Source organism: Streptomyces sp. NPDC048481 (genome assembly GCF_043200075.1).
Taxonomy (GTDB): Bacteria; Actinomycetota; Actinomycetes; order Streptomycetales; family Streptomycetaceae; genus Streptomyces.
Genome location: NZ_JBICXC010000010.1, coordinates 1 through 55298, shown reverse-complemented (window position 1 = coordinate 55298; position 55298 = coordinate 1). Strand labels below are relative to the sequence as shown.

Below are 55298 nucleotides of genomic sequence, written 5' to 3'. Positions count from 1 at the left end.
CCGTAGGGATGCACTGGCAGTACACCCCTTGGTGGTGTCTCGCTCCCCGCGCGAAGAGGGGGTTACCTGGGTGACGTGGTGCTTTTCACCCCGTCATCATGACGGGCTCTTGCACCTGACCCTGCACTCGGCGACGGCCCCGGCACCGGGAGCCGTACACCTCGGCACGCGAAGGAAGCTCTCTCATGCGCGGAGCAATGATCTACGCCCCCGGCGACATCCGCTTCGAGTCACTGCAGGACCCGAAGCTGCTCCACCCCACCGACGCGATCATCCGTACGGCCGTCACCTGCGTCTGCGGGTCCGATCTGTGGCCCTACCGCGGCGCGGAGCCGATCGGCGACCCGCACCCGATGGGACACGAGTACGTCGGCTTCGTGGAGGAGGTCGGCTCCGAGGTCACCGAGGTGAAGCCGGGCCAGTTCGTCGTCGGCTCCTTCGCCACCTCGGACAACACCTGCGCCAACTGCCGAAACGGTTTCCAGTCCAACTGCCTGCACCGCGAGTTCATGTCCACCTGCCAGGCCGACTACGTGCGCATCCCGAACGCCCAGGGCACGCTGGTCGCCACCGACGAGGTGCCCGGCGAGGAGTTCTGGCCGGGCCTGCTGGCCGTCTCCGACGTCATGGGCACCGGCTGGTGGGCTGCGGACGCCGCCGAGGTGAGGCCCGGCTCGACCGCGGTGGTGGTCGGTGACGGCGCGGTCGGCCTGTGCGCCGTGATCGCGGCGAAGGAGATGGGCGCGGAGCGGATCATCGCCATGTCCCGCCACGAGAGCCGGCAAAAGCTCGCCCGGGAGTTCGGCGCCACCGACATCGTCGCCGAACGCGGTGACGACGGCGTGGCGAAGATCAAGGAGCTGACCGGCGGGATCGGCGCCGACAGCGTGCTGGAGTGCGTCGGGACCGCCCAGTCCATGAGCCAGGCCCTGCACTCCGCCCGGCCCGGCGGCAACGTCGGCTTCGTCGGCGTCCCGCACGAGGTCGCCGTCGACGGGCAGGAGCTGTTCTTCTCCCACGTCGGCCTGCGCGGCGGCCCTGCCCCTGTGCGCCGCTACCTGCCCGACCTGGTCAACCGCGTCCTGGAGGGCAGGATCCGCCCGGGCAAGGTCTTCGACCTCACCCTGCCCCTGGACCAGGTCGCCGACGGCTACCAGGCGATGGACGAGCGCCGCGCGGTCAAGGCCCTCCTCAAGCCCTGAACTTCCCCACCCCGCGCAAGGAGCACTCCGTGCAGATCACCCGCAGCTCGGTCGACACCGTCAAAGGGCCGGCCGACTGGTTCACCGGCGACGTCTACATCGACGCCGTCGCGGCCGCCCCCGCACCGTCCCGGGTCACCGCCGGCCTCGTCCATTTCATGCCCGGTGCCCGCACCCACTGGCACCGTCACCCGCTGGGTCAGACCGTCTTCGTCACCGAGGGCGTCGGCCTGTGCCAGCGCCGCGGCGGCCCGGTGGAGGTGATCCGGCCCGGCGACCGGGTGCTGTTCGAGGCCGATGAGGAGCACTGGCACGGCGCCGCTCCGAACCGGCTGATGGTCCACGTGGCCATCAACGAGGGCGACGACGACCACGACGTCGTGCACTGGCTGAACCCGGTCACCGACGACGAGTACACCGCCGCCACAGCCACCGACTGACATCGCGGACCGCGCAGCCCTGCGCCCACACCGTCCTCACCCGAAAGGCTCATTGTGACCACGTTCGCACTCGTCGGCGCCGGCCCCGGACTGGGGTTGGCCGCCGCCCGCCGCTTCGGGGCCGCCGGCCATCACGTCGCTCTCCTCTCCCGCAACGCCGACCACCTCGGCGCCCTCGCGGCCGAACTCGACGGAGGCGGCGTCCGGGCGCGCGGTTTTACCGCCGACGTTCTCGACCCGGCCTCCCTGACCGCGGCCCTGGACACGGCGGCCGAGGAGCTCGGGCCGATCGAGGTCCTCCAGTTCAGCCCGGTGCCCCACAGCGACTTCATGAAGCCCGTCCTGGAGACGAGTGCCGCCGACCTGGACCCTCCGCTGGCCTTCTCCGTCAAAGGCCCGGTGACCTGCGTGCACGCTGTGCTGCCCGGGATGCGGGAGCTGGGCCGGGGCACGCTGCTGTTCGTCAACGGCGGCAGTGCGGTACGCCCGAACCGCAAGGTGGCCGGCACCTCGGTCGCATTCGCCGCCGAGAGCGCCTACGCGGCGATGCTCCACGACGCCCTCGCATCCGAGAACATCCACGCCGCCCAGCTCATCGTTCCCGGCGCGATCCACCCGGACGCCGAGCACTCCAGCCCCGACGTGCTCGCCGAGCGCCTGTACGCCATCCACACCGAGCGCGGCGCGTTCCGACACTACGCCGAACCCATGCCCACGTGATCACCCTCGGGGCACCCCTCACGAACTCCGCGGTTCGCCTCGGACCGGGCCGTGCCGCCGCGGCAGCCGCTCTGCTGCTGGCCGTGACCGCCTGCTCCAGCGGGACGCAGGAGAGCGCCCCGCCCGCCGCGCCCGCCGTCTCCGCATCCGCAGGGCAGCAGTCGACGGCCTCTCCCTCGTCGTCCACCTCCGGAAGGAGCACATCCATGACCATCCGGGTCACTCTCGACGGCCGCCCCGCCGAGGCCACCTTGAACGGCAGTCCTGCCGCCAGCGACTTCGCCGCGTTGCTCCCGCTCACCCTGCAACTGGAGGACTTCCACAGCACGGAACGGGTCGCCGATCTGCCGCGCAAGCTGGACACCTCCGGTGCTCCCGAGCCGGTCGCGGCCAAGGCCGGCGACATCGCCTACTACGCTCCCTGGGGCAACCTGGCCCTCTTCTACCAGGACGGCCCTGCCCCCTCCGCCGACCTGCTCATCCTCGGCCACCTCGATGCCAGCGCCGACCAGCTCGGCCGCGCGAAGCGCATCACCATCGAACCCGCCTCCTGACCCGGGCGTCCCGGTACCTCGACAGAAGGAGGTGGACCTGTATGGCCTCCGCCGTCGGCACCCGCGAGGCGTACTGGTCACCTACACCTACCTCACCCCGCTGCTGACCGACCGCGCCGGCGTCCCGGCGCAGCCGTGCCGCTGGTCCTGATCGTCTTCGGGGTCGGTGCGCTGGGCGGCACAGCGATCGGCGGCCGGCTCGGCGACCGCCGCCCGATGGCCATCACCCTCACCGCCGCCGTGACCGCCCTGGTCCGGCTCGCGCTGACCCCGCTGCCGACGGGGCCCGTAGCCACCGTCGCCCTGGTCTTCCTCAGGCCCTGGCAGGGTTCGGCGTCACCCCCGCGGTCACCGCCCGCCGTCCGCTTCTCCGGCGACGCCCTCCCCCTCGCCTCGGCACCGATCACGTCCGTCCGCCCACCACACCGGCATCGCCGCCGGCTCCGCGCTCGCCGGAACCGCGCTCAACACCTCCCTGGGCCTGACCGGCCCGGCCCTGGTCGGCACGATCTGCGCCCCGGGCCGAGAGCGGGTCTCGGCGTCCCCCAGTCGCTGACACAACGGTCGGCGACCAGCCCACCTCCACCTCGCAAAAAGGAGCAGATCGCCATGAACACCACCTACGACTTCACCGGCCAGGTCGCCTTCGTCACCGGCGCCTCCTCCGGCATGGGCCTCGCCGCCGCCCGCGCCTTCGCCCGGGCAGGCGCCGCCGTCGGCCTCGCCGACATCAACGAGGACGCCGTCACCAGCGCCGCGCAGGAACTCACCGCCGCTGGCCATCAAGTGCTCGCCCTGGTCTGCGACGTCACCGACGAGGAACAGGTCGCCGCCGCCGTCGACCGCACTGTCGAAGCCTTCGGACGGCTCGACATGGCCTACAACAACGCCGGCATCATGCCCCCGCCCACCGACGCCGCCGATGAGAGCGCCGAGCAGTTCGACCGCGTCCAGAACATCAACCTGCGCGGCATCTGGGCAGCCATGAAGCACGAACTGCGCCACATGCGCGACCAGAGCAGCGGCGCCATAGTCAACTGCTCCAGCCTCGGCGGCCTCGTCGGCAACCCCGGTCGCGCCGCCTACCACGCCACCAAGCACGGAGTGATCGGCCTGACCAAGAGCGCCGCCCTCGAATACGGCTCCCGCGGCGTGCGCGTCAACGCGGTCTGCCCCGGCACGATCAGCACCCCGATGGTCGACGCCATGGTCGAGGGCGGCGAACTCCACCGTTCCCAGGCCGAGGCAGGCCAGGCCATCGACCGGCTCGGCACCGCCGACGAGATCGCCCAGGCCGTCCTGTGGCTGTGCGGCGACGGCGCCAGCTACATCACCGGCATCGCCCTGCCCGTCGACGGCGGCTACACCGCCCGGTGACCTCCATCTTCGGACAGCCCGACACCTGGGGCGCCCGGGACACCGAAACCGTCACCGACACACGCCTCTACGGCACCGCCACCTCCCGCTCCTGGGACCCGCCGGCACCCCAAGCTCACCCACCGCTCCTCCTGCGCCGCGGCCGACGGCGTCCTCCCCATCGTCGAAGGGACGGTGATCCGTCCGGACATCGATCACCTGCCCAGCGGAGCAACACCGAAGCCGGTCTGGCTGTGGTGGTCAGGCACCGACGCCACTGCGGCAGGCGCCGACCGGTTTTGGCAGGCATGCCTGCGACGCTTCGACGCCCCACTGCGGCTCGCCCGGCCGCTGGCGGCCGACCTGCGTCGCCCCTGGGAAAGGCCGACTCCGCCGGACAGGCTCACCCCCGTCCGAGCCCGGCGCGACTTCCGACACATCCGCCCAAAGGCCAGCCGCCCGGCCCCAAGCAGCGAAACCCACCCGCCCTGGCCCCGGACGACCTCCAGGCAGAAAGAACACCCGACCCACCCCCGGCCACGACGTCCACACACCCCGCAAAACACCGGCGGCGACACAACGAACGAAGACGTCAACCACACCGCGACCACGCCGCACAGATAAAAGATCAAGCTAGTACCGATCCAGGCGGTGCGCGTACGGGCTCAACAGAGAGTGCGCGCCTCCTCCGGGGAACCACGCGGCACTGAGATCCCGGTACCGTTCAGGGATCGAGATGCCGTGGACGACGGTGTCATTGGCCGACCAGTAGCCGAGAAGCAGCCGGATGAGCGCTTGGTCGTCCGGGAGCAGGTCGCCGCGTCGCAGCGCGTCGAATGGTTCGTTGTATTCATGGTCCGGTTGCTGCACAGCGGCCCGGCGTCGCAGCTCGGGCTCGAGTTTGCGCACGAGCGACGACCGGTTCAAAACGGTGGCCATCATCCCGCCGCTCGGCGGGAATCGTTGCTGATGGGTGCAGCCCATATGGCGAGCCACTTGGCCGGTGAGGCCGTCGGTCGGCTCCCGCACGGTGAATTCGCTCAGACGCCGTTGCCGGCACAGTCGGGCGACGGCCGTGAGGAGCAGGCGTGTCGCCGCGGCATCCTCGGCCACGAGTTCGTCGACGATCAGCGAGCCCAGCAGGTCGCCGAAAGCCCGGCCCTCCAGCACGGCGTAACCGACGGCAGCAGTACCGGCCTGCAGGACCAGGGTCTGCGACCCAGGGGCCCACGTGGTCTGAGGGATGGGCCGGTTCCAGATGGCGGGGCGTCTATGGGTCCACGGGCGTTGCGCGTGGGCGGTGTTGTACAGGCGGATGATCGACGGAAGGTCTGCCGCGGAGCCGCTGCGAATGCCCGGGACGGGCGTGTCCAGATCGTCTGCCGTCGCCCGTTCCACGTTGCGCACGGGGACGAGGCGACGTTCACCCGTTGCGTCATACCGGCCAGGGCCTGGCGCAAGAGGCGACTCATGTCTCCCTGACGTCGGCACGCGGGCTGTGTCTCCACGCCGCCGATGCCTTCCGCGGCGACGGCCACCGCGCCGAACCGCATGTGGAAGGAGAGGACTTCCAACTCGGCGATCGGTTCGCCGGCAGCGGTACGCAGGCGGCAGTAACGCACTGGCAGACTGCGCACTTCGTGATCCGGGGCTTCGGTGTAGCCGGCCCTTGGTTCATGATCCGACATGCAGGGTCCTCACCTCTTGACCGGACGGCGGTACCGTCACCACTCGCAGACACCAGGGGAGTGTCCTGCACTCCGGGCGTCCCGCTACCTGGCCTTCTGCAACCTCAGATGTTCGGCCGGACTACTTCTCCGGCAACGATCGTGGTGTCCAGGCGCAGGAGGTCCAGGCGCAGGAGTGCGCGATGTCGGAGAGACGGTAGCCGTCGACGACGACAAGGCCGGCGTCGTAGCCGGCGCGGCTGCGTCCCTTTCGGCCGCCCAGGCCGCGTGCATCGGTCGCGACCGACGTGGCGGTCGCGAGTGCATCGGGCGGCGGCATGCCGCCGGCCGCGAGATCGGCGATGGCACGTGGCAGGATGCCGTGCGCCTTGTCAGGGTTGATACCTCGCTCGGTGCCGGGGACGATCGTGAGCCGCGCCGCGCCGGTGCTAGGTGTGCGTGACCGCCAGGCCGCCCCGCGGCTACCGTCCCACGACACCCTTCCTATCGAGAGCCGATGGTTTATTATCGAGTTTCGATAGATGGAGGGAGACGTCATGGGGAAGCTGACCGTGCTCGCGTTGCGTGCCGTGATCGTGGTGCTGCTCACCGGGTCCGCGTTGGTGCAGGCGGTACTGGTGCCGCTGTTCGCCCGCGACCTGGACGGACTGGACAAGGATGTGGCCGCCCTGCCCCGTGTCCCGATCCTGCTCATTCTTGTGCTGGGCATCCTGTGCGCCGAGGTCGTCCTCGTCTGCGTGTGGCAGCTCGTGACGAAGGTTCGCCACGCGACGGTGTTCTCTCCCTCCGCATTCCGGCAGGTGGACATCGTGACCGGTGCCTTCACGGCAGCTGCGCTTTTGGTCTGGGCGCTCGGTGTCGTCCTGGCGCCGGGTGAGGCCGTCGCACCAGGCGTCGTCCTCCTGATCGGCGTCGCCGGCCTGGCCGTGCTCGGAGTCGCACTCGTCGTCCTCGTGCTGCGCACGTTGCTGGCCCAGGCCGTTGCACGCGATGCGGAAGCGGCGCAGATGCAGGCCGAGCTGAACGAGGTGATCTGATGCCGATCGCCGTCGACATCGACGTGATGCTGGCCAGACGCAAGATGTCCGTGGGCGAACTCGCCGAACGTGTCGGGATCACCCCGGCCAACCTGGCAGTCCTCAAAAACGGCCGCGCCAAAGCGGTGCGCTTCGCGACGCTCGCCGCACTCTGCGAAGTCCTCGACTGCCAGCCGGGGGACCTGCTGCGCTGGGAGGCTGCCGACGAGTCAGACGGGCCACCTACCCAGGACGCTCCGGTAGCGACGTGACGGCCGGAGCAAGGGCGCGAGAAGGAACCGCACTGCCTGCGGCACACCTCCATCACGCACGAGTCCGGCTACCCGGAACGGTTCGTGCAGGATCAGGTCGGCCACCGCTGCGCCGCCACGACGGCGCTGTACACGTGGTGCGCCCGCGCCGCCGGCCCCTTGTCCGGGTGCGGCCGGACCGCTGCATCCCGATCGTGGCGACCACACTGGACCAGTTGCAAGGCATCGCCGTACCGGCGACGAGCTGCGTTCGGCCGAGCGTGAAAGTTCCCCAAACTGTTCGCCCTCGAGGCCCGCGCGGCGTTCCTGCCGCTTGGGGTCGAAGACCTGTCGGTGGGGAGGGCGGCGGCCGTAACCCACTTTCGGGTGACGCCTCATCGCGTGCTGGGGTGACGTGTTGTAGCGGACCGGGGCCATGGCTCAGCACGGGCCACGCCCCAGAGGTCGATCGTGGTCCCGGGCCTTGGGACGAGGCCTGAAGGCCCGCCGATCGCCCCCGCCGTGATCCGGGTGGCGGCTCGGTTCCGCGGATGCGGCAGCGGTCGTTCCCGCTCGGCAGCATGCATACCATTGCATGAACGGCATCCAGGCCAGGCTTCCAGGTCGCCCACCAGCGGAGATGTCGCCGAGTCGCCTGGTTCCGCGAGGACGCGGAGCAGTCGGGTGCTGGGGAGGCACAGAGAAAACAGGGGGTGTGGCATGCAGCGGCGGGCGCTGTTGGGCCGCGATACGGAGCGTCGCTTGCTGGCTGCCCTGGTAGAGCAGGGGGCCGCCGGTTCGGGCGGCGCGACGGTCATCACCGGCGCGCCGGGGATCGGCAAGTCGGCGCTGGTCGCGGAGGCCGCGGGCGCGGCAGCACGCGGCGGGACCCGGGTGATCACCGCTGTGGGGGTCCAGTCGGAGGAAAACCTGCCTTGTGCCGGCCTGCACCAGCTGGTTCACCAACTGCGGAACGGGATCGACGACTTGCCGGGACGTCAGCGCACGGCGCTGCTCGCGGCCGTCGGGCTCGTCGACGAGGCCGTACCCGATCTGTACCTCGTCGGCTTGGCCGCGCTGACCCTGCTGACGGACGCGGCGGCGAAGGCGCCGCTGCTGGTGGTCGTCGAGGACGCCCACTGGATGGACCGTGCCAGCCTCGATGTGCTCGGGTTCGTGGCGCGGCGGATCGAGTCCGACCCCGTCGTTCTGGTCGCCGTCACCCGGCGACTCGACGACCGCCTCAGCAGTGCCGGCCTGCCTGTGCTGCACCTGGGCCCGCTGACGGACGAGGTGTCGGGCGAGGTGCTGGACGCCGTGGCCCCCGGACTGGTGCCGCAGGTCAGACGGCGGCTGTTGGAGGAGGCCGCCGGGAACCCGCTGGCGCTGACCGAGCTGCCGGTCGCGTTGCAGTCGGTCGGCGGGGCGTACGCGCTCAACCCGGGTCCGCTGCCCCTGACCGCACGGCTGGAGCGGACGTTCACGGCACGGGTCTCCCGCCTGCCGGCCGACACCCGTGCGGTCCTGCTCCTCTCGGCCCTCAACGGTGACGGGACGATGGACGAATGCCTGACCGCGGCGACCCGGATGCTCGGGACGGCGGTCGACGTCGGTGCTTTCGAGGCAGCGATCGAAGCGGGCCTGGTGGAGGCCCAAGGGCCGGCCTTCAGGCACCCCCTCATCCGCTCGGCGATGCACCACGCCGCCACCGCTGCGGAACGCCAGGCCGCGCACGCCGCGCTGGCCGCCGCGCTCCAGGGGCAGCCCGATCGGCAGGCATGGCACCGTGCGGCCGCCACCGCCGGTCTCGACGAACGAGTGGCAGGGGATCTGGACTCCACTGCCGGCAGAGCCCTGCGACGAGGCGGTGTCGCCGCAGCCCTCGCCGCGTTGAGGCGGGCGGCGGAGCTGACGAGGGACCCGTCCGCGCGGGCGGACCGGCTGCTCCGGGCGGCGGAGCTCGCACTGGAGTCGGGCCGAGGAGACGTCGCGACGCATCTGCTGACACAGGCGCGCTCTCTGGACCTTTCGGTCCGGGACCAGGGCCGCGCCGCCTGGGTCAGCATCGCTCTGGCCGAGGGGACGCGGGGCGAGGGCGCCGCGACCGCCGAGCTGGCCGAGCTGGCGGTCGAGATCGCCGCCGGTGGCGAGTCGACACTCGGGCTGCGCATGCTGTGGAGCGCGGTCCTGCAGTGCTTCTGGGGCGAGCCGGGCCCGGCCGCCCGCGAGCAGGTAGCCGCCGCTGCCGTCCGGATGCCGGTGCCTGCCGGCAACGCCGACCTGGTCGCTCTGCGGGCGTACTCGGCGCCTGTCGAGCGTGCGGAAGGGGTCATGGAGGGACTGGCGGGTCAGCTGGAGCGCTCGTCGGAGGACGCGGAGGGGGACCAGCTCTTGGGAGCCGCCGCCGTGACGGTGGGCGCTCCCGCCCTGGCGAGCCGGTTGACGGCGAGGTCGCTGGACGCCCTGCGAGCGCAGGGCAGGCTGTCGATGCTGGCCCGCGCCCTCTGCGTCCAGGCGGGGAGCGCCGCACGGCTGGGTGACGTGCGCGCTGGTTCCCTCGCCGCGGAGGAGGCCGCGTCGCTTGCCCGCGAGACCGGTCAGCCTCTTGTGCACGCGATGGTGAATGCCATCCGCGCGCAGTTGGCCGCCGTCAGCGGCGACCCGGCGGCAGAGGCATGGGCAGCCGAAGCCGAACGCGAGGCCCTTCCCAGTGGAGGGCGCCCGGTGCTGGCCATCATGCAGATGGCCCGCGGGCAGGCGGCACTGTGCCAGGGCCGCTACGGCGACGCGTTCGGCCACCTGCACCGCGTCTTCGACCCGGCCGACCCCGCCTTCCACTCCTGGCTGCGGTTCTACGCGGTTGCGGAGCTGGTCGAGGCGGGGGTGCGCAGCGAATCCGCAGGGGTGGCACGCGGCATCGTGCGGGAGCTGACCCCGCTCGGGGAATCGACGTCTTCGCCCGCTCTGCTCTGCGGGTTGCGACTGGGCCGGGCCCTGCTGAGTCCGCAGGATGCCGCCGAGCCGCTGTACAGGGAGGCCCTCGACGCCGTCCCCACGGACTGGCCGTTCGAGGGGGCGCGGGTGCGCCTCGCCCTGGGCGAGTGGCTGCGGCGTCACCGGCGGCCCGCGGAGTCCCGCGTCGCCCTGCAGGCCGCACGCGAGATCTTCGACGCCCTCGGCGCGTCGCCGTGGGCTGAGCGGGCACGGCAGGAGCTGCGCGCCGCAGGCGCGTCGTCCCCGCGCCAGGATCCCGCCGCGGTCGACCGGCTGACCTCGACCGAGCTGCATGTCGCCCAGCTCGCCGCGCAGGGTCTGACGAACCGGGAGATCGGCGAGCGGTTGTACGTCTCGCCCCGGACGGTGAGCACCCATCTCCAGCGGATGTTCCCCAAACTGGGGGTCACGTCGCGCGGCGAACTCGCCGCGGTGCTCGGCGGCACGACGACGTACCCCGAAGGCGCCGTGCGATGACGTACGCGGAAGACGCAGCGCCATGACGTACGTCGAAGCCGTAGTTCGACGGACGCGGTCCGACCTCCTTGGTTCCTACGTTTGTGCCATGCCCGGTACGCACACGGCGGACGGGCGGGAAGGCACACCATGGGAACCATCACCGTCGGCACCGAGGGCTCGACCGGCATCGATCTCTACTACGAGGACCACGGGTCGGGGCAGCCGGTCGTCCTGATCCACGGGTACCCGCTGGACGGGCAGTCGTGGGAGAAGCAGACCGATGCGCTGGTCAAGGCCGGCTACCGCGTCATCACATACGACCGCCGTGGCTTCGGCCGGTCGAGCAAGACCATGACGGGCTACGACTACGACACCTTCGCCGCCGACCTGGACACCGTACTGACACAGCTGGACCTGCGTGACGTGGTGCTCGTCGGGTTCTCGATGGGCTCGGGCGAGGTCGCCCGCTACCTCGGCGTCCACGGCTCTGAGAGGGTGGCGAAGGCGGCGTTCCTCGGTTCGCTCCAGCCGTTCCTGTTGCAGGCGCCGGACAACCCCACCGGTGTGCCGCAGAGCGTCTTCGACGGCATCGCGGAGCAGGCGCAGGCCGACCGCTACGCCTGGTACGAGAGCTTCTTCATCGACTTCTTCAACACCGACGAGACGCTCGGGTCGCGGCTCAGCGAGGCCGCGCTGCGGGCGAACTGGGCCACCGCCACCGACTCGGCGCCCGTGGCTGCGTACGCGTGCGTCCCGGCGTGGCTGACGGACTTCCGGGCCGACGTGGAGCGCATCGACGTGCCGTCGTTGATCCTGCACGGGACCGCCGACCGCATCCTGCCGATCGACGCCACGGCCCGCGAATTCCGCCGCCGCCTGCCCGACGCGCGGTACGTCGAGATCGAGGGCGCTCCGCACGGGCTGCTGCTCACCCACGCGGCCGAGGTCAACGCCGCCCTGCTCGACTTCCTCGCCGCCTGAGAGCCTGCGCCTGTCACGAAAGGACCGCACTGCTGTGCCGGTTGTCAACAACCCTCTGCCCGAGCGCGACCGCGAGACCGCGGGTGCGGCGCTGCAGGCGACCCTGGCCGACCTTCTCGATCTGTCCCTGGTGGCCAAGCAGGCCCACTGGAATGTGTACGGTCCGCGCTTCCGCTCGGTTCACGCCCAGCTCGACGAGGCCGCCACCGTCGCCCGGAAACACGCCGACACGGTGGCCGAGCGCGCGGCCGCCCTGGGCGTCAGTCCGGACGGACGGGCCCAGACCATTGCGGCAGTCAGTGGCGTGCCCGCCTTTGCGCCGGGCTGGACCAAGGACAGCGACGCCGTCGAGGCTTTGGCGCACGCGCTCTGTGCCGTGACCGAACGGCTCCGTGAGCGCATCGTCGCGATGGGCCCGGTGGATGTCGTCACCGAGGATCTCCTCGTCGGACTGACGGCCGATCTCGAGAAGCAGAGCTGGATGTTCCAGGCGGAGAACCGTGCCTGACCAGGGGGCCGGAACCTCACAGTTGTCGTCCGAAGTGGAGAAGAGCATGGGTGTCGAGGGAACGAGCACAGACCGATTCGGGCCGGTACGAGCGGTGCTGGGGGAGAACCTCGAAGCCGGCGAGGAGTTGGGGGCGTCGATCGCCGTCGATGTGGACGGGGTCATGGAGGTCGATCTATGGGGTGGCCACGCGGACGAAGCACGGACCGTTCCGTGGCACCGGGACACGTTGGTGAGTATGTGGTCGACCACGAAAACCCTCACCAATCTCGCGGCTCTCATCCTCGTCGACCGGGGGGCGCTGGATCTGCACCGCCCGGTGGCGCACTACTGGCCCGAGTTCGCCGCCCGGGGGAAGGAGCACATCGAGGTGCGTCACGTCCTGGCTCACACCTCGGGACTCTCCGGTTGGGAGCAGCCCTTCTGCATGGAGGATCTCTATGATCGGCCTACCGCGAGTGCCAGGCTGGCCGCGCAGGCACCCTGGTGGGAGCCGGGCTCCGCTTCGGGCTACCACGTGCAGACCCAAGGGCAACTGGTGGGTGAGCTTGTCCGGAGGGTCAGTGGCCGCACCCTGACGGAGTTCGTCGCCACCGAGATCGCCGAACCGACGCGAGCTGATGTCCGGATCGGCGCGCGACGGGCCGACTGGCCGCGTATCGCCGATCTGGTGGCACCCTCTCAGCTGGGCGGTATACCCACGGGTCTTGATCCCGAGGGGATCTTCACCAGGACCCTGCTCGGAAGCCCCGCACGTGACGAGCACGTCGACACTCCGCAGTGGCGCTCCGCAGAGCTCGGAGCCGTCAACGGACACGGCAATGCACGTGGCCTGGCCCGAGCGCTTTCCGTCATCTCGCGGCGCGGCCAGGTCAACGGCCGCCGTCTTCTCTCCGAGGAGACCGTGGACAAGGTGTTCGACGTCCAGGCCGACGGAGTCGACCTGTTCCTGGGCGTTCCCGTCCGCTGGGGCATGGGCTACGCACTCGCCGATCCGCGAACGATGCCGCACATGCCCACCGGGAGGATCTGCTTCTGGGTCGGTCGAGGCGGTTCGATCGTCATGATGGACCTCGACCGGCGTGTCACGTTCTCGTACACGATGAACCGGGTGGGCGACGGGATCCTCGGCTCGGAGCGTACGCACACCTACCTCAGGCATGTCTACGAAGTCCTGGAGCATACCGGCTGAGGGGTAGCCGTAGGCTCCGCGCGCGGCGTTGTGACACGCCGACGAACGTGCCGTCAACCGTCTCAAGACCTTTCGCGCCGTCGCCACACGCTCCGAGAAACGCTCTCCATACACCTCGACACCGTCGCACTCGCAGCACTCCCGGTCCGGTGCCGTACATGGACCATGTTCCGGGAGGACGTTGTCCAGGAACGCGAGTGAGCGGCCGTCATCCGGCTGGAGGGCTCGCTCCGTCATCCCGGTTGCGGCTTCCGCACCCACGGTGCGACGCGCGTTCGTCACGAAGAGTGAGGGCTACAGCACCGCTTCGGCCCTGGGGTCGCTGGCCTCCGGCTGCAGCCCGGCAGCCGCTCTCCGGACCGCTGTCGACAGCCGCCCCTCCCCAGCGATCCGATCCGCGCTGCTCACGTGGCGCAGACGGACGCACGTCAACCAGGTACCGGAGAAGCGAGCCGGGCCCCCGGATTCACGACGTACCCAGCTACATCGCCTTTCGGTCCGTCGAGAACCATCCATCGAACAAAAGGGATTCACACATGCGCAACACCCACCTCGTCCGTCCGGGCAGCAGATGCGCGCGGCTCAGCGTCACCGCGGCCGTCGGACTGGCCGTCGCCGCTGTCACCCTGCCCACCGCGGCCGACGCTACGCCCCACCTTCCCGTACGTCCGACGATCGTGCTGGAACACGGAGCGTTCGCCGACGCCGCGAGCTGGGACGGTGTCGTCGCCCGGCTGCAGCGTGCGGGCTACCCGGTGGTGTCCGCCGCCAACCCGCTGCGTGGTCCGGCGACCGACGCCGCTTACCTGCGCAGCGTCCTCGACCACGTCGACGGGCCCGTGGTCCTGGTCGGTCACTCCTACGGCGGCACCGTCATCAGCCAGGCCGCCGCGGGCCTCGAGGGCAAAGTGAAGGCACTGGTCTACATCGCGGCGTTCCTGCCGGACGGGGGCGAGAGCTCGATCGGACTGACGGACAAGTTCCCTGGCAGCACCCTCGGGCAAGCCGTCGAGTCCGTCAACTACGTCCTGCCCGACGGTGATCAGGGCGTGGACGTGTACATCAAGCTGGAGAAGTTCCGCAGCCAGTTCGCCGCAGACGTGCCGAAGGACAAGGCCAGGCTCATGGCTGCGGGGCAGCGTCCGATCGCTGCCGCCGCTCTGGAGGAGAAGTCCACCCAGGCCGCCTGGAAGACGATCCCCTCCTGGTCGCTGGTGACCACGGAGGACCGCAACATCCCAGTGGCTGCCCAGCGCTTCATGTCAGCCCGCGCCCATGCCCACACGACGATCATCAACGCGTCACACGCGGTATCCGTGTCCCACCCCGAGGCCGTCGCCCGCATCGTCGACCAGGCGGCCCGCACCGTCCGATGACCGAGGGCCCCGGCCTGTCGCTCATCGCACATCACGCACAGCGGGTCTGACGCAGGGGCGGGTGACAGGTCAGGACGTCACCCGATCGTGCGGCAGACCGTACCGGAGGCTGTTCGGCAGCTTGAGATGTTGCTTGCCGACCGTCATCCGACGTGACAGGGCACGCATGGTGCCAGGTGCCTGGTTCTACTGTGGCAACGACAGGAAGGAATAGTCCAGGCCGATGGCCCTGCGGACCTCGGTGGTACGGACATGGGTATGCGCCGCTGAAGGTCACGCTGCGGCAGGTGATGTACCGCGTGCTGCCGAGGGCGTGCCACCGCACACGCCGCCGATGTACCGCGCGCTGTCCGCGCAGCTGGCTCAGGCGGCCGGCGCGCGGGTCACTTCCCCGACCTGATCGACACCGTCCGCGAAGTTCACGTCTCGCCAGCCTGGCCGAGCGCGGACGCGCCTTCGTGCGCGAGGTGCCCGACCGGTTTCGCCTCGACCGCGCCGAGGGCAGGAGCAGGCCGTGTACGTTGCCGTCGGGCATGCGCGAAGGTCCCCGGACCGTACAGTCCGGTGCTTCCCCTCGCGTGTGCCCGTCGGGTTCCGAGTCCGCGGAGCGGGTTTTTGGCAGGGGCATTAGCCCGGGATGACGCCTTGGTTGATGTCGAATCCCCGGAGCTGGCCAGCCTCTGTGGAGTCGTGGCCGTATTTGATCGGCGCCTGCAGCACGTACCTGGTGCCCCCGGCGGATGACCCGTCCGGGTTCCTTTCCTGGGGCGGTGGCGGGAACACGATGTGGTTGGCGATCCACTTCCCCGGCTCAAGGGTCTCGTGGGAGAACGGGCCCTCGACTTCACCTGAGCGTTCGAAGGTGAGGGCCATCGACTGGGTCCACGTCTCGACGAGCCCGTCAGGGGTGAGTTGGAGGAGGCTGTCCGGGGAGGAATCGATGTCCGGAAGCCGCAGGGTCACTCTCCCGAACAGCGGGTGTACCGCGTCCATCGCGAAGTTGAGGGTCCGCAGGCGAACGAAGTCGGCGTCACCGACTTCGGCCCTCACGACCCGGGAACCGATGAAGTTCAGTGCCGGCAGCGGCGGTGGGAGATTCACGACCAGTGTTGCCCCGAAGCCGACGCAACTGAGGGTGAACTGCTGGCCGATCGTCGGCAACACCGGCGGGGCCTGACCAGATGGCTGCGCGGCAGCGGCTGCGCGGGTGGTTGCTGCACCCGTCGCGAGCAGCCCCATGCCAGCAGCCGCCACAGCGTGACTGAGCAGACGACGGCGACTGAGGGAGGATGTCATGCCGACGATCATCAACCCCACCACCTCCCGCGCGGCCGGTTCCGGCCGCGATGTCCCTCCCAGGAGTGACGCAATGCAGCTGATCGTGCACCTGCCCGGCGAGCAGGGATGCGGGAACACACCTGCGCGGAGACGCCCCGGGACGCAGATCATCCACACGTCGTTGCCGCCCTCGTAGGCGGGACCGTCCTGCGATGTCCGCGGCGGGCGGAAGCGCACGACAGGGCCAGGTACGGCGTCTAAAGCGGTACCGGCCCAGTGTGCCTCACGTGGTGGTCCAGGTGTGACGCACAGCCGCCCCCAGAGGTGGCGACCAGAAGTTTCACCCTCCGAGAAGCCGTGAACCCCGGAACCGGGGGAGGTCCGGGGCTCACTCGGGTATCCGCGGGGTTCGGATGTTCATGCAAGCGTGTTCTGTTCAACGCTGCTCGGCCGTAAGTGATTACGCCCTGAACGTCGACGCCCGGCTGTCTTGTGCGGCGGATCTGTGGTCTCGTCGATCAGCGGCACCTCGGACACGTAGACGTCCGTGCGGATGCGGAGCGGGCGGGCGGGGGGTGGTGGGACGTCCTGCCGCGTTCCACACCGATGACCTGCAGGCCGATGTAATGACGCGCCACCGAAGAGAGGGCCGGCAGGAGGAAACCCCGTCATTGGTCTGAATCGGCCCGCCCGGCAGCGGCCGTCAGCCGTCGGGCTCGTCCGCTGCCGGTCCACCGCCGCTGCGCCGAGCCCACATCCGGCAGATTCCGTCAACGCGAGCACCTCTGCTGTCGGACCTCCGCTCATGATCCGTAGAAGCTCCACGCCGATGGGAGTGCATCGCCGCGACGGTCTACGGCAATTCCTGCAACGGCCAGACCTCGACCACACCCTGTGCAACCGCGCATGGGGTATTCGACACGAGTTGGACGGCCTCCGCGATGGTTGCGGCTTCGATGATCCCGAACCCGGCCACCGGGAGGGCCGAGGACATGAAGGAGCCGCGCTCCACCGTCATGCCGGCGCCATCGTGGTTGCGTACCTGTACAGGTGAGCCGGCGATACCGAGAACGGCCCCGGCCTCGAGCAGGCGGGCGTCATGCGCATGTGCCTCATCCCGTAGCGCCGCATCGGTGCGGTCGTAGCCGTCCTGGTCCCCGTATCCGATGGTCACGAATTTCGCCACAACAGAACCTTCCTCTCGTTCGTACGGAATGCTCACCGGTACCGACCCTCGATCATGTCCAAACTCATCGGTTGCGTCACCCAGCGTTCGGAGATCTCCGCTCCCCGGGCGTTCCCGCGCGTCAGGCCGGCTGTCGGCTGTGCTCGGGAAGGCCGCAGTCGGCTGCGGGTCGGCGCGCCTTCCTGGGCCCCGAAGCCACCGGTGAAAGACGACTCGCGAAGCAGCGGACACAGGCATTGGCGTATGCCTCGCGCCGCTCGGCAGTCCAGGCGGAGGTGCCGGAATCCGACGCCTCGGCGAGCGGGTCCAAGTGGTCGACGTCCAGCGAAGACGCGGACCTCACCCACACGTGGTCGTACGCCGAAAACCAACGCCGGCTCGACAGCGCACACTGCGCACCGATTTCGGGGACAGTTTCGCCTCGGACAGGGGGTCCCCGTTGGCGGGGCACAGTGCTGTCCCCAGACGACTGGAGGAACCCTCGTGCTCATCCTCGTCCGCGCCGTCGGCGGCCGGCCCCGGCCTCAGTGCCCCGGCCCTCGATGCGGGAGGAATACCACAAGAGCTCCTGCGTGAGGGGGAGGACGGGTGCGCGGCGGGCTGGTGCAGACCAATACTCACTCCGAGAGCTTCCCGTGACCGCTTCGGGTCGCACAAGATCACCCGGTGAAGGCTTGTTCATCGCGGTTGACGGGTGGGGGAGGGGTGTTGCCGAAGCGACGGTCGCGGCGGGTGTAGATGTCGATGGCCTGCCACAGATGGGTGCGGTCGGTGTCGGGCCACAGGGTGTCGAGGAAGACGAGTTCGGCGTAGGTCGACTGCCAGGGCAGGAAGTTCGAGGTGCGCTGTTCGCCGCCGGTGCGGATGAGTAGATCCACGTCCGGCAGGTCGGGGTGGTGGAGGTGGGCGGCGAGGTGGCGGGGGGTGATGTCGTCGGGCTGGAGGGTCCCTGAGGCCGCTTGACGTGCGAGTTCACGCGCGGCGCGGGTGATTTCGCTGTGGCCGCCGTAGTTGATGCACATGTTCACGGTCAGGCCGGTGCGGTGGCGCGTGAGGTGTTCGGTCTGGCGCAGTGCGTGCACCAGGTCCGGTGGCAGTCCTTCGGGGAGGCCGGACCAGCGCAGCTGGACGTCGCGTCGCCAGACTTCCTCGGTTTCCATGACGAGGCCGTCCTGGACCAGGCGCAGGATGGCCTGGATTTCAGCGGCGGGGCGTGCCCAGTTCTCCGAGGACAGGGAGTACAGGCTGAGGTGGGGCAGTCCGATTTCGAGGGCGCCGTAGATGATGTCCCGCACCGCGAGCTGGCCGGCTTTGTGGCCGGCGGTGCGCGGCTGGCCTTGCCGGGTGGCCCATCGTCCGTTGCCGTCCATGATGAGCGCCACGTGTTGGGGGACCAGGTGGGCGGGCAGCTGGGGCGGCTGGACACCGCTGGGGTGGGGCACCGGTGGTAGGGGAGGGGGCGTGCGCGCTGTGTCGTGGTCGCCTTCTGCAGGGTGCGGCAGGTGGATCGTGGCAACGGTCTGGGTGTGGCGGTGCCACGCCCTGGCCGTGCGGAGTCGGCCGCGGGCCAGCGTGAGGTGGAAGCGGACTGGGTTGGCCCGGGAGCGGCGCTGCAGCAATGCGTGGGGTTCGCGGTCGATGCGGTCCAGTTCGAGCAGGTGCAGGTCGATGACGGTTTGCAGGGCTGCGGCCATGGGTGGGTGCTGGGCGCCGGCGGTCGCGGCCTGAGCCAGCCACTGGCGGGCCTGGGCGGTCATGGCATGAATCATGTCGGCATACCGGCCGTCCGCCCGGCCGTGGGCGAGGCTCTCAGCGCTGACGTCGTGCTCGTCGAGCACGTCGGCGGGCAGCTTCACGAAGCCCTCCGCGGCGTCTTCCCGTAGGTCGCGCAGCACGTCGATGAGGTTGAGCGCGTCGGTCCACACGCGCAGTGCCTGGGCGTCTTCGGGTGTGAACGCCAAGCCGGGGGTGGTTAGCAGGGCCATCAGGCGCCTCACGCCGAAGGGGAAGGTGAGGGTGCGCCAGTAGGTGTGCCAGTCGTCCCAAGTGGTGAGGGCGCTCTGGCCTTTGGCGTCCTGGCGGTATACGGCGTTGGCTGCCGTTACTCCGTCGCTCGGCAGGTCCCAGGTCCATACGGCGTGCACGAAGGCCGCGCGCAGGGGGTCTTCGCTGTGGCCTGCCCGCAGATCGGCCTCCAGTAGTTCGCTGAATCGGCTGACGCGTTCGACTCGTTCCTGCCGGTCGAGGTGCTGGGTGTCGGAGAGGTCGTCGAGGTACCGGCCGTACCCGTACATGGCCCAGAACAACGGTCGCAGCCGGCCGGGCAGGAGCTTGGTGAGAGCCGCTTCCACGGGGCCCGAGCGGTACATCAGGCGGCGGCAGACTTCGTAGCCGGTGATGACCGTGGTGTCGTGGATACCGGCTTGGCGGTAGACGTACGTGCGGACCGGGTGCAGTAGACGCTGGGCGATCTGGCGGGCGCGGAGCCTGGTGACGCGCCCGCCCAGAAGTTTCTGTCTGATGGTGCGTTGACTGGTCCGGGCGGTGAAGGCAGCCAGGCCGGCGGCGGTCAGTCCTGCCGACCAGCACAGGCCGAGCAACAGGTGCCGCCAGGGGGTGTGGGTGAGGTCGACCGCGGACACGGCGGACTGCATCGCCCCGTAGGCGGGCAGCCACTTCAGCAGCGGACTGTCCGCAGAGGGGTTGGCGACGGGGTTCTGCAGCGTCAGATCGATGAAGCTCAGCATGATGACGGCGAACATCCCCGCCAGCTCACTGCGCAGCAGCGCCGACAGGAGGATCCCGACGCCCCCGTATGTCAGGGCTCCCACCATGAACGCCGAGGCCATGACGTCCAGGCGCTCAGGCCGGTAGAAAAAGCAGACCCATGCCGTGGCATACGAGGCGGTCAGTGCGGCGGTGAGAAGTAGTACGGTGCTGCGAGCCAGCAGCAGGCATGTGCGCGGGTAGCCGGCGAGCACCATGCGGTGGTCGAATTCCGCGGAGCGACTGGCAGCGAGGAACATCATGAACCCGACGATCAGCGCGAGGGAGTGCAGCCCACCGGACAGCTGGCTGACCGTGTTGGCGCCAAGGGCCACGGGCTGATCGGCCGCGCGGAGGAAGAACCGGACCGGGTGGCTGGGCAGGACCTGGTAGGCGAGCGTCAGCCACAGCGGAACGAAGAAGAGCACCAGGACCAGCGCGAGCCGGTTGCGGGCCTGCTCCAGCGCAGCGTGGCGCACCGCTGTCCCCAGACACCGCCCCCACCACCTCATGCGGCATGCCCGGTGACGCTGCGTCGGTCGGCGGTCGGGGCGCTGTCCTGCAACAGGTGCAGGTGGCCGGGGTTGTGCTGGGTCGTTGACACTTTTACTCCACGGATGCGGTGGGGGGCCGGCTCTGGCCCCATGGGGGCGCATGGGTGACAGGGCAGGGTCACTGCGAGAGCGGCGCCTGTCATGCGGTTCGGTTGTGTACGGTCTGGATCAGGTCGCGCAGCGCGAATGTCGCCGTGGCAGGCAGGCGGGCGTGGTTCAGGCGTTCCAGGGCCTGGTGGTGGCGCTCTTGGATGAGATCCTCCACCGCCTGGCGGGCGCCGCACTCCTCCAGCAACCCTTGGACGCGGGCTGCCGTACGGGCGTCCAGATCCGCGGCGCCGACCGTGCGCAGAAGCAGTTTCCGACCGGCCCGGTCCGCCCGCCGTAGGGCGCAGGCGAGCAGGGCGGTGTGTTTGCCTTCGCGGAGGTCGTCCAGGGTGGGCTTGCCCGTACGGCGGGGGTCGCCGAAGGTGCCCAGCAGGTCATCGCGTAGCTGGAACGCCTCACCCAACGGCAAGGCGATGGTGCTGAGCACGTGCAGGAGCGACTGATCCGCGCCGGCGAGCGCGGCGCCGATCTGCAGCGGGCCTTCCACCGTGTACTGGGCGGTCTTGTACCGTGCGATACGCAAGGCGGTGCTCAGGGAGTCGGTGGGGCGGGCTGTGGTCACCAAGTCCAGGTACTGGCCGGTGACGATTTCGCGGCGCATACGGTAGACCACCGGCAGCACGGCCTTGATCTGCTCGGGAGTCAACGGCGTGCTGGTGAGGAGTTCATCGGACCACACCAGCACCAGGTCGCCGGCGAGGATGGCCGCGTTCACGCCCAGCCGGTCGGCGCCGGGATGGCTCGGGTGCTGCGCCGCCAGAGTCCGGTGCAGGGACGGCCGGCCCCGACGTCGCTCGCTGCCGTCCATGACGTCGTCGTGCATGAGCGCGAACGCGTGGAACATCTCCAGGCAGGCAGCCACTCGTAGGACCGGGACCGGCGGCACGGGGCTTGTGCCTCCGGCCGCGTACCAGCCCAGCACGCACATCATGGGCCGGATGCGCTTACCCGGCGCGGAGATGAAGTCACCCACCGCATCAAGCAGCGCTTCGAGACCAGGCACGTCGGCACGGCTGCCGCTGACCTTGTCGGCCACGAACGCCGTCAGCTCCTCCTCGATGCTGCGAACGATCCGGTCCAAGTCCAGCCCGCCTGCGCCGGAGTCCACGGAGCGGGCAGGCCGCAGCATCGCGGGCTTCGAACCGGAGGCGTCGTCACGCACTGCGGTGACCGGAGACTGCGGTCGGCTCATGCGACCCTTCCTGCGCCACTGCTGTGGTCGGCTGCCAGAACACCGTCCTGGAGCCGGTGCAGCACGTCCAGGCGCTCGCGGTCATAGGCGAGGTGGGAGACGATCACGACTGCGCGGCCCCGCTCCCGCAGCCCCTGGGCGATGTTCCAGAACCGCAGGTACGTCTCCCAGTCGAAGCCCTGGTACGGCTCATCCAGGAGCAGTACTTCAGGGTCGTGCATCAAACCCAGGGCCAGGTTCAGCTTCTGCCGCGTCCCGCCGCTGAGCGTGTGCATGCGGCTGCGCGGGCCCTCGTCGAAGCCCAGTTCCTCCAGCAGCTCCCACACGCGCGCACAGCCTTCGAGCCGGTAGGCGGCCTGGAAGGACCGCACGTGCTCAGCGACTGTGAATGCCGGGTGCAACACGGTGTTCTGCGGGCAGTATCCGATCCGCCCCCGGCGCTGGACCGTCCCGCTGTCGCCCGCGGCCTGACCCGCCAAAATGCGCAGCAGTGTGCTCTTGCCGGCACCGTTGGCGCCGACGATGCCCAGCAGACAGCCCCGCTGCACGTTCAGGCTTACCCCGCGCAGTACCAGGCGCCGGCCATAAGCCTTATGGACGTCACGGAGACGCAGAAGGGCGTCTGCAGATGCTCGGGTTGAATTGTTCACACCATGAGCAACGACTGGGCTGCACGATGGTAGCGCGGTAACAAGCCTTCCATGGCGTGCGATCGGCGTCCGGCGTCCGCGGTACCACCCATCAGTTTCGCGAACCCGCTCGCACAGCCCCCAGACACCTCCGACACGCGGGTTCGAGCGTGCGCATGCCCCAGATTCCGTCCGCGTGCTTCCGGACACACTGACGGCAAGACCACTGTGCTGCTCGCCTTTGACGGCGTCGCCCTCGCCGGCCTTGCGTCCGCCACCGACAGAGAGTCACCCGTCGCGGCGAAGGCCTGCCGCGCGCTCGTCGCCCTCGCCCTCGGCGCTGACGCCGTGCTGCCGCCCCTGGTCGTGCGTCCCAGGCTGCGGGGCGACGACCGCAGCTCGTTCCCGCTACTGGGCGCGCCTCACCGAACCTCGGCTTGCCGTTTCGACGTCCGAGCCGCCCAAGGGTGGACCCATCGATCCCGATGGGTATCGCGTGACCGGCGGTTGGGGCATCCCGGAAGAACTCCGACAGGGGCGTGAACAGGTTGCGGGCCCAGTCTGGGCGAGCTGGAACGTGGTGGGGTGGGTGCGGCAGTACACGGCGGTCAGCAGCATACGATCGGCCAGCGGCAGGCACCACGGACGGCCGCCACCGGGCCGCTGGGTGTGCGACGAGTGATCCGGTTACCGGGAGGCAGGGGTCCGCGGACGCCTGCCTCCGGATGCCGGAGTGCACCCGGGACCGACGGGGGTCCTCTCCGCGGCGGGCAGCGCTCGTGGCCGCAGGCCGACCACCAGGCCGGCGATCACCACGGCGATGCCCAGCCAGACCAACGGTCCCGGCACATCCGCTCCCGAGACGGCGCCGACGACCGCGGCCGCCAGGGGGGCGATGCCGGTGAGCAGCCCGGCCCGTCCGGCCCCGACGGATCGGACCGTCGAGTACCACAGGACGAACGCGACCGCCGTCACCAGCAGCGTCAGAAAGCCGACGGCGGCCCACTGGGCCCCGGTCAGCCCCCGCACCGCCGAAGGCCCTTCCCGCGTCATGCCGAGGGCGGCCAGCAGCACTCCGCCCAACCAGGTGGCGTGCACGGACACGCCCCACGGAGTGTGCCGTCCCAGCACCGGCACCGCCAGCAGCGTGAACGCCGCCTCGCAGCTCAGGGCCAGCGCCGCCCAAGCCACCCCGACCGCGTCGGTGCGGCCCGTCCCCTCCACCAGCACCGCGCCGGCCATCACAACGGGCGCCGCCAGCAGGACCTGCCGGCTGGGCCTGCGCCGCTCCAGCAGGGGGCCGATCACCCCGAGCAGCAGGGGGACACACGCCACCGCGACGGCGATCACCGCGGGCTCCGCATGTGCGACGCCGCGTACCACGGCCACGTTGAACAGCACCAGTCCGGTGACGGCGAGCCCCACCAGCCACAGCCACTCCCGTCCGCGCGGCCACATCAGACGGGTACCGGCGAGCCGGGCCATGACCACGAGGATCGCGGTCGCGGCCACATATCGCACCGCCTGGGTGCTGAACAGCGGGGCGCCCACGAGGGTGTGCGAGACGGTGACGCTGCTGCCGACGAGTGTCATCCCGACCATGCCGGGGACGAGCCGGGCGAACGAGGGGGAGGGGGTGTTCATGCTGTCCACCCTGCCCGCACAATGGACGTCATGGGCAGGTCCACAACCCCGCCGTCCGAGGGGTCCAAAGAGCCGCAGCCGGGCATCGGCTCGGACTTCCTCCAACTGGACATCGGTCAGGCGCCGCCCGGCGGCCGTACCGCCTGGCTCGCCGACAGCCTGCGGTCCGCCATCGCCGACGGCAGGTTGCCCGTCGGCACCCGGCTGCCCGCCAGCCGCGTCCTCGCCGACGAGCTGCGCGTCACCAGAGGCGTGGTCACCGAGGCCTACCGACGGCTCGCCGAGTCGGGCCAGATCGTCGGCCGCGGCCGGCTCGGCACGGTCGTCGTGGCGGCACCCGCCGAGCCCCGGGGCCGCATCCACACCGCGAACGGTCCCGCACACCCCGGCGACCCCCACAACCACTCCGGCCCGGCACCGGCCGAGCGCACGCACGGCCTTCCCGGCCCCGCATCCGGCGCCCCCACCCGAGCCGCGTCCGAACCCGGTCACCCGCTCTTCGGATCGGCGGTCCGCGAGGGAGTCGTCGACGCTCTGCGCGCCCTCCCGTGCCGCATCGACCTCTCCCCGGGCCTGCCCGACCTCGCCGCCTTCCCCCGCACCGCCTGGCTGCGCGCCGAGCGAGCCGTCCTCGCGGGCGTCACCCCGGCCGACTTCGGTTACGGCGATCCCCAGGGCGCCCCCGCCCTGCGGCGGGCCGTCGTCGGCTGGCTGGCCCGCAACCGCGGCATCCGCGCCGACCCGGACGAGGTCGTGATCGTCGCCGGTGTGGCACAGGCCTTCGTCCTGCTCGGGCAGCTCCTGCGGGCCGACGGCATCCGCCGTGTCGCCGTCGAGGACCCCGGATCCCTGGGCGCCCGCCAGCAGTTGGAGTACGGCGGCCACACCGTCGTCCCCGTCCCTGTCGACGCGGGCGGCCTCGACGTCGGCGCGCTGCGCGCCAGCGGTGCCAAAGCGGTGCTGTCGACGCCGGCCCACCAGTTCCCCACCGGCGTCGTCCTCGACGGGGAACGCAGACGCGAGCTGCTGAACTGGGCGGCCGAGGGCGGGCTGGTGATCGAGGACGACTACGACGCCGAGCACCGCTACGACCGGCCGCCGGTGCCAGCCCTGCGCTCGCTGATGTCCGACGGCGTCTGCTACGCGGGCAGTGTCTCCAAACTGCTCGCGCCCGCGCTCCGGGTGGGCTGGCTGCTCGTCCCGCCGGACCGGCTGGACGCCGTCGTGACGGCCAAGCGCTATGCCGACCTCGGCAACGGCATCCTCACCCAGCTGGTCCTGGCACGGCTGATGGACTCCGGCGAGTTGGAACGGCATCTGCGCCATGTCCGGCTGCGCCACCGCAGACGCCGGGACGCCATGCTGCGGGCCGTCGAGACACATCTGCCCGGCGCCCGCGTGCACGGGGCCGCCGCGGGCTTGCACCTCATGGTCACCTTCGGCGGGACGGCGACCGGCATCCGCGACACCGACCTCGCCGCGGCCGCGCTCGCCCGGGGCGTCAAGGCGCACCCGCTGTCCTGGCACCGGATCTGCCCCGGAGTACCCGGTCTGGTCCTCGGTTACGCGGCGGGCGCCGCCCACGAGATCGATGAGGGCATCGCCCTCATCGGCGAGGCCCTGAACGAGGGACTCGCGGTGCCCGCGTGAAGGACCGGGTCCAACGGCCGGGCGCCGCGCCGCCGCTCGCGCGGATCACCAGGTCGACCGGGACGAGCGACTCGGGCTGGGGCGGTTTCGCCGAGTCGTCGATCCGGCTCAGCAGGAGCTGCAGCGACCGAGCGGCCCACGAGGCATCCACAGCCGCCGATGCGTACATGGAACGGCTCGACGCCGGCGCGCGGGCCGACACCTGGCTGACCCAGGGCGAGCAAAAGCACCACGTCCACCCGTCCGACGCGCTCACCTCACTCGGAGACGTCCGCCGGGCACGCGAGAACCGGGCGCTGGAACTGTCCGCGCCGACCTCCAGCGTGAGCCGCTCCCGGCTGACCGTCGACGCGGCCGCAGGCGTCCACCACGACGGTCGTACCGACGAGACCCGCTGCCACGCCGTCGCCGTCCTGGACGGCCGCCCCAACGCCTACCGCACCGGACTCGTCCACCGCCGCGCCCTGGACCTGTACCGCTCGACAGCCGCCAACATCAACGCGAAGGCGCCGTACACGAGCTAGGAGACGCCGTCGCAGCCTGAACGCGGTGAAGTCAGCCCCCTGCAACCGGAGCTCACCCTAGTAAACGCACCGCTCACCAGGAGGATTGCTGGACGGCAGGCAGCGCGAACACTCGATGCGGTTCATGCTCACCACCCGCCACGAACGGCTGTACTGCCAAACGGTCGCGGGGCGGCCGAACACCGCGCCGGACAGTACAACCCGTCCAGCGCATACCAGAGGCTCGGACTGGTGGGCTTCCACGAAGGTCGCCGACTCGACTCGGCGGCGCGGTGGAAGGTCGCCGACCCGAACATGGCTCTGTCGTTGAGGGTCGCCGACCGGAACACGGCGCCACTTTCGACGGTCACCGACCGGAACACGGCTACTGCCTCGAAGGTCGCCAACTCGAACCGCGCAACGCCCTCGAAGGCTACCGACCAGAATGCTCGGCCGGTCTTCCTCCCAACTGCCGACATGCCCGGAGGCCTGCGTCCGCTGCGTGGACCGGACGCCGCCGAGGCGGGATGACACTCGGTGAGGGGTCGTCAGCGGCGCCGGGCGCTGACGACCCCTCCCGCTGGGCTCAAGGCTGGAACCGCTTCCATGGCGAGGTCGAGGCACCGTGCCACGGAGCGCTTGCCATCGCAGGCGACCCCTGAACTTTTCAGTGCTGTTCAACAGCCGCCGTCCATCCGCTCCATCATCGAGGTGCCCGTTTCGGATGGCGAAGGCGGCGATGTCGACGAGCTCCGTCATCTGGTCCGACTCTGCGGCGGCCCAGGTGACGGCACTCTGCCGTAGGAGTGCGCGGCAGCACCGCAGGTCCGTCGACGGCCGCGACGGCGGCGCGCACCACCTCGACGTCCTCGGCCGGCCCCTCGGCGGCCGCGCTGTCTGGACTGAGGCTGGGCAGTTGGACGGCTCGGGAGGAGAGGCCGCGGGCGCTGAGCCTCTCACGCAAGGTTCGAAGAACCCCGGGTGTGCATCGCTCGTGCACGAGAACGACAGTGGGGTTCATCTGAGCTGTCCTCAAGTAGCGGAGGGTCAGTCGGTCATGGCGTCGCGGACCAGCGCGGTGTCCACGAATTGCTCGAAACGGACGATCAGGCCGCCCCGCACGACGAAATGGTGGGCGACCCGGACGTCGATGTTCTTGCCGGTGGCCTTGTTGGCCGCCGTGTAGCGGGCGAGGACGACGACGTTCTCGCCGTCGACGACGTAGGTGTCGTCGTGGGCGGTCCAGCCGTCCCACTCTTTGCCCAGCTGCTCCATCACGTTCGTGGTGACCCCGTCGGGGGTGCGGTAGGTGCCGGCCAGGGGGAAGCCTGTCATCTCGGTCCACTCCACGTCGGGGGCGAGGGTGGCGCGCAGCGCCTCCAGGTCACCGGCCGCGGACGCCAGGTACTGGCGGCGTACGACGTCGGCGGGGGCTGTGGACGTCGTGAAGTCGGTCATGGTCAGCCCCACTTCATTTCGCCCTTGGCGACCTTGGCGCCGATCTGGGCGGCGATGAGCATGCCGTTGTCCGGGTAGCGGGCGACCAGAGCCTCGGTCAGCGCGGCGGCGTCGGCTGCCTTGCCGAGCTCCTCCTCGAAGGCGAGCAGATAGTCGCGGGTGGCGGAGATCGCGGAGGCGTTGGCCGGGGCGTCGGGCAGGCGATGGCCGGGGACGACCAGGTCCGGCTGGAGGGCGGCCATCTCGTCCAGCAGGGTGACCCAGGCGGCGCGGTCGTCGGGGGTTGGGGTGTCGGCGACCCAGACGTGCTCCTGCTGGAAGAGCAGGACACCGCCGAGGAGGGCGCGGTGCTCGGCCTGCCACAGGTAGTGGCGGTCGGGCAGTCCAGCAGAGCCGCCCTTGAGTTCGAAGCGGTGTCCCTCAAGGGTGAGGTCGCCGGTCAGGGGCTCCAGGTCGACCAGGCGCGTGGGCAGGTTCGGGCCGAGGGCCTCCCATGCCTTGAGCTTGCCCGGGTAGGAGTGCTGGATGTGCTCGATGACGATCGGGGTCGCGACGAACTTCGCGTCGGGGAAGGCGTCGGCGATCACCTCGGCGCCGAAGTAGAAGTCCGGGTCGGCGTGGGAGACGAAGACGGTGGTCAGAGTCTTGTCCGAGTCGAGGATCTCCGCGGCCAGGCGATGGCCGTCGGCGCGGGTGAACGCGGCGTCGACCAACAGCGCGTCACTCTCCCCGGTGACGAGGGTGGCCGTCTTGTTCTTGCTGCCGGCCGGAAAGTCCAGATCGAAGATTGTGAAATCGAGGGTGCTCATGCTTGGTGCTCCTTGCGGGGAAGGGGATGGCACAGTCAGGAGAGAGCGGCGAGTCGCCTGTCGACCTCGTCGATCGTGGCGCGACCGTGAGCCAGGACAGTGACGCGGTCGCCGTCGACGGCGAGCAGGGTGGGGAAGCCGGTGACGCCCAACCCGGCACAGCGCCGGAAGTCGTCCGTCGCCGCGTCGTAGGCCTCGAGGGAGTCGAAGGCGGAAACGACAGCGTCGGCGTCAAGTCCGGCCTCTTCGGCGACCTCACGGTACGTGGCGGACTCGGAGAGGCTGAGGCCGTCGACGTAGAAGGCCCGCTGCAGGGCACCGGCCAGCTCGGCCGCCCGGTCGGGGGCCACCCGGCGCAGTGCGGCGACGCCGCGCGCCGCGTCTTCGGAATCCATCACGAACGAGCCGTCGGCGATCAGCCGGTTGTACCCCTCACCGAACTCGGCGCCGGTCAGTTCGGCGATCTGGGCATTCGCGCCCTGGACGTAGCCGAACTCGCGGATCGGGACCCGGCGCGAGCCGGTGAACAAACCGCCGGAGATGACCTCCACCGGCATGTCCGGGTGGCGGGAGGCGAGCTCGCGCAGGGTGGGGGAGAACCCGTGCGACCAGCCGCAGTAGGCGTCGAAGGCATAGACGAGCTGCATCGAGAACCTCGGCATCGGGGTGGGGTGCTCGCGGGGTGCGAGCGGTTCACCGAGGACAACAGTATCTGACTAGTCAGGTATTCCGGTGTTCGGTTGTCAGGCGATTCACTTTGCCCCACGTGTCGGCGCAGCTCATGAATCCAGTACGAACGCAGAGTCAAGGAGTGACGAACCTTGCGATCATTCGGACGCATCTCGCCTTGGGGCGCGCTGTCCGCGCGGGGCAGATCGCCGGGAGCAGGCCCGCAGCCAGGCTGGCGTGCGCCATGACGCGGGGGCTCAGGTCGATGAAGTGCTGCGCGGCTTGGAGGTCGTCGCCGATGCAGCCACGCATGAGGGGGAGGGGCCTCCGGGACGGCCCGCAGTCCTCAGGGAAGCCTGGGCAGTGTGTCCCGTGCCGCGTGGCTCAGGATGCGAAGGTCTTCGGCGAACCGGTCCCGGTCCTCCACCGGAAGGGGCGCCAGGAAGTACCGCCTGATGTTCTCGACATGGATCCGGGACGCGGAGACCGTGGTCTCCTCGCCGAGCGGCGTCAGGCGCACCAGCCGCCCGCGCCGGTCACCGGGATCCTCGACGCGCTCGACCAGGCCGGCCGCCTCCATACGGTCCACCAGACGCGTGGCGCCACCTGTCGTCAGGACCTGCTCCTGGGCGACGGCCCGCATCGACAGCCCCGGCGCCCCCGCCCTGCCCAGGATGAGCAGCACCTCGAACATCAGGTGGCTGATGCCGCAGTCCACCTCCAGAGCCCGCCCCAGGATGTACTCCAGCCGGTTCGCGGCCCCCTGCAAGCGCCCGAACGCCAGGATCAACGCGTCGTTCGCCGCGTCGCTCGATGTCGAGATCTCCGCATGCTCGTTCACGGTCCTGACGCCCCTTCCCACTCCTGCTTCCGCCCACCGATCATGCCGCACCGGCTGAGCGCCGGGTCTGCCGACTTGGCTACCGGCCCTGGGCGAGCCGGAAGGCGCCGGGCGTCGCACCGGTGTGGCGGGTGAAGAACGCAGCCGTCACGGCGGCCTCGCTTCTCGTCCTCGGTCGCGCTGCCCAGGCCCTCGCCGCCCCGGCGGCGACCTGCCTCACACGCCCCTCCCGCACCACCGAGGTCATCTGCCCACCAGTGACACGATCCCCGGCGACAAGACCTATCCCGACGGCATCGCCCGCCAGAGCGGCACGCCTTTCTTCTTGGTAGCCCGTCGGCGCCGTCGGTTCGTCGCTTCGGAATCCGTGGTTCGATTCGCCAAAGACGATCCGGCGCCAGACGGCGGAGGTGCTCGGGACGATCTCGACGCAGGGCTGGCAGGAGGTCTGGGCGAAGGAGAAAACTCACGTGGACCGTTCCGGTGTGCTGCGCCTACGGGTGCCAACGCACGTGAGGCAGGACCGCGATCCCGTCGAGCGTGCCCAGCAGCGAAGTAGGCGGGCGCGCCGACGCCCTCCCGAGCGGACCGATCGTTACGGTCCACGCCGGTGTGGATGCGGACCGTGGCGCGGCCGGCCAGGCGGTAGTCGTCGAAGGTGAGGTCTTTCCGGACTCGTGCTCGAGGGTCCAGCCGTCGAGGTTGATCGCGTGACGGGTGGTGTTGGCAAGCTCCACCCACTCCTTGTTCAGCGAGCGGCTGGAGCGGTCGTCGCGTCCCAGGCAGTCGGCCTGGACGGCGGAGATCTCCATCCGCTCGCAGGCCGGACGGTGGTCGACCGCGGAAGCCGGCAGTACCGCCATCGAGACCAGAGCGCCGGCCGCGAGCGCAGCGGCGGCCACATGGCGGACGGTGACAGAAGCAGAAGCGGACAAGAAGTCCCCCAGATGGTGCGGGGACCCTCCCTCGCCGGCCTTCAGGGCCGTCGGGGAAGTCGGTGCGGTGTGCGGGTTGACGGCACGCAGCCCGGCCCTCTTGCGGGAGTTGGCCAACGCGACGGGCGCTTCCCACCCGGCGCCGCAGTGGCCTCGGGGCCGTCACCCCGAAAGCGAGTAACAGCCTCGCGCCCACCATGCGTGCTGATCTTCGGATGCCATGTAGCTATGCCGTGCTCTGGGCAGGGGCTACGACGAAGAAGAGCACGGGGCTGCCTGCCGAGCCGTGAGGAAGGATCTCAGTGATGCGGGCCAGATCAGCGGCGGAGAGCCGGACGTCGGCGGCGTCGGCGTTCCTTGATGCGCTTGGTGCTTGCGGCTGCCGGAAGGGTGCGACGTCCTCGCCCTGGGCGAGCAGCCAGGCCAGCGGGCGTCGTGGCTGCGTGAACGGATGGTGCCGGGTTCAGGTTCGGGTGCTGTAGCGGCTGAGCATGAGGGCGACGGCTCCGTCGACGATCGCGGCGTCGGTGTGTTGGGCGGGATGAAGTCGGTCCGTACGAGTTGGGGCCACAGGAATTGGCTGCAGATCATGCCGATGAACTGTTCGGCGACGTCGGCTGCCGACTGCGGTCGTCCGTCGGCCGTACGGAAGTCGAGTGTGCCGGCCTGCGCTTCGGCGTCCAGACAGTCGCGGAGCCGGTCGAGGATGGGTCCGCGGTCGATGGCGAAGCCGGTGCCGACGATGTCGGCGAGTTCCGGTATCTGGGGCAGTCCGGGAGTCGGGCGATGGTGATCTTCCCGACCGGTGCGGCCTCGCATAGATCTCGCGGCGCTCATCGCGCTCTGGGGCGGTCACCTCTGGGCAACTGCTCGGCGGCCAGGTCGTAGGAATCCTCGATCACGTCGGCGATCAGCCGCTCGGTGATGCCGGGTCCCGGCCCCAGTGAGATCCAGTGGCGCTTGTCGAGATAGCGGCCCGGCGTGATCGAGGCATGGCCGCGCTCCAGTGCCCGCGCGTGCTCGGGCTCGCACTTGACCGTGATGATCTGGTCGTCCGAGTCGTCCGTGACGATCAGGAACACCTTGCCCGCGACCTTGTACACGTCGAGCGTCGGGGTGAACGGGTAGCCGTGGCTGACGCCCGGGAGGGCCAGGGCCGCCCGACGGGCGGTGTTCTGAAGCCGGTCACCGGCCGCGCTCACCGGGCCACCCGCGCGCCGGTGCCGTAGGTGTGCGGGTCGACGGGCCGCTCGGCCTTGGGCAGCTGGGCGACGACGAGCCGGTAGGAGTCGGTGACGAGCTCCCGGACGAGTTCCTTGTCGACGCCGTCTCCGCTCTCCACGGTGATCCAGTGCTTCTTGTTCATGTGATAGCCGGGGGTGATGTGGCTGTACTGCTCCCGCAGGGCGTGGGCCTCGCCGGGGTCAGCCTTGAGGATCACGACGGGCCGCTCCGGGACTTCCGTCATCAGCATGAACACCTTGCCGCGCACCTTGTAGACCTCCCAGTCGGGGCCGAAGGGGTGCTCCAGGTGGGCTCCGGGGAGTTCCTCCGCGCAGTCGGCGGCGGTCTTGTGCAGGGCCGATCCGTTCATGGGGCGTTTCCTTCCTCAGGTGGTGGTCACGGACTGTGGCATCGAAAGACATGGAGGGCGCGCCGCGCGGCCGCGGTGGCTCGTCCCATCCTTCCGCCGCAGCCGCCCAGAAGGGCGGTAAGCTGCGGACACGTGATGGTCGACATGCGACACCCCGATCCGAGGGGAAGCGCGGCCGGTCCGGCTGCGGTTCCGCTGTTCGGTTTCCTGCCCCCGGTCGGTACCCCGTACGGCCTCGAGGTGAGTACCGTCGAGGACTTCTTCGCCCACCACGACGACTGGCCGTGGAACCCGCCCCGTCCGGGCCGCGCCACCTTCCACTACCTCATCGCCGTCACCGAGGGTGAGCTGCGGCACGACGTCGACCACGTCACGCGGACCGTCACCCCCGGCCAGTGGCTGTGGGTGCGTCCCGGACACGCACAGTGCTGGCATCCGCCCGGCGCGGCCCGCGGCCCGTTCATCCTGTTCGAACCGGAAGTGCTGCGGTCCGACCTCGCCCGTCTCCTGGCCCCGCTCACCGCGCACGGGGCACCTGCCGTGCTCAGCCCGCACCCCGACGACGCCGCCTGGCTGCAGCAGACGGCACTCCAACTCCTGGACGAACACCGCGCACTGGGGCGCCGCCCGCTCGACATCCACCACGCGCTGCGGCGCAGCCTGCTTGAATCACTGCTGCTGCGCCTGGCCAACTCCCCGGGCATCGCCCTCACCGGGACGGCCGCGGCCGGCGCGGGCCGCGCCGACAGATACCGACGCTTCCTGGACGCCTTGGAGCTGCACTTTCGCGAGCTGCACCAGGCCGCGGAATACGCCGACTTGCTCGGCTGCTCGGTTCGCACCCTCAGCCGTGCCGCCCAGGATGCCGCCGGCAAGGGAGTACGTGAACTCATCGACGAGCGGCGCCTCCTGGAGGCGCGGCGCCTGCTGGGAGCTGCCCGGTGGGACGCCCGGGCCGTGGCCGTCCACCTCGGCTTCAGTGATCCCGCGAACTTCGGCCGCTTCTTCCGCGACCGCACCGGCCTCACCCCGGCCGCCTTCGCGGCCCGCGCAGCCAGGACCGACGCGTGACGGAAACGCGGCGCACGCCTCTTGCCCGTCAGGAGGAGATGGCTCCCGGCGCGGTCAGTCTGTGGTGAAGCTGGACAGTACCGCGGCCAGGGGGCGGCTGCCTGCCGAGCCGTGGGGAAGGATCTCGGTGATGCGGGCCAGATCGGCGGCCGAGAGCTGGGAGTCGGCGGCGCCGGCGTTCTCCTCAAGCCGCTTGGTGCTGCGGGTGCCGGGAATGGGCCCGGTGTCCTCGCCCTGGGCGAGCAGCCAGGCCAGCGCGAGCTGGGCGGTGGTGATGCCCTTGGTGTCGGCCAGGTTCTTGAGCTGTTCGGTGGCTTGCACGTTGTATGTGTAGTTCTCGCCCTGCCAACGCTGCGCATGTCCTCCGCGGGGTACTCGCCGGCGGGCTTGACCCGGCCGGTGAGGAAACCGCGGCCGAGCGGGGAGTAGGGCACCAGGCCGATGCCGAGTGCCGCAGGACGGGAAGGACTTCTCCTCGACCTCCCGCTCGAAGAGCGAGTACTCGTACTGGAGCACGGAGACCGGGGTGACGGCGTGGGCGCGGCGGATGTACTGGGGGCCGACGTTGCTCAGGCCGACGTACTTCACCTTGCCTTCGGCGATCAGTTCGCCGACCACGCCGGCGACCTCCCCGACCGGAACGTCGGGGTCGCGGTCTCACTGCGGCCCGCGCTCGCCGGACCCTCCGGAACCGTGAACGCCAGGGCGTCCCGATCCTCGCCGACCGCGCCTACATCGGTGCCGGCCCATGGGGGACAACACCGCTCAGACGCCCGCCGGGCCGCGACCTCACCCCGACTCAGCGAACCATCAGCGGAGCGCGGGCAATGGCACGGGCCCGGTCGAAGGCGGCGTCGCACGACTGAAGTCCTGGTGGATCTTCCGCAAGTCCCCGTGCAGTCCCAATCGAATGTCGTCAATCTCCGCGGCCGTGCCCGCTCTGGAGCGGCAACGCTGAAAGAACTCCGTGAGCTCGCGAAGGAGCTGCGGATGCTGTTCGGCACGTTGAGACCGGCCGGTGCGACCGGCGCGGGCCGGTCAGCCGATGGGCAGTATTGTGATGGCGGTCAGGTGTCATTCGTTCCAGAACTCCGAGGAGGAGCGGGAGTTCGTGTTCGCCGCCGTTGTTGACTTCGACGAGCAGGAGAGCGGGCTCGTCGTCCAGGACCTCGATACGGGTGTGCGGAACGCCGGTGCCGCAGCCTCACCATGCGCGGCGTCTTCGCCCGTCCGAGAACACCACCAGCCCCTGGCGCCTCCTTCTTCCTGCTGCCTGGGCGGACTTCGTCCTGTACGCCGCTTCACACTGGCCTCGGCATGATCGGGACAGTGTTCCGGAGCGACGATGCGCCCAAGGAGCATCGGTTCGAGTACTGGCGCGAGTTGATGCACCAGGCGATCGCCCCCAGCCACATGAGCAGCCAGTTCGCCGACGACTTCTGGGCGCGACAAAGGCTGCTGGAGCTCGGGCCGGTGCTGGCCTGGCCGACGTCGTACCTGCCGACGGGGTTCCGCCGTACCGAGAAGCTGGTGCGGCAGTCCGATCCGGAGATGTACCACCTGTCGCTGGTGCTCGGCGGCGCCCTGGGCTTCGAGCATGTGGGGCGAGCCGAGGCATACGGCCCGAGCGACCTGTGGGTGAGTGACACCTCGCGGCCGTACGAAGTGCACGTGCCGGCCGGGCTGGGCCGTCAGGCGCTCACCGGGGTGGGCGTGGACTTTCCCAAGGCTCTGTTGCCGTTGCCGCCCGCCCGTGTCCGGCATCTGCTGGGGCGGCGACTGTCCGGGCGCGAGGGGGTGGGCGCCCTGCTGACGGGGTTCCTCACCGGGCTGGAGCAGCAGGCCGACGCCCTCCAGCCGTCCGACGCACCTCGCCTCGGTACCGTCCTGATCGACCTGCTGTCAGCCTGGTTCGCCCAGGTGCTGGAGGCGGAGGATGCGCTGGCGCCGGAAACCCGGCGCCGGGCCCTGACGACGCGCATCCAGGCGTTCATCCGCCGGAACCTGCACGATCCGAAGCTGGCCCCGTCCGTAATCGCGGCCGCGCACCACATCTCACTGAGCTACCTGCACCGGATCTTCAAGGAGGAGAACCCCGGCGAGACGGTCGCGGCATGGATCCGGGCCCAGCGTCTCGAAGGTGCCCGCCGCGACCTGGCGGATCCCAACCTCATCTGCACACCCGTCCACACCATCGCCACTCGCTGGGGCATGGTCCGCGCCTCCGACTTCACGCGCGCCTTCCGCAGCGCATACGGGGTGCCGCCCACGGAATACCGCGGCCAGGTACACGCTGAGCTCGCACGGCGGCTGGGGGAGTCGGAGTGACGACGCTGCGCGCCTGGCCCGCCTCCTAAGAAAGGGCGACCGGTCCGGCTGCCGCTATGTCTCTCGTCGAGCGGTGCGTTGGGTGCTCGGCTCGTTGAGGGTTTCGTCGTGGGGCATGGCGAACAGGACGCCGATGCGGTGGCGGGCGAGGCGGAGGAGAGCCTGGGTGTGTGTCTTTCGCCGCGGGCTCGGCAGCGGTCGTGACAACTGCGGGAGGCGGGGCCGTGGAGGGCTGCGATCACGGAGAGAAGCATCGCCCGTTTGAGCTGCTGGTTGCCGTTTCTGGGGCTGTTCGCCGCGGATCGGAGGTTTCCGACTGCCTGGCGCCGGGGGGCGAGGCCGGCGTAGGAGGCGAGGTGGGCGGCGCTCGGGAACGAGTTGGCGTTGCCGACGGCGGTCAGGAGGACTGCGGCGGTCCTGACCTCGTGCCGGGCATGAGGTCAGGGCCTGGGCGACAGGCGGCAGCCCTTCACGGCCACGGCATCCACACCATCGGCCTGCTCGCCGAACCCGCCGATTCCGGCCGCAAAGCACGATGATCCACGCCACTCCCAGTCCTGTCCCGTTGTCCGCGATGGTCGCGCTGTCCGTGAGACAACGCGGGGTCCCGCCGCCCACGGCGACGGGACCCCTTTTCGCGCCGGCCAGTCAGCCGGTGTGGCAGGCAGTGTCCTCAGGGATGCAGGTGTGGACGTCCTCTTCGGGTACGTGGATCAGGTCGTCTCGGACCCAACCGGTCTTGCCCTTGGCGTTGCCGGTGGTCATCTTGACCTTGTACCAGGTGTAGCCGCCGGCGTAGGTGGAGCTCTTCTCGGTGCACTTGTTGTTCTTGTAGGCCACGCCAAGGCTGGTGGATCCGGTCGACGCCTTGGAACGGATGTTCGCCGAACTCGCCGTGATGTAGCAGCCCGAGGCCGCCTCTGCCGGAGCGGCAGCGAGAAGCAACCCCGGAACAGCGAGGGAGGCGGTCAGGGAGAGAGCCGTCATGGCTCGACGTACACGCATGGTTTCCCCGTTTGCTTTGAGCATCGTGTGACGCTGTGCGAATCGACCTACAGAGTCAAGATCACGCAGACGAAATCCGTCAACTGCCATTACAAAACTGCGACACAGGGAAGTCCGGCGCCCGAACGTCCCGCGCCGGAGGTTGCACCCGCGACCCGGTACGCCTTGAAGACGGTGACAGCGGTCCGGGCGCATCTGGGCAGACGGACAGCGGTAGGACGCCAAGAGGGCGCTGAAGACCGCCGCGCCGTAGACGACGAAGCGCTTCGCCGACCGCTCCCAGCCGCGGTCGAGCGAGCGCAGCGTCATATCTATGGTGAGGGGTGAACACCACACCGGCGATGATGTCCGCGCCGTAGTGGTAGACGAAGCCCTGGGTTGCTCCCAGCGTGGCGATCAGCCAGAACGCGCCTGCGAACCGCAACACCCATGGGCCCTTGAGGGTATGGATGAAGATCGCGGTGGCCCATGCCGTGTGCAGAGGGGGCATGCAGTTGCGCGGGGTGACCGCGTCGAAAGGCATCGGCTGTGGAGTGCCGACCGGCGGCGGCGTGTGCGGCCACAAAGTGGCCACGGCCCAGTGTCCCCCCGTCGGCGCCGTAGGCGAAGACGGGTCCGACCACTGGGAAGAGCATGTAGATGCCGGGCCCCAGCAGTCCGATGACCAGGAAGGTGCGGACCAGATAATGGCCCGGGAAGCGGCGCTCCACCGCCACATGGCGCAGTTGGTACAGCGCAACCGCGGCAGCCGCCACCGGGAGCTGGATGTAGACCCATTCGAGAATGTGGGCGCCGACCGTGCCGGTGGCCGCGACGACCCGGCCCGCCAGCCACGACGGGTTACCAAGGCGTGATCGGTGGTGGCCACGTACTGATCCAATACCGTCGAGCGGGTCTTCGAGGTGATCAGCAGCCAGGCGAACCCGCTCTTGCGGCCGGCCACCAGTAGCAGGGCAGTCCAGTCCCACGCCTTTCAGCAGCAGGACATGGTCCCGGCCGGTTCGGCGCGTGACGGCGATGACACCGCAGGCCAAGGTCACCCACAATGCGCCGTTGCCGAACATCATCTCGGCGCCGACAGCCCGTCGCACGAGCCAGAAGACGACGTGGGCGGTCCGCATCTGGGCCGCGGTGACCGGGTCGATCTCGCCGGCCAGGGTGATCAGTGCTCGTGTGCCCCCGGTCATGCCGCTGGACGGTCAGTTGCGGAAGAGTCATGATGCCTGTTCACGGGCCCGGGCCGCCACTGGCACATTCGCGCCTGGTGACGGAAACCGGCTGATCACGTGTGGCGAGTGGTAGGGCTGCGTCGGCGGCGGGGCGGGAAGCGGCCACGGCCCCCGTCGCGGTGGTCCCGTCGCTCGCCGGAGGCCGGCGACTGGGACCGGCCGGGTTCTCTCGGGGGCAGCGTGCCGCGCCGGCGGTGGCCGGGCAGGGCGGCGCTGTAGCGGTGCTCGGCGATTCTGTCGGCGTGCTCGATGTTGAGCCGGTGGATCACGTATGCCGCCGCTGCGATGAGGACGATGAAGGCGGCGGCCGTCAGGAAGGCACTCATGGCGGCCGCCCTCACATACCGACGATCAGGCGACTGCGCCGACTGGGCGGACCGGGCTGGTGGGGGGCGGCCGCGAACACCGTCCAGGCGCCGCCCTCGTATTCCCATGCCTCGTCCAGGTCCAGTGATTCGGCGGTTGAGGTGACGCCGTGCCGGGCCTCGTCCGCGGCGATGAGCGCGCTAGCGGTCAGGGGCGGTCCGTCGCAGTGGGACGCGGCGGCCATCAGTCGGGCCGCCGACTCCGCTCCGGTTTCGGGCGGAATGATCAGCAGGTCCCAGCGGCCGGTGCCGTAGGAGAGGAGCAGCAGCCCGTGCGGGTCGATTTCGGGGGTGAACCAACCGACCTTGACGATGTGGCCAGCGACGGGAACCTTGCGCGGGATGACCGGCCAGTACCTCGGGTTGACGGCGATGCGCGTGATGCGGCCCCACAGGGGGTCCAACACGTGGGTCAGCGCGGGCAGTTCACTCAACAGATCCCGGGAGCGGGGCCACCAGGCACCGTCCAGGAGTCCATGGGAGGCGCCGTCGGTCCTCAGGGCGAGACGCGTGGCGGGGGTTGCGACGGGCTCGGGGTGCGGCAGGGTTGGGTGCAAGGTCGCCGACATGATGCGGACCCGTCTCCGGGCCGCCTCTGCGGCGGCCCGGGTTTCATCTCTCGCCGAGAACGACCCAGCGTGGAAGCCGGTGTGCGAAGTGCTCTCGGTACTGTCGACACTACTCCGCGCTCGGCCGCGACGCGGAGGAATGGCCGCCTAGATGCGGAGCAGTCTCTGGGTGATCTCCCGGTACTGCCTCAGTGCGTGCCGAAGTTCGTCGGACTGTGCGTCGAGGTTCTGGTCCTGCCAGCCAGCGCGCAGTAGACGCCGTCGTTCCGCGAGGGCGTTCACTAGCTGTGCGCTGGCTTCGTCGTAGGCGCTCTCGGCCTCTTGCAGTGCCTCGAGCGGGGTGTCGGCGAAGGTGTTGAAGGCGTGCCGGAGGCGCTGGACGATCTTGTCCTGTTCGTCCGACGGGAGCAGCGTCTCAGGGCTCGGGCTGCGGCGTCCGGCCTGGCCCGGAGTCTGGCCGGCCGGCTGCCGGGCGCGTGTCTGGTCGTACATCATCGGGGCCACTTCCGTTCCGCCTGAAGGCGTCCTTGGTCTTCTCCACGGCCCGTTCCGGGCAGTCGCATGAGCACGCCGGCCCGCGGCTCTGTTGCGAACCGCGAACCCGATGACCGGGTTCCACGGTTTCGGCGCCACAGACGTGCCGACCTCGGCGGCGAGGTAGACGCCCGCCTGCGGAAAACCGCACGACTGGTGGTGTGGGACCGGCCATGCGGCCCGAAATTCAATGCGCTGCAGCGGTTGGTCCCGTTCTTGACGGGGGTGAGGCGTCGGTGAGGTCGGCGCCGGTGGCGGCGTCTCGCTGGGAGTGGCCGACTCCGTGCCAGTCCAGGCACATGACGGTCGCGTCGTCCTCCAGGTGACCGTGGCCGGCGTCGACGATCGCCCCGATGAGGGTGCGAGCGGCCTCGCGGGGATGCAACCCGCGGGTGCGGACGGTCAGGTCCGCCAGGTCCAGGCTCTGGGCGTTGCGTTCCAGCATGCCGTCCGTCAGCATCACGAGCCGGTCGCCGGGTTGCAGGTCAAGCGACTGCACGCGGTAGTGGTGCGGGGGCTGGAAGCCGAAAGGCAGATCGACCTTCGGGACGATCTGCTCCACTTTCCCCTTCCGTATCCGCAGCGGCCAGGGGTGTCCGGCGTTGATGAACTCGGTCTTGCCGTCGAGCAGGCTGATCCGCAGCAGCTGACCGGTGACGTAGCCTCCATGTCCGTGCTTGCGCATGGCTTGGTCGGCCTGGTGGGCTTGCTCCTCGAGGCTGGTGCCTGCCCGCCGTGCCCGGCGCAGGGCGCCTACGACCAGGGTGGCCAGCAGCGCGGCGGCGACGTCGTGGCCCATGGCGTCGGTGACGGACAGCTGGACGGCGTCCCGGTCGATGACGTAGTCGAAGGTGTCTCCCCCGACGTGGTCGGCAGGCTCCAGCGCCCCGGCCACTGCGAACTGCGCCGCCTCACATGCCAGCGAGGCCGGGAGCAACCGGTGCTGGATCTCCGCGGCCAGGCTCAGCGGGACGGTACGCCGGCCCCACTGGTAGACGTCGGTGAAGGACCGGTTCGCGATGACGATGTAGGCCAGCGCGTGCGCCGTCTTACCGATCTCCCGCATTGTCTCCGTATCCGGCGCCGCCGGAAGGAACAGCTCCAGGAGGCCGATGGCGTCCCCGCGATTGGTCACCGGAGCGACGATCCGCACCGGCGCACCATCGCCCTTGTCCTCGACACCCGGTCGCTGGCTGCGGATCACCTCGTCGTACAGGGTGCCTCGCAGCGGGATGCGCCGGGCCGGTTCATCGGTCTCGACACTGCCAGCAGCGCCCAGCCGTACGACTGAGCTGCCGCTGAAGTCGGTGATCAGGAAGGACACCGACGCCGCCCCCAGGCGCTCCCTGAGCATGCGTGCGACCACATCGAGCGACTCCACGGGCGCCGCGGCCTCCGCCGCCTCCAAAGTCTCCACCAGCGTCAACGCGTCGCCCGCGCGATTGCCGTCTGACCCCCATCCGGTCACGGCGCCTCCTCGTTCTCGCTTCGATGCCGCTCAGGACTCGCGGTCGCGGACATGCGGGCGGGCGGTGGCCAGTCCCACACCGGACAGGTCATATGGCACCCGGTGTCCCGCGTCCGGGTACCCAGCCGCCCGGCGCTCACCGTTCTCGGGCCGTGTGCGGTGAGGTCCGGCCCCTGTGCGCCCTGCGCTGCCGCATGTACCCCATGTGGCAGCCAGAGGGACGGCATTGAAATGCACGGTGACGGCGGCGAAGTTCACTGCTGCTGCTGCGACGGCGGGTCGCGCCTGCTCGTCGGTCAGACGGCCGTGGGGGCCCCAAGCATCGCGGAAGCCGTTTGCAACGGGCTGAGAATGCGCCCCGGTGTGGCGGCCCGGGCGAGGTCGCGGCAGGTGAAGCCGAGCTGGGTCATGGCCCGCAGGACCTCGTCGGCGCTGAAGTCGCGGCGGTCCTGGCGTGTGATGACCTGCCCGACCTGCTTGACGGGGTAGGTGCGACGGCCGATGGTCACGGACGCGCCGATGACTTCCTCCGGCTTGACGCCTTTCATCGATTCCACGACGCCGATCTTGGTGAGGTCGAAGGGGAAGCGGGCGATGACACAGCGCATGGTGCCTCACTAGTAGAAGAACGAGAGGATGGTTCTGCCGCGCGGTCGAGGCGGTCAGCGGGCCAGGGAGAGGACTCCTAGGGCGTTGCCGTGTTCGTCGATCACGGGCAGGGCATCGAGGTGGCGGTAGCGCATCGAGTGCTCGGCTTCGGCCATCGTGGTCACGGGCGAGGCGAAGGGCCCCGGGTCGACGAGGATGTCCCGCAGCTGGACCCGGTCCGTGTACACGGAGCTGTCGCGGACCGCGGTGAGCTGGGTCCAGGTGAGAAGTCCGGTGCACACCCCGTCGTCGTCGCAGACGAGCAAGTGCCCGGTGCGGGCGCTTGCCATGACGGACAGGGCGACCTCGACGGTCATGTCGTCGCAGACCTGCGGTCCGGCGATCTCCATGACGTCCGCCACCGTCCTGGGCGCGGGGGCGACGCGCATCGCCAGGGGTTGCATCTGAACCGTCGTCAAAACGTGCCTCCTGCAGAGGTGGACCAGTTGTCTGAACCTGAACGCGAAGTCTTTACGCCGCCGCGTCGAACGAGGACTGCCGGGTCGTGCGCCGGGCGGTTGAGGCGGGGCTGCGTCGGCCTCGTGAGGACGACGTGCTGCGCTGACGCCGCTCGGCGACGGGCACGGTGATCGTCACGGGGATGCCCGAGGGCGCCTGCGCGCCGGTGATCCGGCCGAGTGCCTCTTCGCCGGAGCGGACCTCGGTGGTCTGGGGCGTGATGCCGGCAGTGGTCATGAGGCGGGTCATGTCGCGCCGCTGGTTGGGGGTGACCAGGGTGACGACCATGCCGGACTCGCCGGCGCGGGCGGTGCGTCCGCCGCGGTGCAGGTAGTCCTTGTGGTCGGTCGGCGGGTCGACGTTGACGACGAGGTCGAGGTTGTCGACGTGGATGCCGCGGGCGGCGACATTCGTGGCCACGAGCACGGTGACGTGCCCGGTCTTGAACTGGGCCAGGGTGCGGGTGCGCTGCGGCTGTGACTTGCCGCCGTGCAGGGCGGCGGCCCGCACTCCGCTGTTGAGCAGGTCCTGGGTCAGCCGGTCGACGGCGTGCTTGGTGTCAAGGAACATGATCACCCGACCTTCGCGCGCCGCGATCTGCGTCGTAGTCCAGTGCTTGTCCGCGCCGTGGACGTGCAGCACGTGATGCTCCATCGTGCTGACCGCACCGGCGGAGGGGTCGACGGAGTGGACGACCGGGTCGGTGAGGTAGCGGCGGACGAGCAGGTCGACGTTGCGGTCCAGGGTGGCGGAGAACAGCATCCGCTGGCCCTCGGGGCGCACCTGGTCCAGCAGCGCGGTGACCTGGGGCATGAAGCCCATGTCGGCCATCTGGTCCGCCTCGTCCAGTACGGTGATCGCGACCTGGTTCAACCGGCAGTCACCGCGGTCGATGAGGTCCTTGAGCCGGCCCGGCGTCGCGACGACGACCTCGGCGCCGCCGCGCAGCGCATGAGCCTGCCTACCGATCGGCATTCCTCCGACGACCGTGGCGAGACGCAGGTGCACCGAGCGGGCGTAGGGGGTGAGCGCGTCGGTCACCTGCTGGGCCAGCTCACGCGTCGGCACGAGGACCAGGGCCAGCGGCTGGCGGGGCTCGGCGCGCTGTCCGGCGGTGCGGGCCAGCAGGGCCAGGCCGAAGGCCAGGGTCTTGCCGGAGCCGGTGCGCCCGCGTCCCAGGGCGTCGCGGCCCGCGAGGGTGTTGGGCAGGGTCGCGCCCTGGATCGGGAACGGGACGCGCACGCCCTGCGCGGTCAGCGCCGCCAGCAGCTGCCCCGGCATGTCGAGGTCGGCGAACGCCTCGACCGCGGGAAGCGCGGGAGTGATCGTCTCCGGCAGGGCGAACTCGCCCTGGACCGCTGCGGTACGCCGGCCGTAGCCGCCCGAACGGCTCGGACCCGCTGAACGGCTCGGGGCGGACGATCCGAAACGGCCGCCGCGCTTCGAACCGGCGGCGGCGCCGAAAGCGGGGCCGTCGCCACGGTTGCGGCGGGAAGAACGGTCATTCGTACGTGCGGAGTTCATCGAGAACCCTTCCTTGATACGGCACGCGTCAAGGAATTCCCGCAACAAAAGCAGCGCAGGGAGTCACGAGAACGAACCGAAGGGAATGCGAAACTGAATTAGGGGTGCAGCAGTCTGGTGCGCATTTCATCGACGGAATTCCTGACGCCCTATGGACGCGAAATCCCGGACACTTACCGGTTTTCGCCTGCGGCGAGGCGTGCGCGCCCATGGACGAGGGACCGGGCACGTTTCTCGTCCCGCAGGTCGCACCACTGCAGGAGACGTCCGCAGCCGGGGCCTGCACCCCGAGGGATGCGGGCCCCAGCTACGAAGTGCGCGTCAACGTCAGGCGAGGACGATGTTCTCGGCCGTCGGGCCCTTCTGGCCCGCCGCGATGTCGAAGGAAACCTTCTGGCCCTCGAGCAATTCACGGAAGCCCTGTCCGGCGATGTTCGAGAAGTGGGCGAACACGTCGGCGCCCCCACCGTCCTGCTCGATGAAGCCGAAGCCCTTGGCCGCGTTGAACCACTTCACAGTGCCTGACGCCATGTCATATCTCCTCTTGGGCAGTACGCCGGGCCCCGTGATGCACGGATACCGGGTCGCCGCGATGATGCCCCGCCCGGAAGATGACCGGTCACACGAAAAAAGCGCGCCAGCGGCTGAAGATGCCGACGAAGGCGCTTGAAGTCTTTGGGAACCACAACTGCAACTGAGATCGACAATAGCACGAGACGGCGGGCAGGGGGTCATAAATGACTCGCCCTTCTCGCTGCAGCAAAAAAACACCTTCCACACGACATGCAAACCCTGACCTCGTGGCCATAGATATTGACCGCCACGAAGCTCAGTGCCTCAGGAAAAACGGCCGCCGTTGAAGCGCTCAAAAGAGCGCGACCGGGGTGGAGACTTCCACCCCGGCTTGTACCCCGGGGGCCCGTGCGCCGGTCTCGCCGCGCATCCGGGCTGCCGGTCGGGCGAACGAGCGAGCGGGCAGGCCGGCAGGCGTGCCGTGATGTGGCGGTCAGTAGGCGGCGGGGGAAATGGCGATGCAGTGCGCGGCGAAGGTTGCCACGGTGTACGCGTGGAACACCTCATGATCGCGACGCTTTGGGGATTGTGGCAACGGCGGTCGCCACCGCGCACAGCTTCCTCGCCTGGTTCATGGGCGACTTCATTCCCGTGCTTGCCCCGGCGCTGCGATGGCTCCCTGCAGCCGACGGCGTCGACACCGGTGAGGAATCTGGCCAGATCAGAGACGCCGAGAAGGCGTTCATCCGGCTGCGTCTGTTTCTGATCGCCCTCCAGAGTCCGGGACCGAGGACCCCGTGTGATGAACCGCTGCACGATCCCGTTCTGCGATGTGCGTGACGGCGGCTGTTGGAGGAGGCCGCCGGGAACCCGCTGGCGCTGACCGAGCTGCCGGTCGCGTTGCAGTCGGTCGGCGGGGCGTACGCGCTCAACCCGGGTCCGCTGCCCCTGACCGCATGGCTGGAGCGGACGACTCGACGGGTGCGAGGTTGGGCAGGCAGCCTCTCGCACTCTTCGCCGTCCACGGACGGCTAAGGTCCTTTCCATGCCATCTGGTTTTCACGCTGTCCCAAGAGCTGCTTGCTGCTCCCGGCGGGGCAGAGGTCGCTGCACCGGTGATCGGCTGGCCTTGTCCGACACCGCCAGCAGCCCAGTATCGCTCGGCCGGACTGTGGGGCCGGCCTCCGGCTGGCCCCTTCGGTACACCTTCCCCGCACCTGCGCTCGCCCGCGTCAACGACCAGACCTTTCTCCGTGCCGGTTGACAAGCACGGCGCCCACCTCCTTTACCGCCTCGGCGACGTGACCACGGCACCGTCCGCCGGACGCGGGCGCTGCTGTCGACCGACGCCGAAGCCACTGGCTCACCGCCACGACGACGGGCCCCGAAGAGAGAAGCCATTTTCGGGGGCCCGGCGCTCGTGGATGCGGCTCTGAGGGGTTCCGAGCGGTTAAGCGGCCTGTATGGCGTGGGGGGTGAGCAGCGTGTCGGTCTCGGTCACGCGCAGTACGTGCGCGGGCTGGGGCTGCAGGCCGGTGACGAGGAGGTGGCCGCCCTCGGCCAGGAGGCGGCGGCGCAGCTTCAGCAGGAGGTTCAGGCCGGTGGAGTCCATGAAGGACACCCATGCCAGGGGTATCAAGCGCGTGACGTGGGGGCACGCACAGTCGAGCAAGACAACCCGCACCGCATCCCGGCCACGTGACGTGACCGCCAGGAGCGGCGCGGGGCTTCCTGCCAAACCAGGCTGGTTGTCCGTCCAACGTCGCACAGACCCGACAGCGGCCGCCAGCGTGCCCGGGTAAAGGCTTACACCGGCACAGTGCCGAAAGCGCTTCCCAAGCGAGGCACACAGGCAGGAGCAGAGCAGGGTGCTACCGCGCGTTGGCCTCGCCTGGCTTTGCCAAGCCGGGGCCGGCTGGAGTCCTGGACACGCAACGCACCCGCCAAGCAGGCTGAGTGACCGGTCGCGATGTGTGCTTGACGCACGTGGCCTCGGTAACTGATAGATCACCGCGCCGCGCGGCGGAGCCGGCATGGGGGACGGGTACAGGGCATCCGAGGCGAAGGGGGTGAGAGGCAGGGCTGAATCCTGGAGCCCGGCTCCGCCGCCAGCGCCGCGTCCTCCTCGCGGCTGTCCGAGTTGATCACTTGATGTCCTAGATGGCTCGGCGCCTGATGGGGTTGCGGGCAGACCCTTCGAGAAAGTGAACGGTAGAACCCCAAGTCCCCTTGGTACGGTGCACTGATGTCAGTGATCAAGAAGTTCCAAGTGACTTTTGACTGCGCAGAACCTGAGCGTCTCGCTCGTTTCTGGTGCGAGGTGTTGGGATACGTCGTACCGCCGCCACCGGAGGGGTTTGCCACTTGGGATGATTACAAGCGCTCACAGCCACCTGAGCAGCGGGATTCTTGGTTTGCCTGCCTTGATCCCTCAGGAGTGGGCCCGCGGTTGTACTTCCAGCGCGTCCCCGAGGGGAAGGCTGCCAAGAACCGGGTGCATCTTGATGTGCGGGTCGGCACCGGACTGGTGGGAAAGGAGCGCCTCACGGCACTTGAGGCTGAATGCGCACGTCTGGTCCCCCTCGGCGCGGTACACGTGCAAACGCTGTATGACGGCAATGATTCATGCATCCCGATGCTGGATATCGAGGGCAACGAGTTCTGTATCGACTGAGCGTCTGGGGCGGGAGTCATCCCGTGAGGGCGAGGTTGTGCAGCCGGGCGAAGCCGAGCATGGCGGTGTGGACGCCGTCGCCGCGCAGGCGGCATTTGGGGAGGATCTTCCAGGTGTTCATGCGGGCGAAGGCGTGCTCGACCCTGGGTGCGTACCCCGCTGGCGGTCGTGGCCATGGTCCTCACTCTGCTCCTCGTACCGCAGACGGACTCCGCCCGCCTCACAACCCGTAGCAAGGGCGGATTTAGGACCGGCGCCGCGCACCACCGGCAGCGGGGGCTGCAGTCGTGGCCGTACTTCCAGGCCTTGCGCTGGCATGCGGAGCAGGGACCGATCTGGCTTCCCAGGCAGACGAACGTCGAGGGGTCAGGGTCGGTGACCGGAGGCGGGAGAGTGCTCATCGTGGTGGTGTCCTTGCGGCGAGGGACGGGGTAGGGGGCCGGGTTGGCGCCGCGGGCTTAACTGATCGTGTCAGAATGAGTTGAGTCGCGGGTCTTGTGCTCGGCGATCTTGGTCGACAGGGTGTCCGGGGGGGAGCATGCTGATCTTGTTCCTGACGACCTGTGGAAGCGGGTGGTCCCACTTCTGCCGCCCGCTCCCGAATGGCGCCACCACTACCCCGGGCGGCTGCGTGTGCCCGGTCGAGTGGACTCGCCGGCGTCATGTACGTGCTGCGGACCGGTGTCGCGTGGCGTGATGTCCCTGCAGAGACCGTGGGCTGCTCCGGAGTGACGGCCTGGCGTCGGCTGCGGGACTGGACCGAGGCCGGCGTCTGGCGACGCCGGCACGCTGTCCTGCTGACCCAGCTGTGCCGCACCGACCTGCTGGACTTGGACGACTGCTCACTGGGCGGGTCACACGTCCGGGCTCTCAAAGGGGGGATCACGTCGGTCCCTCGCCTGTCGACCGTGCCCGTTCCGGCTCCAAGCACCACCTGATCGTCGACCGCCACGGAACCCCGTTCGCCGTGACGGTGCCCGGCGGGAACCGACACGACGTCACCCAGCTCCTGCCCCTGCTAGACGCCGTCCCAACGATTCGAGGTCTGCGGGGACACCCTCTCCGCAAGCCCGGCGTCTGTTCGCGGACTGGCGCTACGACTTCGACAAGTACCGCAGTCTGCTGTGGAAGCGCGGCATCAAGCCGCTGATCGCCCGACGCGGAGTCGCCCACGGTTCCGGACTGGGTAAGGTGCGCCGGGTGGTCGAGCGTGCCTTCGCTCGGCTGCACCAGTTCAAACGGCTCGGCATCCGATACGAACGACGCGCTGATCTCCATCAGGGTCTGCTCGAACTGGCCTGCAGCCCTCATATGCCTCCGTCGCCTACGAACCTCCTCCTGAAGCGATCAGTTGGCTACGCTGAACCACCCCTGCCGCATCTCGTTCAGAAGTGGTTGCAGCGACCGCACTGCGGACCGCAGGTCCTGATCCGTGACGTCCAGAGGCTCCGGCAGGCTCAGCCCATACCCGCGCAGCTGCCAGAGGTCGAAGACTTCGCTCCCGTCGGCTGCGAAGCCCCCGTCGACCTCGGTGCCGTTGTCGCACACGAAGCGGCACCCTGCCCCATGAACCTTGTGGGAGTAGGTGCCGATGTGATCACTCTGGTTGATCCGGCGCGAACGGGCCAGGCCGACGACGTCTGCCAGTCACCCGAGCAAGGGGATCGCCACTCTCATGGCCTCGTCAATCGCGTTCAGAGTGCGGACGTAACCGAGCACGAGGTCTCGCGCAGCCCCAACCGTTCCATACGGCGTCATTCCCCCCTGAACTCGTGGCCGAAGGGATTGCTCCATGGGCCGCCAGCGTCTCCGCTGGACAGTCTGAAACGATCAGTTAGTGCCTGTGTCTGAACCCTCGGCCGAGGTCCGGACACAGGCGGTCTCAGGCGGTGGCCTGGCCCGGCAGGTCGAGGAGGGCCAGTTCTTCCTCGGTGAGGCGAATGGCTGCGGCGGCGATGTTTTCGGCGAGGTGGGCCGGGTTGGCGGTGCCGGGGATGGCCAGCATGTGGGGTCCGCGGTGGAGGGTCCAGGCCAGCCGTATCTGGGCGGGCGTGGCATCGTGGGCGCGAGCGACTGTGTGGACGCGGGTGTCCTGTTCCCGGGCGGGGGGCGCCTCGCGCTGCAGGCTGGAAATGGCGAAGAACGGGACGAAGGCGATGCCCTGTTCCCGGCACAGGTCCACGAGCCCGCTCCGGTCGGCGCGGCGCCAGTCCAGGCCGTAGGAGTTCTGCACGCAGACCACGGGCGCGATCGCCTGGGCCTGGGCGACGTGCTGCGGCCGGATGTTGGAGAGCCCGAGGTGCCGGATCAGGCCCGCGGCGCGCAGCTCGGCGAGGGCGGCGAAGTGCTCGGCAACCGAATCCATGCCGTCGCTTCTCAGGTTCACCACGTCCAGGTGATCCCGGCCGAGCTGGCGCAGGTTCTCCTCGACCTGGCCGCGCAGCTGGTCCGGGCGGGCCATGGAGAGCCACTCGCCGGAGGGCGCGCGTCCCGGGCCGACCTTGGTCGCCACGATCACGTCGTCGCGCCAGGACGCGAGGGCTCGGTTGATGAGCTCATTTGCGGAGCGCAGCGGCGAGAAGTAGAAGGCGGCCGTGTCGATGTGGTTGACACCCTGCTCGAACGCGCTGTGCAACAGGCGGACGGCGACATCGCGGTCGACCGGGGTGCCGTCGGAGTTCCCCCTCATGCCGTTGCCGGTCAGCCGCATCGCGCCGTAGCCGACGCGGTTCACCTCCAGGTCTCCGAGCTTCCAGGTCCCTGCTGCCGCTGCTGCTGCGTTCACCGTGCTCCTTCACCTGCTGGTTCGTCAGGGTCTGGAGTATGCGGCGGCTGCGAGGTGCTGCGACAGGTCAACAGGCTGGGTGAAACACCACATCCGTATCGGGAACGAACCGTCGCGGCCCGGCCGTTGAACCTGTTGAGAGACGTTCGGTCAGGACGTCGTAGGCACTCGAACCACAACAAAGCGATCAGGCTGCTGTCTGCTGGAAATACTGATACGGCGCGATCACGCACCTGATGGCCGGAAGGGCAGCCGCTCACCCACACGTCGTGGGCCCCGTCCAGGGCCTGGCTTGTGAGCGGCGGGCAGTGCCGCTCAGTCCAGTTCCTTGCGGCGTAGGTCGCTGAGCCACCGCTCCGGACCTGATCACCGAGGGCAACCTTGCAGGCAGCTGTGCGACACGGCTGGGATCCTGCGGGCCCGAATGTCCGGTGCACCCTGTTTGTTTATGACATCGACCCCGTGAATCCCCAGATGGACAACTTTGCGGGAGGCGACCTGTGAGCCTGTGAGGCGACGGCACTCGACCCCCTGTCATGCTCACCGAACGTCACGGGCTGAGCTGTCACGGCCCTCGCTCGGCCACCGACGCTCGCCGCCGTCGCGGCTGCGGGAGGCCGCGTGCAGTCGCAGTCCTCGTCGGAGCGCGGCACGGGGATCTGCGTCGTGACGGTTCACGCTGCGGTGGGGCTTTGGCGGTGTTCGCACATCCGCAGGTCGGGGCCGGGGCAGCCTGCTTCGGTGGGCGGGGCCGAAGCCGGGCTGGGGCAGTACCTCGGCGTCGGACGCACAGCGGGTGAGGGCGATCACTTACTCGGTGCCGCCGCCGTCCGCCTGGCCGCCGCTTCGCGATCGTTGTGATCCCGCCCGCTACGGCCGGTCTGCGGTGGACGCGTTGAGCACGTCCGTGTCCCTGCCCAGGGCTGTGGCCTGCTGCCTCGTGGTGGTCTCGGTCTCGGGCTCGGCGGCCGCCGTCCTTCTGGCGCCCTCCATGCAGAGCTCCGGGCGGACGACCGTGCCTGCACCGTCAGTTGCTCTGCACCGTCAGTTGCTCGTGCCGCGCCAGGTTGCGGGAATGCCGGAGACGGTGAGTGCGCTGCGGGTATGCGATGTGGCGGTGTGGATGGGGCACCGGGCGGAGGGTCACGCCTTCCCTCGCCGACCTCGGCAGCGAGGGAGCACTTCCAAAGTTCTGGCGTGTGAGGGTCCCGGGCGTTCGCGTGGAGTGGCCGCGGGCGTGGGGGAGGGGTGTGGGCTCGGGGCCGGAGAGCCGCTGGCCGCGCGGTCCTGAGGCTGGAGGGCCCACGCAGGTGAGTAGTCGGCTGGTGGCGGCGGAGTCGCAAGCACCTGGTAGTGGCGCTGCCAGCCCAGCGGCCACCCTCCCCCGGCGCCGGGCAGTCCCAGCTCCGCGAGCACGGCGGCCCGCTCCCGGCGCGTTGCCCAGCCCGTCCCTCGCGCCCTTGCGCCTGCAGCCCTCAACGAATGGCTGTGACAAGCCCCGAGTTGACCGACGTACACTCCATCCACGATGAAGCGATGTGTTCATTTCACCGAGCAGGCCGGACGATTCCGCGACTACATCCCGACCGATGACCGGAAGACACTGCTGCACATCGTCGACCAGATCGCCAGCGACCCGCACGGCCCACACACCCACCTCGCCTACAGAGACGATGACGCCATCCGCTCGACCTGGACCGAGAGCGTCATGGTGCACTACCTGGCGACCCCATCCGCCGTGGTCATTATCGAGGTCGACATCTATGACGCCGGCAGAGGCTTCAACATCGTGTAACTAGGTGTCGTGTAGTGACCTCGTACCGATGTCTGCCAGCTGCGCCTTCTGAGACAACGTCCACCACGCCTGCCGCTTCTCTGGCTCGCCGCCATTGAACCCGTGACAGACGAAGTTCGACAAGCTTGTGGAGGAGTCCGCCGAATCTCTCATGTTCGGCCATCGGATGGTTCCTGGCCGGCCGTTCTGTGGACGGGGAGCGGAAGACCGACGCGACGTTCTGACGTGCGGGCACCCGCGTCCTGCCCGAGGGCGAAGGCAGGGTGTCCCGTTCTTCCTGCCGGGCTGGGTGGCAGCGCTTCCGCGTCAGCGGCTTGACCGCGACTGGCGGGGCTGGCTACTGGGCGCTGTGAGAGAACGAGGACGCCACCGTCGCCACCGTGCGCGACTCGGGCCCTGCCATCGCCGCCGCGCAGAGCGGCGGTATCGGCCTGGTCTCCGCCGCAGCCGTGGGCAGTGCTGTGTACGGACTGGCAACGCGCAAGCGCCGGGAGTCCATGCGCGAGTGGGTGACGCCCCTACGAAGCGCTCGCCGTGCCGCTGGGCGGAGCTGACCTGCCCGCGCCGCTACCTCCACATACCCAGGAACTTCTCCGACGACGACGCGCAGATACGCATCGACGTCCCCGTCCACATGCGGTTCACCGAGGACCTGGTCGCCGACCTCATCGTCAAGAAACTCGCCCTGGAGAACGTCTCCTTCACCTGGCGCCGCGCAGGCAAGGACACCCACGTCATCGTCAAAAAGCGTCAGGGCCCGCCCAAGATGCTGCGCCTGTGCGACAGCTCCCTGCCTGCTGCCGCTCCAACAGACGACGCACCCCAATCGCCTGGGCAGCACAGCCCTACGGCCGGCCATTAACAGGGGATTCCGGTGCTCTACGACGGCGCCCCCGTCCCCTGGTCGTCAGGGGACGGGGGCGCCGTCGTAGAGCACCGGACGGGAAAAGCCCTATGGGCAAGACACGGCCAGGCTCAGCAGTTCTTCTCCTTGATTCCCGATCCCTCGGTCCAAAGGATGCCGCCGTAGCGGAAGCTCTCGGTCTTGTTCGCCCCGATGGAGAAATCGGGGTCGCTGCGAGCTGCGACGGTGACCGAGAAGCACGCCTTGTGGCCGCACGAGTTCTTGACCTTCACGTACCTGCCGGTACCGCTGTTGTACCAGTCGAGGACCTTCAGGCAGCTGGCCGTGACGCTTACGTCGGAAGCGCCACCCGCCTGACTGCTCGGTGCTGCCGAAGCCGCACTCGCGGAACCGATCGCCAAGGCGAAGGACGATACGGCTATGGCGACAGCGCTCAACTTGCGCATGTGTTCTCCCCTTTTGACACGCTTTTTGTGAGCCGGGTCAAGGCGCACAGGTGATTCCTTCCACCTGTTGGCGATCTTTTCGCCGTGTCATGGCCCTAGCAAGGTGGTGGTGAGGGGTGTGCACTCTTCGCCAACTGACTGTGTACTCTCCGCCAAGGCCGAGTTGCTGAAGCACCTGTGCTGGTTCGGGTTGTATGGCTGGTCGGACGGCGGCCTGGGTGCAGACCCCAACCTGGAGCTGATCAAAGCAGGTCTGGGCGGGGACGCTGTGGGCATCCTCTTCCTGGACATGACCGACGTCGGCCCCAACCGGGGGCGGGTCATCCCTAAGAGCTCGTAACACGATCTTGTTGAGGTGCCCTGGTCGGGCGTGACCGATGTGACGATTCGGCCGTTCGGGAGGCTGTGAGTACTCGGCCATGGATCGTGGATGATGACTTGGGGATGCTAATCGAGCCGCTGCTACCGCCCTGGCCGGAGCGGTCGCCGGGGCCGCTCCTGGGGGTGGACCGACTGTGTCTGCAGGGCATCCTCTACGTCCTCCACAACGACATAGCCTGGCAACTCCTGCCCCTGGAGTCGAGGTTCGGCTCCGGGCAGACCTGCTGGCGGCGCCTGGAGAGGTGGCAGCAGGCAGGAGTCTTCAACCGGCGGAAAGCGGGCAGCAAGCACCACTTGATCTGCGACGGACGCGGCACCCCGCTCAAGGTCACCACCGCCGCCAACGTCAACGACGTCACCCAGACCCTCGACCTGGTCGACGGCATTCCTCCCGTATCCGGGCGTCCCGGCCGGCCACGCCGCCGCCCCGATTCGCTGCTCGGCGACAAGGGCTACGACTCCAACCGCCACCGCGAGGTGCTACGCAAGCGCCGAGTCCTGCCGGTCGTCTCCCGCAAGGGCGCCCCGAACATCAAGGGCCTGGGCAAGATCCGCTACGTCGTGGAGCTCCTTCGTCCCATTGGCCTGGCGGCCTCATCTGCTGGAGGCGACTGAAGAAGCACCGATCATGACCGTCCACGAGCTTTAGCTACAACCCACACCACTCACCCAGAGGGCCGGCCGCCTGCGTCTGGGTGAAGCTGTGCCGCAGGTACCACGCCCGACCGATGTCCAGAACAAAGTCGCCCGTGAACGCTGCGAGGTCATCCATGATCGGGACTTCGACCTCGGCATCCGAAGGCACGGTGCCGTCTCCTACGAGCAGAGACATCCGCTCAGTGCTACTCATCAGATGCACGACCGCGTGATCATCTCGGAAGGCCAGGCTCAGCACCGGGAACTCCCTGTTCGGCGAGCGAACCTCGACATATCCCTGACCACGCGAACGCAGCTCGTTGAAGCGGTCTGACAGATCCTTCACCTCGGAACATCTCTCAACCGGATAGAACAGTCCCGATTCTGGCGACGTCGCCGCCCACACCACGCTCATCCAGCCCATCTTCCCCATTACAGGTCATCGCCCACGATCCAGGGCCACGCTCCCACGCTCCACCAACGACTACCGGGGCTGGGGCGCACGATCGTGTTACGAGCTTTTAAGGTGCAGGCCACCGCAGCACGTGACCGAGGACATCGAGGGCATGCCCGCCATCCTCGGCCGAGCCGAGGAAAACGACCTCATGCATGCCTCGCCTGGGTCAAATCAAAGGTCTAATTTGTGGAGTCGTGGGCTATCGCTGCGGGCCTGCAGCCGACGCAGCTGCCAGATCACCCCCGCCGCCGCCAGGCGCTGACCGCACCAGGGGGCATGCCGGCCTGACTCCAAAACTTACACAGCACTCCACTGTGATGCATCGCTCTGCGATCCCCTGCCCACACTCCGGGCGAAGCACCGGAACGCCATCCCGGAATCGAAGGCCACTATGGAGGATGAGCGTAGCCAGGTACCCCACCCCCATCTCCCCCGAGAAACCCTCATCTTCGTTACCCGGCAGATGTGTTGCAAAGCGGCAGTCGAGGGCAGGCGATGGAGGAGACGGAAGGGAGAGTCATGACGGAACGCTCTGACCTGCGTACGCCGCCAGCATGGGCCGTGCCGGGTAACCGGTGGACACCGTGGGTTTTATGGCCTTTGCTCTGCTGGAGTATCACGTTGCTGGTATGGCGGATAAGCGATGGCGCCAGCACTGTTCGCATCCTGGTGGCAGTCGGCTTGATCCTCATGTTCGGCTCGCTGCTGGCCGCCAATCGGGCCGCGAGGCGCAAACGGAACTGAGGGGGTGTCGGGCCACTCCCGCCAGACACTCTCTCAGTCGTCCTCCCGGCGAAGCCGGCAGGGCGGGAGCGCAGCGGACGCCCGCAGTTCCCGCTTGCGGGAACTGCGCTCCGCTTCAGCATTGGAGCGAAGCGGAAATGCTTACATAAAGCGCGCAGCGCTTTATCAGAAATCCGCTTGCGGATTTCACGAATTCGCGAAGCGAATTCCATATGCCCCGGCCTGCCGGGGCATATCCCGCTCCGCGGG

General features: G+C 69.3%; 52 protein-coding genes and 10 pseudogenes. 25 read left to right on the top strand and 37 right to left on the bottom strand.

Going from position 1 to position 55298, the window contains the following annotated elements:
• Positions 1-185: 185 nt before the first annotated feature.
• From ACGFSH_RS26550 to ACGFSH_RS26525, 6 genes and pseudogenes are all read left to right on the top strand, one after another.
• Positions 186-1202: a zinc-dependent alcohol dehydrogenase family protein gene (locus ACGFSH_RS26550; protein WP_393352947.1), complete on the top strand. Its 1017-nt coding sequence runs from the start codon at positions 186-188 to the stop codon at positions 1200-1202.
• 29 nt (positions 1203-1231) lie between these two features.
• Complete coding sequence (locus tag ACGFSH_RS26545; RefSeq protein WP_393352944.1) at positions 1232-1642, top strand: cupin domain-containing protein; 411 nt, start codon at positions 1232-1234, stop codon at positions 1640-1642.
• A gap of 54 nt (positions 1643-1696) precedes the next feature.
• Positions 1697-2362 (top strand): SDR family NAD(P)-dependent oxidoreductase, encoded by a 666-nt coding sequence (locus ACGFSH_RS26540; protein ID WP_393352942.1) that lies wholly within the window; start codon positions 1697-1699, stop codon positions 2360-2362.
• A gap of 74 nt (positions 2363-2436) precedes the next feature.
• Positions 2437-2916 (top strand): cyclophilin-like fold protein, encoded by a 480-nt coding sequence (locus ACGFSH_RS26535; protein ID WP_393353278.1) that lies wholly within the window; start codon positions 2437-2439, stop codon positions 2914-2916.
• Positions 2917-3525: 609 nt separating this feature from the next.
• Positions 3526-4293: an SDR family NAD(P)-dependent oxidoreductase gene (locus ACGFSH_RS26530; protein ID WP_393352940.1), complete on the top strand. Its 768-nt coding sequence runs from the start codon at positions 3526-3528 to the stop codon at positions 4291-4293.
• A pseudogene (locus ACGFSH_RS26525) lies at positions 4197-4909 on the top strand (transposase); the annotation flags it as partial. The gene ACGFSH_RS26530 and the pseudogene ACGFSH_RS26525, both read left to right, overlap by 97 nt.
• Here the strand turns inward: ACGFSH_RS26525 and ACGFSH_RS26520 are convergent.
• From ACGFSH_RS26520 to ACGFSH_RS26510, 3 genes and pseudogenes are all read right to left on the bottom strand, one after another.
• Positions 4906-5679: a hypothetical protein gene (locus tag ACGFSH_RS26520; protein WP_393353297.1), complete on the bottom strand. Its 774-nt coding sequence runs from the start codon at positions 5677-5679 to the stop codon at positions 4906-4908. The pseudogene ACGFSH_RS26525 and the gene ACGFSH_RS26520 overlap by 4 nt on opposite strands.
• A gap of 80 nt (positions 5680-5759) precedes the next feature.
• A pseudogene (locus ACGFSH_RS26515) lies at positions 5760-5825 on the bottom strand (hypothetical protein); the annotation flags it as partial.
• Positions 5826-6081: 256 nt separating this feature from the next.
• Positions 6082-6498, bottom strand: coding sequence for an amidohydrolase family protein (locus ACGFSH_RS26510; RefSeq protein ID WP_393352938.1), 417 nt, complete (start codon positions 6496-6498; stop codon positions 6082-6084).
• Here ACGFSH_RS26510 and ACGFSH_RS26505 point away from each other — a divergent pair.
• From ACGFSH_RS26505 to ACGFSH_RS26475, 7 genes are all read left to right on the top strand, one after another.
• Complete coding sequence (locus ACGFSH_RS26505; RefSeq protein ID WP_393352936.1) at positions 6497-6997, top strand: DUF2975 domain-containing protein; 501 nt, start codon at positions 6497-6499, stop codon at positions 6995-6997. The two genes, ACGFSH_RS26510 and ACGFSH_RS26505, sit on opposite strands and share 2 nt — an antisense overlap.
• A complete protein-coding gene (locus tag ACGFSH_RS26500) occupies positions 6997-7248 on the top strand; it encodes a helix-turn-helix domain-containing protein (protein WP_393352934.1) in 252 nt (83 codons plus the stop codon). Before ACGFSH_RS26505 ends, ACGFSH_RS26500 begins: the two co-directional genes overlap by 1 nt.
• Before the next feature lie 699 nt (positions 7249-7947).
• Positions 7948-10698 (top strand): AAA family ATPase, encoded by a 2751-nt coding sequence (locus ACGFSH_RS26495; RefSeq protein ID WP_393352932.1) that lies wholly within the window; start codon positions 7948-7950, stop codon positions 10696-10698.
• A 129-nt stretch (positions 10699-10827) separates the two neighbouring features.
• Positions 10828-11661: an alpha/beta fold hydrolase gene (locus ACGFSH_RS26490; protein WP_393352930.1), complete on the top strand. Its 834-nt coding sequence runs from the start codon at positions 10828-10830 to the stop codon at positions 11659-11661.
• A gap of 34 nt (positions 11662-11695) precedes the next feature.
• Positions 11696-12169: a Dps family protein gene (locus tag ACGFSH_RS26485; RefSeq protein WP_393352928.1), complete on the top strand. Its 474-nt coding sequence runs from the start codon at positions 11696-11698 to the stop codon at positions 12167-12169.
• A gap of 46 nt (positions 12170-12215) precedes the next feature.
• On the top strand, positions 12216-13361 hold the full coding sequence (locus tag ACGFSH_RS26480) for a serine hydrolase domain-containing protein (protein WP_393352926.1): 1146 nt from the start codon (positions 12216-12218) through the stop codon (positions 13359-13361).
• 536 nt (positions 13362-13897) lie between these two features.
• Complete coding sequence (locus tag ACGFSH_RS26475) at positions 13898-14737, top strand: alpha/beta fold hydrolase (protein ID WP_393352924.1); 840 nt, start codon at positions 13898-13900, stop codon at positions 14735-14737.
• Between the two features lie 627 nt (positions 14738-15364).
• On the opposite strand, the gene ACGFSH_RS26470 is transcribed toward ACGFSH_RS26475, so the two are convergent.
• From ACGFSH_RS26470 to ACGFSH_RS26435, 8 genes and pseudogenes are all read right to left on the bottom strand, one after another.
• Complete coding sequence (locus ACGFSH_RS26470; protein ID WP_393352922.1) at positions 15365-16045, bottom strand: hypothetical protein; 681 nt, start codon at positions 16043-16045, stop codon at positions 15365-15367.
• A gap of 823 nt (positions 16046-16868) precedes the next feature.
• Positions 16869-17237, bottom strand: a complete 369-nt coding sequence (locus ACGFSH_RS26465) for a YciI family protein (RefSeq protein ID WP_393352919.1) — start codon at positions 17235-17237, stop codon at positions 16869-16871.
• 199 nt (positions 17238-17436) lie between these two features.
• Positions 17437-17595: pseudogene (locus ACGFSH_RS26460) on the bottom strand (HNH endonuclease); the annotation flags it as partial.
• Positions 17596-17860: 265 nt separating this feature from the next.
• The gene (uppS, locus tag ACGFSH_RS26455; RefSeq protein ID WP_393352917.1) at positions 17861-20446 is read right to left on the bottom strand and encodes a polyprenyl diphosphate synthase; all 2586 of its coding nucleotides are present in this window, start codon (positions 20444-20446) and stop codon (positions 17861-17863) included.
• A 214-nt stretch (positions 20447-20660) separates the two neighbouring features.
• The gene (locus tag ACGFSH_RS26450) at positions 20661-21821 is read right to left on the bottom strand and encodes a polyprenyl synthetase family protein (RefSeq protein ID WP_393352914.1); all 1161 of its coding nucleotides are present in this window, start codon (positions 21819-21821) and stop codon (positions 20661-20663) included.
• Positions 21818-22471, bottom strand: a complete 654-nt coding sequence (locus ACGFSH_RS26445; protein WP_393352912.1) for an ABC transporter ATP-binding protein — start codon at positions 22469-22471, stop codon at positions 21818-21820. The genes ACGFSH_RS26450 and ACGFSH_RS26445 overlap by 4 nt, the downstream gene beginning before the upstream one ends.
• A 516-nt stretch (positions 22472-22987) precedes the next feature.
• Positions 22988-23110, bottom strand: a pseudogene (locus tag ACGFSH_RS26440) (IS5/IS1182 family transposase); the annotation flags it as partial.
• Positions 23111-23137: 27 nt separating this feature from the next.
• On the bottom strand, positions 23138-24094 hold the full coding sequence (locus ACGFSH_RS26435; RefSeq protein ID WP_393352911.1) for a DMT family transporter: 957 nt from the start codon (positions 24092-24094) through the stop codon (positions 23138-23140).
• A 21-nt stretch (positions 24095-24115) separates the two neighbouring features.
• Here ACGFSH_RS26435 and ACGFSH_RS26430 point away from each other — a divergent pair, with 21 nt between their 5' ends.
• Together ACGFSH_RS26430 and ACGFSH_RS26425 are read left to right on the top strand one after the other, a co-directional pair.
• A complete protein-coding gene (locus tag ACGFSH_RS26430; protein ID WP_393352908.1) occupies positions 24116-25744 on the top strand; it encodes a PLP-dependent aminotransferase family protein in 1629 nt (542 codons plus the stop codon).
• Positions 25741-26268, top strand: a complete 528-nt coding sequence (locus ACGFSH_RS26425; RefSeq protein WP_393352905.1) for a hypothetical protein — start codon at positions 25741-25743, stop codon at positions 26266-26268. The genes ACGFSH_RS26430 and ACGFSH_RS26425 overlap by 4 nt, the downstream gene beginning before the upstream one ends.
• 1026 nt (positions 26269-27294) lie before the next feature.
• Here the strand turns inward: ACGFSH_RS26425 and ACGFSH_RS26420 are convergent.
• The 7 genes and pseudogenes from ACGFSH_RS26420 to ACGFSH_RS26390 form a co-directional block, all read right to left on the bottom strand.
• Positions 27295-27705, bottom strand: coding sequence for a nuclear transport factor 2 family protein (locus ACGFSH_RS26420; protein WP_393352902.1), 411 nt, complete (start codon positions 27703-27705; stop codon positions 27295-27297).
• A gap of 2 nt (positions 27706-27707) precedes the next feature.
• Positions 27708-28514, bottom strand: coding sequence for an MBL fold metallo-hydrolase (locus ACGFSH_RS26415; RefSeq protein WP_393352899.1), 807 nt, complete (start codon positions 28512-28514; stop codon positions 27708-27710).
• A gap of 35 nt (positions 28515-28549) precedes the next feature.
• Complete coding sequence (locus ACGFSH_RS26410; RefSeq protein WP_393352897.1) at positions 28550-29161, bottom strand: DsbA family protein; 612 nt, start codon at positions 29159-29161, stop codon at positions 28550-28552.
• A 368-nt stretch (positions 29162-29529) separates the two neighbouring features.
• On the bottom strand, positions 29530-30024 hold the full coding sequence (locus ACGFSH_RS26405; protein WP_393352894.1) for a MarR family winged helix-turn-helix transcriptional regulator: 495 nt from the start codon (positions 30022-30024) through the stop codon (positions 29530-29532).
• Between the two features lie 585 nt (positions 30025-30609).
• Positions 30610-30959: pseudogene (locus ACGFSH_RS26400) on the bottom strand (lamin tail domain-containing protein); the annotation flags it as partial.
• Positions 30960-31792: 833 nt separating this feature from the next.
• Positions 31793-32161, bottom strand: coding sequence for an MmcQ/YjbR family DNA-binding protein (locus ACGFSH_RS26395; protein ID WP_393352891.1), 369 nt, complete (start codon positions 32159-32161; stop codon positions 31793-31795).
• Entirely contained in the window at positions 32158-32553 is a 396-nt protein-coding gene (locus ACGFSH_RS26390) for an MmcQ/YjbR family DNA-binding protein (RefSeq protein ID WP_393352889.1), read from the bottom strand. The genes ACGFSH_RS26395 and ACGFSH_RS26390 overlap by 4 nt, the downstream gene beginning before the upstream one ends.
• Before the next feature lie 240 nt (positions 32554-32793).
• On the opposite strand from ACGFSH_RS26390, the gene ACGFSH_RS26385 reads away from it, so the two are divergent.
• Entirely contained in the window at positions 32794-33624 is an 831-nt protein-coding gene (locus ACGFSH_RS26385; protein WP_393352887.1) for a helix-turn-helix domain-containing protein, read from the top strand.
• Between the two features lie 54 nt (positions 33625-33678).
• Here the strand turns inward: ACGFSH_RS26385 and ACGFSH_RS26380 are convergent, their stop codons facing one another.
• Entirely contained in the window at positions 33679-34242 is a 564-nt protein-coding gene (locus ACGFSH_RS26380; RefSeq protein WP_393352884.1) for an aldo/keto reductase, read from the bottom strand.
• Between the two features lie 26 nt (positions 34243-34268).
• Here ACGFSH_RS26380 and ACGFSH_RS26375 point away from each other — a divergent pair.
• Both ACGFSH_RS26375 and ACGFSH_RS26370 read left to right on the top strand, forming a co-directional pair.
• Positions 34269-34582 (top strand): annotated as a pseudogene (locus ACGFSH_RS26375) (transposase family protein); the annotation flags it as partial.
• A gap of 359 nt (positions 34583-34941) precedes the next feature.
• On the top strand, positions 34942-35952 hold the full coding sequence (locus ACGFSH_RS26370) for an AraC family transcriptional regulator (RefSeq protein WP_393352881.1): 1011 nt from the start codon (positions 34942-34944) through the stop codon (positions 35950-35952).
• 54 nt (positions 35953-36006) lie between these two features.
• Here the strand turns inward: ACGFSH_RS26370 and ACGFSH_RS26365 are convergent.
• From ACGFSH_RS26365 to ACGFSH_RS26315, 11 genes and pseudogenes are all read right to left on the bottom strand, one after another.
• Positions 36007-36411: pseudogene (locus ACGFSH_RS26365) on the bottom strand (transposase); the annotation flags it as partial.
• 189 nt (positions 36412-36600) lie between these two features.
• A complete protein-coding gene (locus tag ACGFSH_RS26360) occupies positions 36601-36957 on the bottom strand; it encodes an SH3 domain-containing protein (RefSeq protein ID WP_333738836.1) in 357 nt (118 codons plus the stop codon).
• 192 nt (positions 36958-37149) lie between these two features.
• A pseudogene (locus tag ACGFSH_RS26355) lies at positions 37150-38078 on the bottom strand (DUF5933 domain-containing protein); the annotation flags it as partial.
• 161 nt (positions 38079-38239) lie between these two features.
• Positions 38240-38512 (bottom strand): hypothetical protein, encoded by a 273-nt coding sequence (locus tag ACGFSH_RS26350; protein ID WP_393352879.1) that lies wholly within the window; start codon positions 38510-38512, stop codon positions 38240-38242.
• Between the two features lie 11 nt (positions 38513-38523).
• Positions 38524-39120: a DUF5994 family protein gene (locus tag ACGFSH_RS26345; RefSeq protein ID WP_393352876.1), complete on the bottom strand. Its 597-nt coding sequence runs from the start codon at positions 39118-39120 to the stop codon at positions 38524-38526.
• A 147-nt stretch (positions 39121-39267) separates the two neighbouring features.
• The gene (locus ACGFSH_RS26340) at positions 39268-39615 is read right to left on the bottom strand and encodes a hypothetical protein (RefSeq protein WP_393352874.1); all 348 of its coding nucleotides are present in this window, start codon (positions 39613-39615) and stop codon (positions 39268-39270) included.
• A 226-nt stretch (positions 39616-39841) separates the two neighbouring features.
• Entirely contained in the window at positions 39842-41080 is a 1239-nt protein-coding gene (locus ACGFSH_RS26335) for a PP2C family protein-serine/threonine phosphatase (protein ID WP_393353277.1), read from the bottom strand.
• A 338-nt stretch (positions 41081-41418) separates the two neighbouring features.
• Positions 41419-41730: an SCO5918 family protein gene (locus ACGFSH_RS26330; protein ID WP_393352871.1), complete on the bottom strand. Its 312-nt coding sequence runs from the start codon at positions 41728-41730 to the stop codon at positions 41419-41421.
• 54 nt (positions 41731-41784) lie between these two features.
• Positions 41785-42189 carry a CBS domain-containing protein gene (locus ACGFSH_RS26325; RefSeq protein WP_393352869.1) on the bottom strand — a complete coding sequence of 135 codons (405 nt, stop codon included), beginning with the start codon at positions 42187-42189 and terminating at the stop codon, positions 41785-41787.
• A gap of 52 nt (positions 42190-42241) precedes the next feature.
• The gene (locus tag ACGFSH_RS26320; protein WP_393352868.1) at positions 42242-43753 is read right to left on the bottom strand and encodes a DEAD/DEAH box helicase; all 1512 of its coding nucleotides are present in this window, start codon (positions 43751-43753) and stop codon (positions 42242-42244) included.
• A gap of 327 nt (positions 43754-44080) precedes the next feature.
• Complete coding sequence (locus ACGFSH_RS26315) at positions 44081-44284, bottom strand: cold-shock protein (RefSeq protein ID WP_393352867.1); 204 nt, start codon at positions 44282-44284, stop codon at positions 44081-44083.
• A gap of 570 nt (positions 44285-44854) precedes the next feature.
• Between ACGFSH_RS26315 and ACGFSH_RS26310 the strand changes: the two genes are divergently transcribed.
• On the top strand, positions 44855-45106 hold the full coding sequence (locus ACGFSH_RS26310) for a hypothetical protein (RefSeq protein WP_393352865.1): 252 nt from the start codon (positions 44855-44857) through the stop codon (positions 45104-45106).
• 610 nt (positions 45107-45716) lie between these two features.
• On the opposite strand, the gene ACGFSH_RS26305 is transcribed toward ACGFSH_RS26310, so the two are convergent.
• Entirely contained in the window at positions 45717-46301 is a 585-nt protein-coding gene (locus ACGFSH_RS26305) for an STAS domain-containing protein (RefSeq protein ID WP_393352863.1), read from the bottom strand.
• Positions 46302-46511: 210 nt separating this feature from the next.
• On the opposite strand from ACGFSH_RS26305, the gene ACGFSH_RS26300 reads away from it, so the two are divergent.
• Positions 46512-46940, top strand: coding sequence for a VOC family protein (locus tag ACGFSH_RS26300; RefSeq protein ID WP_393352861.1), 429 nt, complete (start codon positions 46512-46514; stop codon positions 46938-46940).
• A gap of 16 nt (positions 46941-46956) precedes the next feature.
• On the opposite strand, the pseudogene ACGFSH_RS26295 reads toward ACGFSH_RS26300, so the two are convergent.
• Positions 46957-47085 (bottom strand): annotated as a pseudogene (locus tag ACGFSH_RS26295) (IS5/IS1182 family transposase); the annotation flags it as partial.
• A 377-nt stretch (positions 47086-47462) separates the two neighbouring features.
• Between ACGFSH_RS26295 and ACGFSH_RS26290 the strand changes: the two are divergent.
• Positions 47463-48282: pseudogene (locus ACGFSH_RS26290) on the top strand (IS5 family transposase).
• A gap of 5 nt (positions 48283-48287) precedes the next feature.
• On the opposite strand, the gene ACGFSH_RS26285 reads toward ACGFSH_RS26290, so the two are convergent.
• The 3 genes from ACGFSH_RS26285 to ACGFSH_RS26275 form a co-directional block, all read right to left on the bottom strand.
• Positions 48288-48551 carry a DUF6896 domain-containing protein gene (locus ACGFSH_RS26285; protein WP_393353276.1) on the bottom strand — a complete coding sequence of 88 codons (264 nt, stop codon included), beginning with the start codon at positions 48549-48551 and terminating at the stop codon, positions 48288-48290.
• A 271-nt stretch (positions 48552-48822) separates the two neighbouring features.
• Positions 48823-49725: an aldo/keto reductase gene (locus ACGFSH_RS26280; protein WP_393352860.1), complete on the bottom strand. Its 903-nt coding sequence runs from the start codon at positions 49723-49725 to the stop codon at positions 48823-48825.
• A gap of 870 nt (positions 49726-50595) precedes the next feature.
• Positions 50596-50718 carry a hypothetical protein gene (locus tag ACGFSH_RS26275; RefSeq protein ID WP_393353296.1) on the bottom strand — a complete coding sequence of 41 codons (123 nt, stop codon included), beginning with the start codon at positions 50716-50718 and terminating at the stop codon, positions 50596-50598.
• Between ACGFSH_RS26275 and ACGFSH_RS26270 the strand changes: the two genes are divergently transcribed.
• The 3 genes from ACGFSH_RS26270 to ACGFSH_RS26260 all read left to right on the top strand — a co-directional run bounded on the left by ACGFSH_RS26270 (position 50717) and on the right by ACGFSH_RS26260 (position 52382).
• Complete coding sequence (locus tag ACGFSH_RS26270; RefSeq protein WP_393353274.1) at positions 50717-51016, top strand: DUF6308 family protein; 300 nt, start codon at positions 50717-50719, stop codon at positions 51014-51016. The genes ACGFSH_RS26275 and ACGFSH_RS26270 overlap by 2 nt on opposite strands.
• A gap of 237 nt (positions 51017-51253) precedes the next feature.
• Entirely contained in the window at positions 51254-51520 is a 267-nt protein-coding gene (locus ACGFSH_RS26265; RefSeq protein WP_393352858.1) for a hypothetical protein, read from the top strand.
• 505 nt (positions 51521-52025) lie between these two features.
• Positions 52026-52382 (top strand): hypothetical protein, encoded by a 357-nt coding sequence (locus tag ACGFSH_RS26260; RefSeq protein WP_393352856.1) that lies wholly within the window; start codon positions 52026-52028, stop codon positions 52380-52382.
• Between the two features lie 113 nt (positions 52383-52495).
• Here the strand turns inward: ACGFSH_RS26260 and ACGFSH_RS26255 are convergent, their stop codons facing one another.
• Positions 52496-52831, bottom strand: a complete 336-nt coding sequence (locus ACGFSH_RS26255) for a hypothetical protein (RefSeq protein WP_393352855.1) — start codon at positions 52829-52831, stop codon at positions 52496-52498.
• A gap of 444 nt (positions 52832-53275) precedes the next feature.
• On the opposite strand from ACGFSH_RS26255, the gene ACGFSH_RS26250 reads away from it, so the two are divergent.
• Positions 53276-53827, top strand: a complete 552-nt coding sequence (locus ACGFSH_RS26250) for a transposase (RefSeq protein ID WP_393352853.1) — start codon at positions 53276-53278, stop codon at positions 53825-53827.
• A gap of 34 nt (positions 53828-53861) precedes the next feature.
• On the opposite strand, the gene ACGFSH_RS26245 is transcribed toward ACGFSH_RS26250, so the two are convergent.
• Entirely contained in the window at positions 53862-54263 is a 402-nt protein-coding gene (locus tag ACGFSH_RS26245; RefSeq protein ID WP_393352851.1) for a hypothetical protein, read from the bottom strand.
• Positions 54264-55298 lie beyond the last annotated feature (1035 nt).

What these genes read in the sequence shown, in the direction of transcription:
- ACGFSH_RS26550 (WP_393352947.1), top strand. Translation starts at nt 186, where the DNA reads ATGCGCGGAGCAATGATCTACGCCCCCGGCGACATCCGCTTCGAGTCA.
- ACGFSH_RS26530 (WP_393352940.1), top strand. Translation starts at nt 3,526, where the DNA reads ATGAACACCACCTACGACTTCACCGGCCAGGTCGCCTTCGTCACCGGC.
- ACGFSH_RS26505 (WP_393352936.1), top strand. Translation starts at nt 6,497, where the DNA reads ATGGGGAAGCTGACCGTGCTCGCGTTGCGTGCCGTGATCGTGGTGCTG.
- ACGFSH_RS26510 (WP_393352938.1), bottom strand. Translation starts at nt 6,498, where the DNA reads ATGACGTCTCCCTCCATCTATCGAAACTCGATAATAAACCATCGGCTC.
- ACGFSH_RS26500 (WP_393352934.1), top strand. Translation starts at nt 6,997, where the DNA reads ATGCCGATCGCCGTCGACATCGACGTGATGCTGGCCAGACGCAAGATG.
- ACGFSH_RS26495 (WP_393352932.1), top strand. Translation starts at nt 7,948, where the DNA reads ATGCAGCGGCGGGCGCTGTTGGGCCGCGATACGGAGCGTCGCTTGCTG.
- ACGFSH_RS26490 (WP_393352930.1), top strand. Translation starts at nt 10,828, where the DNA reads ATGGGAACCATCACCGTCGGCACCGAGGGCTCGACCGGCATCGATCTC.
- ACGFSH_RS26480 (WP_393352926.1), top strand. Translation starts at nt 12,216, where the DNA reads ATGGGTGTCGAGGGAACGAGCACAGACCGATTCGGGCCGGTACGAGCG.
- ACGFSH_RS26475 (WP_393352924.1), top strand. Translation starts at nt 13,898, where the DNA reads ATGCGCAACACCCACCTCGTCCGTCCGGGCAGCAGATGCGCGCGGCTC.
- ACGFSH_RS26470 (WP_393352922.1), bottom strand. Translation starts at nt 16,045, where the DNA reads ATGATCGTCGGCATGACATCCTCCCTCAGTCGCCGTCGTCTGCTCAGT.
- ACGFSH_RS26450 (WP_393352914.1), bottom strand. Translation starts at nt 21,821, where the DNA reads ATGAGCCGACCGCAGTCTCCGGTCACCGCAGTGCGTGACGACGCCTCC.
- ACGFSH_RS26435 (WP_393352911.1), bottom strand. Translation starts at nt 24,094, where the DNA reads ATGAACACCCCCTCCCCCTCGTTCGCCCGGCTCGTCCCCGGCATGGTC.
- ACGFSH_RS26430 (WP_393352908.1), top strand. Translation starts at nt 24,116, where the DNA reads ATGGACGTCATGGGCAGGTCCACAACCCCGCCGTCCGAGGGGTCCAAA.
- ACGFSH_RS26420 (WP_393352902.1), bottom strand. Translation starts at nt 27,705, where the DNA reads ATGACCGACTTCACGACGTCCACAGCCCCCGCCGACGTCGTACGCCGC.
- ACGFSH_RS26415 (WP_393352899.1), bottom strand. Translation starts at nt 28,514, where the DNA reads ATGAGCACCCTCGATTTCACAATCTTCGATCTGGACTTTCCGGCCGGC.
- ACGFSH_RS26410 (WP_393352897.1), bottom strand. Translation starts at nt 29,161, where the DNA reads ATGCAGCTCGTCTATGCCTTCGACGCCTACTGCGGCTGGTCGCACGGG.
- ACGFSH_RS26390 (WP_393352889.1), bottom strand. Translation starts at nt 32,553, where the DNA reads ATGAACGGATCGGCCCTGCACAAGACCGCCGCCGACTGCGCGGAGGAA.
- ACGFSH_RS26370 (WP_393352881.1), top strand. Translation starts at nt 34,942, where the DNA reads ATGATCGGGACAGTGTTCCGGAGCGACGATGCGCCCAAGGAGCATCGG.
- ACGFSH_RS26360 (WP_333738836.1), bottom strand. Translation starts at nt 36,957, where the DNA reads ATGCGTGTACGTCGAGCCATGACGGCTCTCTCCCTGACCGCCTCCCTC.
- ACGFSH_RS26350 (WP_393352879.1), bottom strand. Translation starts at nt 38,512, where the DNA reads ATGAGTGCCTTCCTGACGGCCGCCGCCTTCATCGTCCTCATCGCAGCG.
- ACGFSH_RS26345 (WP_393352876.1), bottom strand. Translation starts at nt 39,120, where the DNA reads ATGTCGGCGACCTTGCACCCAACCCTGCCGCACCCCGAGCCCGTCGCA.
- ACGFSH_RS26340 (WP_393352874.1), bottom strand. Translation starts at nt 39,615, where the DNA reads ATGATGTACGACCAGACACGCGCCCGGCAGCCGGCCGGCCAGACTCCG.
- ACGFSH_RS26330 (WP_393352871.1), bottom strand. Translation starts at nt 41,730, where the DNA reads ATGCGCTGTGTCATCGCCCGCTTCCCCTTCGACCTCACCAAGATCGGC.
- ACGFSH_RS26320 (WP_393352868.1), bottom strand. Translation starts at nt 43,753, where the DNA reads ATGAACTCCGCACGTACGAATGACCGTTCTTCCCGCCGCAACCGTGGC.
- ACGFSH_RS26315 (WP_393352867.1), bottom strand. Translation starts at nt 44,284, where the DNA reads ATGGCGTCAGGCACTGTGAAGTGGTTCAACGCGGCCAAGGGCTTCGGC.
- ACGFSH_RS26305 (WP_393352863.1), bottom strand. Translation starts at nt 46,301, where the DNA reads ATGCCGGCTCCGCCGCGCGGCGCGGTGATCTATCAGTTACCGAGGCCA.
- ACGFSH_RS26300 (WP_393352861.1), top strand. Translation starts at nt 46,512, where the DNA reads ATGTCAGTGATCAAGAAGTTCCAAGTGACTTTTGACTGCGCAGAACCT.
- ACGFSH_RS26270 (WP_393353274.1), top strand. Translation starts at nt 50,717, where the DNA reads ATGCAGAGCTCCGGGCGGACGACCGTGCCTGCACCGTCAGTTGCTCTG.
- ACGFSH_RS26275 (WP_393353296.1), bottom strand. Translation starts at nt 50,718, where the DNA reads ATGGAGGGCGCCAGAAGGACGGCGGCCGCCGAGCCCGAGACCGAGACC.
- ACGFSH_RS26265 (WP_393352858.1), top strand. Translation starts at nt 51,254, where the DNA reads ATGAAGCGATGTGTTCATTTCACCGAGCAGGCCGGACGATTCCGCGAC.
- ACGFSH_RS26255 (WP_393352855.1), bottom strand. Translation starts at nt 52,831, where the DNA reads ATGCGCAAGTTGAGCGCTGTCGCCATAGCCGTATCGTCCTTCGCCTTG.
- ACGFSH_RS26250 (WP_393352853.1), top strand. Translation starts at nt 53,276, where the DNA reads ATGCTAATCGAGCCGCTGCTACCGCCCTGGCCGGAGCGGTCGCCGGGG.
- ACGFSH_RS26245 (WP_393352851.1), bottom strand. Translation starts at nt 54,263, where the DNA reads ATGAGCGTGGTGTGGGCGGCGACGTCGCCAGAATCGGGACTGTTCTAT.